Source organism: Butyricicoccus intestinisimiae, from assembly GCF_018918345.1.
GTDB classification, from domain to species: Bacteria; Bacillota; Clostridia; order Oscillospirales; family Butyricicoccaceae; genus Butyricicoccus_A; species Butyricicoccus_A intestinisimiae.
The window spans coordinates 57,672-113,634 of sequence record NZ_JAHLQI010000007.1 but is presented as its reverse complement, the minus strand read 5'-3'; the positions used below and the strand labels follow the sequence as shown (position 1 = coordinate 113,634).

The following is a 55,963-nucleotide window of genomic DNA, read 5'->3' as shown; positions in this document are numbered from 1 at the left end:
AAGAAAAGCCAAACGGCAAAAGACCTTCACCACCTAAAGCCGGATATGTTTACCCTTCAATGTACCGCTCTGGAATGTATAACCAGACCGGGGACTACACTGCACAGGTTAAGGTATACACCCGCAATACATGGGACTGGATTAACATCAGCCTGCGGAAATCCGACATGGACTACATAACTAAACACTGCCATGACCGTAAACGGTGCGCCCCGACGCTCCAGAAACGCGGCCATGAGTGGTTTTTGGACTTTCCGTTTGAGGAAAGACGTACACTCAATGACACCACAGTGTTCAATCAGACTATTGTTGCTGTGGATCTTGGCATAAACACTGCCTCCACGGTAAGCGTGATGCAGAGTGATGGCACTATTCTCGGAAGACATTTTTGTAAACTTCCTAAAGAAACAGACCATCTGATGCACAGCGTTAACCGTATTAAAAAGGCACAGCAGAATGGAAATAACAAAACACCTAGATTATGGGCAAAAGTCAAAGGCATAAACCATGACATTTCGGTGAAAACTGCGGAGTTTATTATTAAAACCGCCGCCTCTTACAATGCGGATGTCATTGTATTTGAACATCTCAACAAAATCGGCAGGGTACGCGGTTCAAAGAAACAGCGCATAAGGCTCTGGCGCAGTCAGGAAGTCCAGTCGATTGTGACTAACAAAGCCCACAGGTTAGGCATGCACATAAGCCGTGTCTGTGCATGGGGAACTTCCGCTCTTGCGTATGATGGCAGCGGTCGCATTCTCCGTGGCAAGGATGCCGGTTTTAATACCTATCAGATATGTAAATTTCCAAATGGGAAGACATATAACTGTGATCTGTCTGCATCATATAACATTGGTGCCAGATATTTTATACGTGAGATTATAAAATCCATGGATGAGAGTTTATGGTTGCTCATTGAGGCAAAAATTCCTCAGTGCAGTAAGAGAAGCACCTGCACGTTTGCTACATTAATTAACCTTAATGCGGAGCTTATGTCCTTAGTGGCATGAGATTTCTGAGTTAAGGCTGTACATGCAGAAACGCAGTCCCTGTCTCCTAAAGAGGCTACGTGTATTTTATACACTTATGGGGAAGTACGCGACTTTAGTCGTGTGAAGCTTCACACGGATTGCGACACACATCGTGACGAGTGAAAAAGACCGCGAGGAAATTGACACATCGTGGATTGTACGAGAAGTTTGTAAGTATACGGACAAAACGCCAGATGATTTTGATGCGTCCGGCGTTGTTCCGTTTTGATTGATGTTGGATAGGAGATGTAGTTACGAAAATGAAAACGAATTACAAGTATGTAATGATCGTCACATCGGAGGATAACAGATACACAGGAAATGCTGATGGATTGCAGCTTGAACACTGGGCAAACAATCCGTGGGATGGAACATTCGAAGGCATCACAACGGGAGATACGTGCGAGGATTTGCTTGAAGGACTGGATTGTGAAGGGTTGTTTTACCAACTGTTTGACGCACAGCGTGGTACGAGATTGGGGTATGGGATCATAGATGCAGCCAGCATCTCGGAAGACATTGTGTGGTACGAATCTTCCCTCAATTCGGTTGTCAATACATAATAAATAAGGTATAATATATGTAGATATTATACAAATATAGAAAGGATTTTGGAATGAAATATGCTAGATTGGTTGGCATGGGGCTTATTCGGAGCGTTGCTTGCGACAGATAAGCCAAGACAGAGACGAGCAAAGATAAAACAAGGAGAAGAATATCTCAGACAGCAGCAGTCTCTCTACGATCCTGAAAAAGAAAAAGAAGGAAAGATAAAAGAGGCTTCTTGGAATCTTAGAAAGATTCATATGGTGAACGCATTGGATGTTCCGACAAATACGTTGTACGGATATGCCACTATGGCAGTGCCGATGCAGTTGTTTTATTACGAGCTTACGACAACAGCACAAGGCTCATACAGAGGATGGAACCCTATCAATTACTATGAACTGCACGGCAAACGAAGGTTTGCACCGGCAGATTATGTTCTAAAAGAAGTCGGCATGAATGTAGATCAGTTTATGATTTACATGACAAATATGACATGTCAGAACATAACACAAAGATATTGGACTTTTGAAGGAAGGTATTACGCTGAACATGAGTTTTGCGGTACATATGACAGACATGTACAGGAACACAGATTCGGAGGGGCAAAACAAATTCTGGTAGAGCTTTTGCCAAATCAGTATATGTTAGATCATCCGAATGAGTTTAAAAAACATGTAACGACAGAAGATGTCGAAAAAAACAGTCTTGCCTCCACATTTGCTTTAATTGAGGACAGTTATAAAATTCTCGATCCGGGAATGCCGTTGTACGAATTTTTGGGGACTCAAGACCGAGACAAAATATTTACAAAGGCTTTCGGGACAGACAAGTGGAAAGACTATATTGATTAAGGAGAAAATGAATATGAAAATCAAAGCATATGTACCGAGCTACGTTGTTGATGAGATCTATCCACCAGAAAACTGGGGAAACTTAACTTCGGATGAAGTAGATAAGATGATTCAGAAAATGCATGAGGAGGAATGACCGATGTATTACACAACCGAAGCTCTCACGCTGGAACATGCCGAGGGTATCAAGCTAACATATCATGGACATAATTATGCTCTGTACGGAGAATGGGAAGGCAAAATCAGCAGGTATATGCTCGATAACGAAACAGAACCATATTCTATCGTAGTCTGTGCAGAATGCGATGCAAAGGAAATCGGAAAGGACAATTATGTCACACTCTGCTGGGACGCTGAACCAGAAGATCCATATGCGTGGCTAGAAGAACTTAACGGAAAGTGGACTACTGGCATAAGTTACGTTTTCCCTATTGACCCACCAATAGACTGGGAAGACTTATCTTCTGATGAGGCGGACGAAATAATACGTAACAAATCGAGAAAAGGAGAGCGCATTATGAAAGAATATGATTACGTTTACAAAGAAACAGGTGAATTCGCCATGACAGAAAAAGAATATCACGAATCTGTTATGAGAGAACTCAAGAACAACTGGGATGACTGCATGGATGAAGATGAAAAGGAAGAATATTCTTCTTTTGAAGATTATGTTTCTCAGGAATTTGATGATTGGTGTGCATCGGATGATATGTTCACTACATATTCGGATTGGAAAATCCAGAAAGAAATCGCAGATGAGTGGACAAGAGAACACGGTAACGATTTGATATAATCGAAGGAAACGAATATGAAATTTGTACGAAAAGATGACGGGCAAGAATTAACAGAACGTGAGTATTACTCGATGATACTGCACAACATGGAGAGTTCATGGTACGAACAGATGCGCGATGATGAAAAGGAAAACTACGACTACAATTTTGTCACGTTTGTACAGCATGAATTTAAGAATCGGGCTGAAAACGATGCCGAATTTAATTGTGTTGAAGGTATCATAATAACTAAAAACGAGAAGATTGGATTGAATATCCGATATGCCAGATTTAGATCCAATATATCGGTAAGAAAATTTGCAAAGGATTTAAACGTTTGTGAAAGTGCTATTGCGAGTTTAGAACAAGGCAGAAAACTTTTAGGATTTGAGAACTTTATACACTGTTGTGAAATACTTGGTGTATCATTAGACGAGATTGTTCACGGAGATGATTACAAAAAGATGTTGAGCATCCGGCACATCTGCACAATGATGCGAAAAAACGATAATTATCGCAGCTATCTTGCTTCTTTTTTCAAAAGAATGCGAGAAGAAAAGAAATTATCGTTAGAAGATGCAGCAAAACTGTGCAGTATCAACAAGGATACAATACGAAAAATAGAATGCGGAAATACAACAATGTCAGAACAGAGTCTATTTCTTTTGTGCGAGTCTTATGGTGTATCTCTGTGCGAACCAGAAAGGAAAGAACTGTAGTAATGATACAGAAAGAAAAAATCGGATTAAATTTTCGCTTCGCTCGGATGAAAGCGGACATCACGATAGAGGATTTTGCCAAAGCTATGGATGATTGGTCCCCTATTATTTCTAATTTTGAGAGAAAAGGGCAGGCTCCGAGTTTTAAAAAATTTATCAAGTGGTGTGATGCTCTTGATGTATCATTAGATAAAATTGTTTATGGAAATGACTATGAAAAGCTATTGCGAATACAGGATATATGTAATTGCTATCGTACACATAAATTTTTCAAATTCTCTTTCGGAAGAAAATTAAAACAAACACGAGAAGAAAAAGGATTGTCGTTACATGATGCCGCTACATTGTGTAACCTAGCAACACAGAAAATAGTTTCTGCGGAAAATGGTGAAAGATTGTCTGAAAAAACATTGTTTAAATTGAGTCAAGGATATGAGGTAGATTTTGATGTATGATTACAACAAAAATACCTTGATCGAAACATATCGCAATAGCAAATCAGTGAGAGAGGCTGCGGCTGTATGTTCTATACCATACAATGTTGCTCACCGTGCACTAGCAAACGCGGGAGAATTAGATGAATTGCTCTCAGATGACAAGCAAAAGGAAATTATTCGCAATTATGCACAGACACAGAATGTGAAACAGACAGCACGACTGTTTCACGTGCCGGTATACACAGTATCTAACGTATTGCGCAGACACGGTATTTCTGTTGAGAGTAATAAAAACACACAAACTTTCGGCAACTCTTTGCCTGGCAGCAGCATATCAGAAATACTATCGCTGTATAGCACCGGTAAGACCGCTTCTGAAATCGCAAAGGAAACTGGATTTGCTTTGCAAACAATACAAAAATATTTACTGCGTGCTGGTTTTGCGGACGCAAAAAAGTCTCGGAAGGTTTTATCTGCTGAGGATGAGTATACTTTGTTAAAACAAATTGCTGATTACTATGAAGCGAATGGTAACGTTGAGAAAACAAAAAAACATTTTTCAGTCGGGCGGCCGACTGTACACAAAGCATGTAAACAATTCGGCGTACCATTAAAAAAGAGACATCGGCGCATGACAGAAGAACGTAAACAGCGGTACTTACAAATAGCAGAAACGTATTCTCAAGTGCGGAACACAGAAAAAACTGCTGCAATCTGTGACTGTAATATCGAAACGGTATATGCCGCATGTACATATTATCATGTCGAAGTACATAAACGCAAAAAATTACATCAAGGAAATGCGGTCCGCGTATTGTCTGCGGAAGCGTGCATCTTAACGGATTGGAAGTCTGTTGTTGACCTTGCACAAACACAAGAACAGATTGCACGATTTGCATACGGAGTAGCGTGCGATTTGACACAAAGCTATACTTTGCTGAGTACAGACACGAAGTGTAGTCTAATCGGACAGTATGATGGTTCTGGCAACTTGACGAGTGCAGTATACTTAGTGCAAAATTTTGGTTTAGCATTGCTGAAGTAGTGACGAGTACAAAAGAAAGGAGATTTCTTTAAGTAACTAAAAACATTGACATTAGTGATTAAATGTGTTATAATATACTCATGGAGGATATTATAATGAACACTTCTAATATCACTAACTATAAGCCAAAAGATTTTGCTGAATTATTAGGTGTTTCTGTCAAGACGTTACAACGTTGGGATAGAGAAGGAATTCTAAAAGCAAATCGAACTCCAACTAATAGGCGTTATTACACTTACGACCAATATCTTCAATTTAAGGGTATAAACATAGAAAACGATAATCGCCAAACTGTTATTTATGCCAGAGTATCTACAAGAAATCAAAAAGATAATTTGCAAAACCAAGTAGCTTTTTTACGACAGTTTTGCAATGCTAAAGGTATTATTGTAGATCAATGTATTGAGGATTACGGAAGTGGTCTTAATTACAATCGTAAGAAGTGGAATCAATTATTAGATGAAGTCATGGAACAAAAAATTAAAACCATCATAGTCACACACAAAGATAGATTTATCAGATTTGGTTATGATTGGTTTGAAAAATTCTGTATGAAGTTCAATACAGCCATAGTGGTAGTGAACAACGAAGACCTATCACCGCAAGAAGAACTAGTACAGGATATTGTATCCATACTCCACGTTTTCTCTTGTAGATTGTATGGACTTCGTAAGTACAAAAAACAAATAGAAGGAGATGAGGAAATTGCTAAAGTGCTTCAAGACAGAAATAAACCCGACAGATGAACAGAAAGTCAGAATCAACAAAACTATTGGTACTTGCAGATACATCTATAACTTCTATCTTGGATACAACAAAGAGCTGCATAATAAAGGCGAAAAGTTTATGACTGGAAAAAGCTTTAGCGTGTGGCTCAATAATGAATATATTCCTAATAATCCTGATAAAGTATGGATCAAAGAAGTATCTTCAAAAGCCGTAAAGAAGTCTATTGAAGATGGTTGCACTGCTTTTATAAGATTTTTTAAACATCAGAGTGCTTTTCCTAATTTCAAAAAGAAAGGCAAATCAGATGTAAAAATGTATTTTGTAAGGGGTAATCCAAAGGGTTTAGCTTGCGAGAGACATAGAATAAAAATACCGACTTTAGGTTGGGTACGCATTAAAGAAAAAGGTTACATCCCCACAACTAAAGATGGATGGAAGATAAAAAGCGGTACCGTATCCATTAAAGCAGGTAGATACTATGTATCTGTTCTTGTGGAAATTCCAGACATAAATATTGCTAACAACAGTAATAATGGTATTGGAATAGACTTAGGCTTGAAGGATTTGGCAGTTGTTTCTGACGGTAAGATATATAAAAACATCAATAAGTCAGCAAGAGCCAAGAAATTAGAAAAGAAATTGTGTAGAGAACAAAGATGTCTCTCACGTAAGTATGAGAATTTAAAGAAAGGAGAGTCCACTCAGAAAAATATACAAAAACAAAAGCTTAAGGTACAGAAACTTTATCATAAGATAGACAATATCCGTACTGATTATATCAATAAGACAATAGCTGAGATAGTGAAAATCAAGCCATCTTATATAGCTATTGAAGATTTGAATGTATCAGGAATGATGAAGAACAGACATCTTTCAAAAGCTGTTGCATCGCAGAAGTTTTATGAATTTAGAACCAAGTTAAAAGCTAAATGTGATGCTAATGGTATTGAGTTAAGAGTTGTAGACAGATGGTATCCATCATCTAAGATGTGTCACTGCTGCGGTGCTATCAAGAAAGATTTAAAACTTTCAGATAGAATGTATCGTTGTGATTGTGGCTATATCGAAGATAGAGATTTCAATGCAAGTCTTAATCTTAGAGATGCTGTAACTTACGAAGTTGCATAATCAAGCAAACGTAAGTATGTACCGAAGGCTATTTCGGAAATTCACGACTGTGGAGTGTACAAGAACCTGTGAGTAGCGTATTACTTGTAATCGCCAAAGCATACACGTTGAAGCAGTAAGAAGTATCCGTGAGGACTTCAATTTCTCGATGTGTTTGAGTATGTTTAAATACATTTTGAGTGGCAGATGTTAACATGTACGCATTAGACTGTGAGAAAAAGTATGACGATATGGGTGTGCGGTGGAATGTCTGCGACACAATCTTGAATTGCGGAAAGGAATTGCAAAGACTTGGTATGGGCCTCAACGATTCTATAGATTACGGTGCGGAATTATTCTGCGTTGCACGATGGCGTAAATACCGTGCTGTTTATAAAGTAGACAACACGGTATCTCAAGAGTTGTTTGAACAGGCGAAAGAGATGAAAAGTGATGCTCAACTGCCGGTAGAACTACTCAAAAATCTTCCGTATCACTGCATTGCCGTGCAGGTTCCATCAATAGAACACGTTATTCGTGTAAACAAAGGGGAAGAAAAGCATTTCTTTTCCGGTAATTTTTTCATCACAATTGAGCAGGATGATTTATTTAAATGTTCTCCTGTTGCTGATACATTCTTTTTCACGATCTGGGATAGTAAGGATGAAAAACAACCTGCGTTTTTTATTCCCCTAAAAGAGGGTGCTGTTATACAAGACGTGATAGATGCCCTGATTGATCTTTGCAACGAGTCGAGAAAAGCAAGCGGAGAAACCAAATTACAAAACAGCATTCTGTCTACAGAGGTTGTTTTCCCACTGTATGCTGCACAAATCATATTGTATTTGCAATCGGTTGGATCTGATATTGTCAGTGTTCCTACTCCCAAAACGCGCAAAACAACAGGTAAAAAATCTCAAAAGCCTGCAAAAGTGCGGCGTGTAGGATACCGGATCGGTGCGACTTTGCGCCAACAAAAGAAGGTATACGAGAACAGCAATACAAATACAAACTCTGCATCACACAGACGCTCACCGATTGCACATATCCGGAGAGGGCATTTCCAAGGTTTTTGGACTGGTCCGCGAGACAGCAAGAAACGGAAGCTGGTTGTAAAATGGGTTGCTCCAACCTATGTACGAGGACAACAAGGAGCCGATACGACTACCGTATTCGCTGTAAAGTAGAACAACTTAACAGGAAAAGAAACAGAGGTGCACCGCCTCTGTTTCTTTTATTCGGAGGAAATTATGATAACAAAAAACAAAAAAGGAAATTCTTTGATAAGCGTGAAAGAAGCCAAGCGTTTGGCAAACATTAAGTCAAAAAAGATGCACGAACTAACACTGGCAATGGTGTACAATGTACTGTTAGACAAGTTTGGATTCGATCAGAAACAGTTGCAGGATTTGTATTTGGCAGTCGCTAAACTGTCATTAGAGATACAAGAACATCGTATTAAACCGCAGGATTTGCTGGATATGTTAGCAGCAGAATATAGTATTGATTTAGAGAAAGAATATCATGACGGCATGTTGTGGAGAAAGTGAGGAATTAAAATGGCAAAGTATATCACATATGGCATTACAAAAGAGAAATTTTCAAAAGAAAAATTCTATAAAGAAATTCACCAGACGTTACCATGCAAACCTTTGTACGGACTATGGGGAAGTCGAGTAGACGCGGAATACGGTTGGAAGGATTGGTGTGCTGATTCTGGTTTTAGAGAGTGCAGCGATGTCAATAAGATGAAGTTTGTGCTTACGAAGGATTCTAAGATTCTGGAAGTACATAGAGAGGTAGATATACTGCCGTACATTGTTTCCCGCTTGCCACAGTTCGATTATAGCCCTTTCCAAAGACTCGAAAACAGAAGCACAAGTATCATGGACACAATAAATTTTGATAAGCTGGAAGACGAAGGATATGACGGATTGGAGTTATTTATCTCGGATGATTACCTGCGCCTGCACAACGGAGTATTCAATACATGGGACTGTGATTCTATTGTGGTGTGGAATTTTGATGCAATTAAAATAATAGATTGAGAGAGGAAGTGTTTATATGCGTAAGGTATCATTAAATAAGAGAATATCTTTGTACCAGAAGCAAGTTATTAGGACGGCAGCAGAGCTTTCGGAGTTTAGAGAATGGCTCGTGGCAATGAGAAAGGATACTGACATTCTCTCATTGCTGGAAGACGATATTCTGTACTGTTTAAAACTTGGTGAAAAAAGTTTTGCGATTGTCTACGATGATGATTTTGAGTGTGATGACGAAGGACGAATTGGATATGTTCGTGTATCGACCGATACGCAGCAGGAAAAATCGACTGCTGTATTGTCTCAGGCTGAGGGAATTAAGAAGTATTGTCAGTTTAAAGACTATACATTAAAAGCTCTGGTGTTTGACCTGAATATTTCAGGTGATAACCGCGAGCTTTTAAAGGTAGAAATTGTAAAGGCAACTTCTGGTGTCGAAATGTTTAGAAACATTCGACCCGGGTTATACTATGTATTAACAAATCTGAACAAGTACAACAAGGTCTTGAGCATTGATCCTTCTCGTCTATGGAGAGACAATGATGTGACAGGTTCAATGATTCGTATTTTGATTGAGATTAAAAATGGAGACTTTGAATTTGTTAACAATCCAGCGTTGACACTATACGCAACAGACAACGCAATGATTCTGCAAAACCAGATCAATTACGTGATTGCAGATTACGAGCGCAGAACAAACAACGCGAGAATCCAGACTGGCAGAAAGAATGCTGCTCTTGCTGGTAAATGCGGTATGAATAGCTGCCGATTTGGCTATCGCCCAAATAAAAATGGTTATAAGGAAGTAAACAAACAAGAAGCTGAAATTGTAGAACTTGCTTATGAGATTTGGAAACAGTACAAAAAGCCCGGTAAAACAGCGGAACTTTTGAATCGTATGGGAAAATTGCGCAGGGGAAAAGAATGGAAACCATATCAGATCAGTGATCTGGTAAGTCCTGCTGCACAGCAGTGCTATGCCGGTTATTTATCTTACGGAAATGAGAAGACATGGCATGAGGAATTGGTTATTATTCCTGAAGGTAGTCTGTCTTCTTTGTAATGTTTTCAGCTTGCACAAATTTTGGAAATGATGTATAATACTCTCAACAAAGATTTCACAGTAGAGCGGATATAGTTTTAATAACACAGTGCGGAACACGGTCGGTTTAGGATTGTTTTCCAGCTTGTTCGCTGGGGAGGAGTTTGTATGAAAGATCCGAGAAAATTGCAAGACATATTGCAAATGCACGCATTAAATGACAAAGTACAACGGGTAATCCAAAGCAAGCTGGTAGATACAGGTTTGATTTCCCGTAACGAGTTTGTTGACGCTTTCCGTGGTAACATTTTGGTTGAGCAACAGAATCCGGCTGTGCTGGCTGCGGTTTACACAACGATGTATGAAACGTTCCCAGAGGAATGTTTCCCGAATCCAAATGAATTATTCGAACAGAAGGAATTAGATGCTAGGTTTCTTTTAAAAAAGGAAGCCGATCAGTTTGCTTCTTTCCCGTTTGTGTTCAAAGACGTAGTGAAACTAAGCAGCAAACAAGAATTTGTTTTTGAACTGACGTATCAACAGCTCTCACAAATGTCTCAGCATCATCTGATAAAGATCAAGCCGGATATGCAGAGAGAATCTGTTATTGTCAAAGTCGGCAATGTCAGTGTTCCGTGTGTTTCTTTTGATTCAAATAAAGCAAAGGAAATTACAGATAGTATTTTAGCAAACAAACAGTTCGTAACAACAGTACGATTTCATCTTTTGCCAGATCCGACTGATCGAAACGGCTCCTTTGCTTATGACGCAGAGCACAAGGAATTAACAGTAAAAAAGGGAATGCTTGTAAACATAGATGGTAATCATCGTGTGAACGCTATTCTGGATGCACTGTATTACAATCCTTCTTTGACTGGCTGTGTTGTGGTGTTATTTACAATCGGAGACGCGCAGATTGCAAGGGATATTATCATACAGGAAGAAAAGAGAACTCCAATAGACCAAGACCATGTTGCGTCTATGAGAAATATTGCCGCAAATGAAATCATTGAGGAAATCAAAAATGATCCTTCTTTTTATGGTGATTGGGGATTCTCAAAAACTGAGCAGCAATATGTTGCCGGTACCGGAGTCTTTATTGAGAGTGTTTTTGCAGATGCTCTTATGAAGGAGTTTAATATTGGAACAAGAATCACATCGAAGAACAAACGGCAGCTTGTACAATATTTGCTTGAGGTATTGAAAGCATATCAGATATTTGTTGAGCAGACGTATATTGACTACTACCATCAATATGCACAGCATTTGAACAGGCTGATGGTTCGACCGCAGTTTGTGTACGGATTATTTTATGTTGCAAACAAGATTGTCTCAGAAGATGATTGGGAAGATTTGCTGGAACGCACTGTTCAGAACATCAACTACGAGACAAATACACGAGCTGTGTGGTTTGATTACGAGAGTATATGTCGAGATCGCTTTAGAAAAGCATATGAAAAAGCAAAGGAAGGAACGCCATGACGTTATGGTATCACGAAGATATTAAGAAACAGTTTATGGAATCTTTAGATAAAGAGTCCGAGCGTTTATTTGCAATCGCTTTATTTAATGGCGTTGCAAGCCTTGAGTACAAATACGATTGTGATCTCTGTGACTTTTCCAAGAGCATGTTGATTGCAACCTTTAACACGTTGGAATGGAATAATTACTCAACTTTTATTGTATACAGATGTGCTTTGAAGTCGTACACAGATTGGTGTATCAAGTGTAAAATATCTACTGTAGACAGTCCGGCAGCAGCAAGTTTTGAGTTCGACAGCTTGATTACAGCCGCAGACTACTCGTCAAAATATTTTCACTCAGAAGAATCCTTTCTTGAGTGTGTCAAGATTGTTACGCAAGATGCAGGGTTTTATGTTATGCCAATCGCGTATCTGTGTTTTGCGTGGTTAGGATTTGATCGAAAGCAAATTGCTCTGATAAAAAAAGAAGCAGTTGATTTTGAAGCAAGAACTGTAACTTTGGATGGAGTTTATACTGCAACAAATGTTTCTGATGGAATACTGTCTTATTTAAAGATGGCTATTGACCAGACCGAATACGATCCTGTGGGTGCTACAATTTTTCCTGAGCAAAAAGCTATTGTATTAGCGGAAAGTCCGTACATTTTGCGCAGGACAAATCAAGTTGCAGAGTGCGAACCTACGCCTGTAACAAGTGCTACTTTGGACAACATGTATCAAAAAATATTGAGAGCAAAGGAGTGCTTAAAAGGATACGATGCTCCGATCATGTTTGCGCGGCAGAAAAGCCTGTCTTATAAAGACGTTATGTTCGCGGGCAGAGCGTGCAAGCTGAGACAATGGGAAGAAAAGCATGAGGAAGCCACGATAAAAAACAGACATTCGTGGGCGAAGGCATTGAATCTTTGGGATAACAAGAGACAATTAGCAAAATACAAAGCATATTCTTTCTTCCAGACGTACCAAATTTGGAAGAAAGAAAACCAAAACGATATAACTTGGAAGTAAGAAAGTGATGCGCGGTGGGAATCTACTACAAAGTGAACATTTGTCAAAAGCTGAGAGAAGCGGGATATACTTCTTATGGTTTGCAAAAAGATGGTATCCTAAGCACTACTATGTGGACTAGATTAGCCCATCGCAAATCTATTTCGTGGCGCACACTAGACAAGATTTGTGCTTTATTGGAAATGCAACCCGGAGAAATCATCGGCTACGAGCACGAAAACAAAGTTTGTACGATTCTCCAAGTGCAACCGGGAGAGCTGTTCGGATATAGAGAGGATGAAGGAAAATGATTCGGTATAAGTAAATATTTGCGATGAATTGAAAAAAGCCGGATACACTTCATACAAATTGCGTAAAGAAAACATAATGGGTTCCACGGTGTGGGGAAAACTGCATCGACAAGAACCTGTTTCGCTAAAAGTATTGGGCACAGTGTGTGGTTTGTTGAATAAACAGCCAGAAGATCTGATCGAATTTGTAAATGGGTGAATGTTATGGGAATCTATTATAAACAAGACATCTGCGAACTGTTGCGTAAAGTAGGGTATACATCGTATACCCTACACATGAAAGGAATTTTGAGCTATTCTGAATGGACAAAAATGGAAAAGCACAAGTTGATTACTTGGAACACATTAGACAGGATTTGTACGCTTCTTCAAGTACAACCAGACGATCTGATTGGATATAGAGAGGATGAAAAAGATGATTCGCTATAAGACAAATATCTGCGTTCTTTTGAAGGAAGAAGCGGGATATAGCTCGTATAGATTAAAAAAAGAGAAAAAAATGAGTTCCGCTACATGGTATAAATTAAGTAAAGGTGAGCCTGTTTCTTTAAAGGTTATCGAAAATCTTTGTCATCTCCTACATAAGCAGCCGGGAGACTTAATCGAATTCGTAAATGGATAACGTAAACAAGAGGAATTTCAAAAAAATTTTTGAAATTCCTCTTGACTTTACCTTGTTAGATGTGTATAATATTGTTTGTAAGGTAAATAGTATTCACAAAATAATAATTCAATTGTTCGCAGATATAGTTTATTGGTAGAACTCCGGCTTCCCAAGCCGGAAAGACGGGTTCGATTCCCGTTGTCTGCTCCATAAAATCAGAGTTTTATATATCATTTTTTCCTTTCTCCCATTTCAAACGATGTAAAAACTCTTGGTTTTGAGCCATACTCCCTGTGGCGGCTATAACAACACAGGGTTCTATTCGGGAAAGTTAAGGTCATCCCTTTTGCTTTCCGCCACAGACGGTCTAACAGCGACCATACAATTAAATAACCCGTTGTGTTTCCGTCACAACGGGACATGGGAAGGTATCCAAACAGTCAAGGAACTAATATCCGCGTATTAGAGTATTAACAATGTAGGTGCAAATCCTACCCTTCCCTTTAATCTTCTCTGCACAGATGCACTTTTCTTCTCCGTTTTTATTTGTGATTGTGATTTTTTGCAGGCCATGTTCGTCTTTCGTGTGCATCTGTGGTATATCTGCCAGCTTCGGCTGGCAGATATAATAAAAGATCGGCTAATAGTATTAACAATAACATGGAACAGTAGCCAAGTGGTTAAGGCATCGGACTTTGACTCCGACATTCGCAGGTTCGACCCCTGCCTGTTCTGCCATAATGAAATCTAACCCTCTATGAGGGCTAAATTCTTTGTAAAGGAAGTTAGTAAGATCGACCAGCAAGGATTTTTAAGTCTGTATCATACAGACATTTCGGACAGAATCAAGAAGAAGAATGGCATGGATTATCTTTCTTGGGCTTCTGCTTGGGCAGAACTTAAAAAAGCTGATCCGGACGCTACGTTTGAAGTCCATCGCAACGAAGATGGAAGATTCTGGTTTGATTCTCCGGGGCACGGAGCATGGACGGAAGTTTCAACTACTGCTTTTGGAAAAACATATACAGCAATTCTGCCGGTTATGGATTTTAAAAACAAGGCCATTCCGGAAGATAAAGTAGATGTCATGGAAGCTAACAAGTGTATGCAGCGTTGCTTTGCAAAGTCTGCCGCATATCACGGCATCGGTTTGAAACTGTATGAAGGCGAAGATAATATGCCGGGAATGGCAGCAAAAAAACGTAAAGCTGCCAAAGCCAATCAGTCGGCATATACAGAATCAGTATCTCCGGAATTAAAAGCCAAACACAAAGAGATTGCAGATTTGTGCCGGAAGATTAACCAGAGTGGTATCGCAAGAGAAAAGATCTTTGATGTTGTAAGAGAATATAACAACGGAGATCGCAACCAGAATACAATCAAAACAATTGAAAATTGCGAGAAAGTATTAGCTGCTTTGAACCAGTTGAAGGAAGGAAATAATTAAATGGCGTTATGGTGTGAAAATACATATTTATCCGTGTGGAAAGTAGAGACTGACGGCGATAAAGTTTACGCCAGATTTTCTTCATCTTCGAAAAACAAAGAAGGAAACTACGAAAATGATTTTTCAGCCCGCGCACTTGTCGTAGGACAAGCTAAAAAAACATTGGCAACTTCCTTTGACTTTGCTAAAAACGGCAATAAGCCATTGTTTGTAAAAGCAAAAGTAAAAATTACGAACAATTATGATAAAGAGAAGAACCAGATGTTTTGGAATGTGGTTATGATTCAGGCAGAAAATTTTTCGCGTACCAGCGAATCAGAGAACGATGAAGACGTTTCAGAAAACGATGATGCTCCGTGGTAATTCTTCCAACAGGGAAGGAAAACTACGAAGATTTTCTTAGGAGATTTAATTTTTCGTTTTCCAGTGTGAATAGTTTTAACAATTGTCCAAGATGTTTTTGGCTGACATATTTGCAGAAACCAAAGCTGGACCGCGAAGAAAATGCATTTGCCCAGTGGGGAACTTTTATGCACTCACTCTATGAAAGATTCTATCGTGGGCAATTAGATTTCTTTGACGTGTGCGAAGAATACGACAGCAAATACAACAACCAGATTACATTAGCTTTCCCGAAGAATCGCTGGGTTGATTTAGGTAAAAAGTATTATGAGTCTGGTTTAGAAGCTCTGGAATCTTTTGTAGATCTTCCTGAAAATATTGAACTGGTCGGAACGGAAATTAAAGTACAACTAAAAATTGATGGAATTGCTTTTGTTGGATTTATCGACATGGTTTTACGAAACAAAGATACACAAGATCTGATTGTTGTAGATCATAAGTCCAAGTCTAAATTCACATCAAAACAAGAGCAGAAGGAATATGCTCGTCAGTTATACTTATATTCTCTGGCGGTAAAAGAAAAGTTTGGAACATATCCATCAAAGTTAGTTTTTAATATGTTCCGTGCTGGACAGATTGTTGAAATAGATTTTTCTGAATCTGATTTACAAGAAGCAATTGATTGGTTTACAGAAACAGTAGGTCAGATTTTTTTGGAAACATCTTGGCAGGACAAGATTGCTACGGAATACAAAAATAAAGACTTAAAATTGGCTGCTTTTAAAAAGCAGGACTTTTTCTGCAACGAATTATGCAGCATGAGGAAGTATTGTCAAAGATCAAAGGATTTCAAGAAGGACGGATAAATTGATCGTAGATAAAAAGACAATTCAAAGAGCAAAGCAAAAACTTGGAGACAGAAATGCTATGCTGATCGCAGAAATTCTGGGAGTAGAGCAGTTTGATTCTCGGAATTTAAAAGGGTTGTGTCCTTTTCACGCAGAGGATACTCCTTCTTTTATCTACGATAAAAAAGGCTATTACATGCACTGCTTTGGCTGCGGCAAATCGGTGGATATAATTGAAGCGTATATGAGCACTGGTCATACATTTTTAGAAGCTGTACAGTTTCTTTTTGACCATGCTCGTATACGATATAATTTTGGAGAGCTTGGTGTTAAAACACGCAGGGCTTATAAGTATCCGAAACTTGAACCTTTAAGTGATAAGACAAAAGTATATGAGTATCTGAGCAAGCGTAAAATTTCCCCGAAGACTGCTGATTACTTAGACATTCGGCAAGACGCAGAAGGGAATTGTGTATTCAACTATTACGATACAAACGATGTATTAACGATGGTAAAATACCGACCCTCTCACCGCGTGGATAAGTCGAAGAAAGAGATTAAAAATTGGTGTCAAAAGAACGCTGATACGACTCCACTTTTGTTTAACATGAACAGAGTCAATACTACAATGCCACTCCTTATTACAGAAGGAGAACTCGATTGTGCAGCAGCAATTGAAGCCGGTTATTTAAACACAGTTTCCGTCCCTCTGGGAGCCAACAATTATCATTGGCTGGAAGAAAACTGGAATTGGTTAGAAGAATTCGATTCCATTATTCTGTGCTCAGACAATGACGAAGCTGGAAACAAAATGCGCAAAGAAGTTTCAACGCGACTTGGCACGTGGAGAACACGGTTTGTTGAACTGCCTTTAAGTGTACAGGATAAACCAATTAAAGATCTAAATGAGCTGCTGTATTATGGCGGTCCAGAGCAAGTTTTGGATGTTGTGTTAAATGCAAAAGAGAATCCTGTGGATACGGTAATCAATTTTGCAGATATTCAAGCCGTGGATTTAGCTGATATGGATGGCATTCAGACAGGGTTCCAAGAATTAGACAAGGCTTTATTTAAGCTGTTTTACGGTACACTGACCATCGTAACCGGCATCAACGGTTCCGGTAAATCATCTTTTTTATCTCAGTTGGTTTGCAATTCTTTGGAGCAAGGATGTAATGTTTTTCAGTATTCCGGAGAGTTGCCAGCATTCCAGCAAAAGACATGGCTGAATCACATCTTAGCCGGAAGATACCATGTAAACAAATACATGGCTGGTAATATTGAGTATTTCAAAGTGAATCCAACTGTACAAAAAGACATTGACGCATGGTGCAACGAACGACTTTTTATTTACAAAGATGGTCAAAGTCACTCTCCACAAGATATGTTGAACACCATGGAAGCTGCTGCACGTAAATACGGATGTAAACTGTTCATCATTGACAACCTAACATCTCTAGCAATGGGCAGCCGAGAGAAGGATCGTTGGGACAATCAAGAGAACTTTGTCAGGCAGTTAATATCATTCGCGGTAAAGTTTCAGGTCGCTCCTATCTTAGTTGTCCACCCTCATAAGATTGAAACCATTCGTAGACTGACGAAGATGGATGTACAGGGTGCTGGCGGTATGATAGATTTAGCACACCGTATTTTGAGTTTGTACCGTGTGCAAGCAGCGGATCGTGAACCAACCGGTAAGAAAAAAAGAATATTAGAAGGTGATGTCGTGTGCGATATTTTAAAAGATCGTATGCGTGGCTATGAAGGACAATCTATTGAGTTCTTCTACGACAAACCTTCTCGCAGATTCTTTACTGATTATGAGGACTTGTATTTTCAATATGGTTGGGACACGGAGAAACATGATAGAGAAGAAGATCCAATCCCTGTTCCGCAGTTAGAAGACCGACCGATTTAAGAGGAAAATTATTTTGATTGTTTATCAAAACTATCATAGACATACACAACACACGAACCCATTGGTTCCGGACAGCGTTGCCACCAATGAACAATATGCTTTAAGAGCAAAAGAATTAGGACACGGCATCTTATCTTCTTGCGAACACGGGTATCAAGGGAGATATATCGAGTGTTATAATCTGGCAAAAAAATATGGATTAAAATTTGTACAGGTTGCAGAAGCATACTGGGTCAAACGCCGTGATCCAGCATTAGCGGACGGAACAAACTGTCATATTATTATTGCTGCGTTAAACGAAGCAGGGCGCAAGCAGATGAATAAGATTTTATCAGAAGCAAACCGCAGCGGATTTTACCGCAGAGCAAGGTTGGATTTAGAGTTGCTGCTTTCTTTTGATCCAGATAATGTGATTATTACCTCAGCTTGTATTGCTGGGTGGCGGTATGACGATGCAGAAGAAATCATGCTGACGTTATTTGAGCATTTCGGAAATCATTTTTATCTGGAAGTCCAAGCACACAACACGGAATCTCAGCGTGAACTCAATAGTCGAATCAAAAGGATGCACAATAAGTATAAGATCCCTTTGATATACGGGTGCGATTCTCATTATATCCATGAGGAAGATACCCAAGAACGTACAGATTTTTTGTATTCGAAAGAGATCGAGTATCCGGATGAAGAAGGTTGGTACTTAGATTATCCAGATGGAGATACTGTGTACAAGCGTTTTGTAGAGCAAGGAGTTTTATCTCATGACGAAATCATGGAAGCTCTTGGCAACACAAACGTATTTTTGCAAGTAGAAGATTATCATAGTGATATTTTTAATCAAGAGATCAAGTTGCCAACCTTGTATCCTAACTTGACACAAGAACAAAAAGATAAAAAATATCAAAGTCTTGTCTGGAAATGTTGGGAAGATTACAAAAAACAGGTTCCGATTTATCTGTACTCTACATACGAAAAGGAAATCAAACGAGAAATCGACATCGTAATAGAGTCTCACATGGCAGACTACTTTATCTTGAACTATTATATTATCAAAAGAGGTAAAGAACTTGGCGGTGTAATTACATCAACTGGGCGAGGCAGTGCCGTTTCATTTATTACAAATCGTCTGCTGGGATTTACCGAGGTAGATCGTATTACTGCTCACGTTGAAATGTATCCGGAAAGATTTATGTCTGCGACCAGAATTTTGGAGACTGGCAGCTTGCCGGATATAGATTTCAATCTCGGCACAATTGAGCCGTTTGCTCAAGCGCAAAAAGAAATCTTAGGTGATGACCACGCTTATCCGATGATTGCCCTTGGCACCATGAAAACATCCGCATCATGGAAATTGTTTGCAAAAGCATGTGATATTCCGTTCGAAACAGCGAACGCGGTATCAGAACAATTGAAGAAGTATGATCGTGCTTTGAAGTATAGTGATGATGACGAAAAAGATAATATATCTATCTATGATTTTGTGGATAATCACTATATAAATCTCGTAAAAGAGAGCGAAAAATACAATAAAACTGTAGTTTCATGGAGCATCGCTCCGTCTGCATATTTGTTGTATCAAGGCAGTATCGAAGAAGAAATTGGACTTGTTCGCATCAAAGATAAAATGTGTTGTTTGATGGACGGTCACTGGGCAGAGGACAACCGATTTTTAAAGAACGATCTTTTGAAGGTTGTTGTTGTTGACTTGATAGATCAGGTTTTCAAAGAGATTGGGAAACCCAGATTATCAGTAGATGAACTGTTGCAAACATGTGTTCCGACAGACAAAGCATGGAATGTATATGCTACTGCGTGTACCATGGGTGTCAATCAGGTAGAGCAATCGGGTACTGCTGGGAGAGTAGCTAAGTTCAAACCAACAAACATCGCAGAGCTGTGTGCTTTTGTAGCTGCGATTCGTCCGGGATTTAAGTCGATGTACAAAAAGTTTGAATCTCGAGAACCTTTTTCATATAACATTCCATCTTTCGATAAGCTGATTCAGACAAAGTGGATGCCAAATTCTTTTGTTTTGTATCAGGAACATATCATGCGCACACTGAACTATGCAGGTATTGTCATGTCAGAATGTTACGCTGCTATTAAAAACATTTCCAAAAAGCGTGTAGAAAAAGTCTTGGTGTTAAAAGAACAATTCACACGCGGGTTTGCTCAAGCCTTAACAGAGAAGGAATCTATGTTGCCGGATACCGCACGCAGCGTAGCTGATAAGGTCTGGCAGATCGTAGAAGACAACTCTGGCTATGGGTTTAACGCAAGTCATGCGTATTGCGTCGCCTTAGACAGCTTGTATTGTGCATATCTAAAAAGCCATTATCCGACAGAATTCTATGGTGTATACATCAGACTGATGACGGATGCTGGTAAAAAAGAGAAAGTACAGGCTGCGCAAGGAGAAGCTGAGTCTTATTATAGAATCAAATTTCCACCATTTAGATTCGGTCAGGATAACTCGCAGATCGCAATTGATGCTGAAAACAAATCTATTTACAAATCGTTGTCATCTATTAAAGGCTTTAACAAGCAGGCAGGATTGGTTTTAGCAGCGGTCAGAGATAATCAGTATAACTATCTATCCGACTTACTGATAGAATTACGTCCTCATAAAATTACATCGACCGTAACAAAATTGTTGTGTAAGATAGACTACTTCGAGCAATTTGGCAATCAAAGAGAAGTGTCTTCTATTATAGACATGGCGGAATATTTTGATTATGGTCTCAAAAATAGTGTTCGTGAATCTGTAATCACGGGCACTTACTGGGAAGACAGTATCAAAAAACATTCTACAAACATTGGCAAAAAGGGAAATATTTTAAAGACTTATACAATTCAGGATTGCTTGGCTGTTATTCATGATGCAGAAGACGTTATCAAAAATGCACATTTGACAGATGTAGACTTAAAGGTTAAGATTCAAAATCAAAATGATGTGCTGGGCTATATCAGCACACAGACAAATAGAGAAGAAGATCGCCGGTTACTTATTGTTTTAGATGTGCGAAAGCTGATAAGTAAGACTGATAATCGCCCTTGGGGATATGCCATTGAGACTCAATCCGTTGGTTCTGGGAAACATGGTCGCATGACTATAAAAGCAAATGATTATGACGAGCAGCCAATCAGTAAAAGCGATATTATATACGCTGACAACGTATACAAAAACAGGTCTGGATATTGGTATTTAAACCAATACACAAAGAAAGGATAATTTATGAGAGATTTTTTTGAGGTAGAAGCAAACGTACAAGATGACTCAGACATTATTGAGCAAGTATTACTCAATATTGCAGAAGGTGTTTGTGATGAAATTCTGAACCTTACAGATGATCGAGATAGTGCAGATGTATTAACGTCATTGGTCATGTATAGATTGCCGCAAGTGCTGGATTCTTTGTACGATGAAGAATTAGGCACACCGGAAGGCGATCTCTCCGACAACCAGTAAGAGGGTTTATCTATCGAGTCCTCTATCGTATAGAGGACTCGATTAAAAGTTTTCACAATTTTTCGAAATAACTATTGACATTAGATGACAGAAATGGTATCATATATACAGTTAAGGGATATGCGATATGCGGCGGTGATGGAAGGGTAGACATCGCGGACTTAAAATCCGCTGCCGAATAAGCGTATGGGTTCGAATCCCATTCGCCGCACCAGTGCTTCTGCACAACATCTCCTCTAACCTTCAAATCCTTATCTAAGCATGTAGACTCCTAATGAGGTTACGCGTTGTTAGGAGTCTACACCTCTCAATTTTTTCACAATATGCACCAATAGCTCAATTGGCAGAGCAGTTGTCTTGTAAACAACAGGTTAAGAGTTCGAGTCTCTTTTGGTGCTACATATGCGTCATTAACTCAGTGGTAGAGTATCTGCCTTTTAAGCAGAGAGTCGCGGGTTCGAATCCCGCATGGCGCACCATGTCAGCGTATTAACGTTGACAGCGATTGTTTGTCATGTAAGTGTTGATAAGTCCTTTCAGTGTAGTATGTCGTGCATTGAACTGCACGACATACTACACAACAACAACAGGCTATGTCTTAACATGCAGTTGATCTTCGGGAATTTGCAAATATGAAAGTCTTCGTAGCGTATAAACACTATGAAGACAAGTCTAATCGCTAATTATTGCTGACGAATCTAAACAGTAGTTCGAACTGTGACTTTGACTTGAGTTTTCACTTTATGATTATTTCTGTTGTATCCGTTGATATTTTGCGAGTGTTTTCGAGGAACGACTGTATGTTAAGACATAGCACAAAAAAGAACTGCTTTACAGCGAATCTTTTCATTCACATGCTTGCATAGCTCAATTGGTAGAGCATCCGGCTCATAACCGGACGGTTTCGGGTTCGAGTCCCCATGTGAGCACCATTCCGGTGCGCTAACGCCGGACAAATACATTTGTAATACGAATGTAGATTGCTCCTTTATTCAATTTTGATATACCGCGCTCTTAACGCTCTTTGCGCGGTATATCAAATATGTTCCTGTGGCGAAAATGGTAAACGCAGCAGTCTCAAACACTGTATCCTCAATAGAGGTTTGTGAGTTCAAATCTCACCGGGAACACCACGGCACTTCTGTGCTAATGCATTTTTCTTCTATTTTTATTTTTTACTCCCGCTTTTAGCGGGACACGGAGAGGTATCGAAGTGGTCATAACGAGGCGGTCCTGAAAACCGTTTGTCCGAAAGGGCACGTGGGTTCAAATCCCACCCTCTCCGCCACTTGATTCATTTTTATTTTTCTATCCCCATTTTGTCTTCGCTGGACGAAACTTCGTCCAGCGAAGGCTCCTCAACAGAAAGGAAATTTCAATGACCGAAGAAAGCATGAATATTCACAAAGCTCTTTGTGAATTAAAGATTTTAGATGATAGAATCCACAACGCAATTAACACTAACAATTTTGTTGTAGCAGTTAACAAAACTGCGAACCAGATTGATGGTGTCTCAATTGAACAGTATGCGGACAATATTAAAGCAGCGAATCAGAAGATTCAGAGTTTGATTGCACGGCGTTCAGCTATTAAAAGAGCTGTCGTTTTATCGAATGCTACAACAGAAATCACGGTTGCTGGAAGAACTATGACTGTTGCAGAAGCGATTGATGAAAGAAACAATGGCATTGCTTTGCGTAAATCATATTTGACGGCTTTGGCAGCAAGTTATCACAGCGCAGATTGCGAATTGGAGCGTAACTCCGGAGAGAATTTGCAAAACAAATGTGAAGCGTATATCCAATCTTTGTTTGGTGTCTCTGATAATGCTGTTAATCCTGATGCTGTTGCAGCGTTAAAGCAGGATTATATGCGCACACATGAGTATATGTTGGTCGATCCGATTGGAGTTCTCAACACTGTAAGTACGCAGCAGGAATACTGCGATAATTTTTTTGCAGAAGTAGATTCTGCGCTGTCAACATCTAATGCGTTGACGGTTATTAACATCAAGTATTAACGGTTACAGCACTTGGCTGCGGCCCGAAAAATCAAAACACTACAATCTAAAATTAGTAATATGTGTACGCATAATAAAACACAAAACTATTACATAATGGTTCATAATTATAAACCACATTCTTTGAACGAAAAGTTTAAGACTCAAAACTCAAAGATTAAATGTTATGTTTCAAAGCTCTTTATTATTAAATTTTACACAGTACAGTTTAAAGAGATGGACAAAATAAACCATACGGGTTGTCCTAAAAGTTTTTTCAAATCTTTGATTAAAGGTTTCGATTTTGTAGTGTATCAGATTTTCCCCAAAGCTGGGTCGTAGCCAATGCTTTCAATATATTAGCCCGTGTAGTTTAGTGGTAAAACAGCCGGTTTATCGCAACATCGCCGCCCCCTGTCTTTAGACATGGGAGATATAAGGTGTAATTCATAAAAAAGGAGATGAATGCAGAAATGGAATACGGCTACAAGTTCCGTATCTATCCCAATATTGCACAAGTGCAACAGATACACCGGACATTTGGATGCTGTCGTTTTGTGTTCAACCACTATCTTGGCCTTCGGAAAGAAACCTACGAGCAGACGGGCGAAACACTGAACTACTCCGCATGCAATAAAGATATGACCGGGCTGAAACAGCAGGAAGAAACCTTGTGGCTCAAGGAAGTGGATGCCACGGCCTTGCAATCCTCCCTCCGGGATCTGGACGATGCCTACAAACATTTCTTTCGGAGGGTCAAAAAAGGTGAGAAACCCGGATATCCAAAATTCAAAAGTAAGCGAAACCATTGGCAAAGCTATAGGAGTAGTTGCTCAAAAAGCAGCATCAAAGTGTTAGAAGGTGCGGTACAGCTTCCCAAGCTAGGTAAGGTAAAATGCCGAATCAGCAAGTCTGTAGAGGGACGTATTCTGTCTGCGACCGTCAGCCAGACCCCAAGTGGAAAATACTTCGTAGCCTTGTGTTGTACAGATGTTGATATAGAGCCGCTGCCATCTACAGGAGCGGCGGTCGGTATAGACATGGGGCTGAAAGCACTTGCAATCACCTCCGATGGCGTGGAGTATCCGAACCATAAGTATTTATCTAAGAGTCAGAAGAAACTTGCAAAGCTCCAACGGCAACTCTCCCGAAAAACAAAGGGGAGTAACCGCTGGGAAAAAGCAAGACTTCGGGTAGCACGACTTTACGAGCACATTACTAACCAACGGCATGATACGCTCCATAAACTGTCCACCGATCTTGTACGGAACTATGATTTGATTGCGATTGAGGATCTGGCTCCGTCTAACATGGTCAAAAACCACAAACTTGCGAGAGCAATCTCCGATGCAGGATGGGGCGAGTTTCGGCGGCAGTTGAAGTACAAGTCAGCATGGTATGGAAAAGAAGTTGTCACAGTGGACAGATTCTTTCCATCCAGCCAGATTTGCTCATCTTGCGGTGTTCAATGGGCGGGAACAAAGGATCTATCTGTGCGAAAGTGGGTCTGCCCGTCATGTGGTGCTTCTCATAACCGAGATATTAACGCTGCAAAGAACATTTTAAACGAAGGATTGCGCCTGCTGGCGTAATCAATACTTACGGTAGGGCGGGACACACCCGGACCTATACGCTCGTGGAGACTGTGTAAGACCCGTCTGTTTGATGGGCTACGGTCAGCGAACCGAGAATCCCCTACTTTAGCTATGGAGAGTGTCAAGGTGTTCAATCCTAGGCGAACCCTCCCCCACGATTTATAGTATTAACAATGAATGCTGTATATTTTACACCAAAAATGATCCGAAAGTTTATTACTGGATCAAGAAAAGTAATTATCGGCACCGATTACCGAGGTGATTATCATGCCGGTAATCTTCCGAAAAGAAAAGAAATTTTATATGTGGCTGAACCTTTTAGAAGAAGGTTCGGTGTGAAAGATGGCTTACAAGTAGAAGACCATGTGCAATATAAAGCAGATAACGAGCTTTTACAAATCAACAAAACAGAGTATCTTACTGATACTTATACAAAATGGCTTCCAGCAAACGCAATGTTAGAACATGAAGCTCGTTTTTTTATTGAGATAGAGTATGTGCAGCATCGCATATTTAAGTCATTAAAGTTATCTGAAATCATTCACGATGGGTCGTATGATTTAGCAAAGACCAATCGTGTTTGGCTGCTGACATTCGGTAGTGTATCTAAAGAGTATATACAGAAATTAGAAGAGCAAAAAAATAAACTGTCTTTTTGGGAGGATATTGATTGAGCAAGACATATAAGTTTGTTTATCAAGGACATCTGGTAGACGAGAACGGAAAACCTTGCGTCCCTGATTGGTGTATACAGGCTTTTAAGGAACATAAGTTATTCTATACTCCATTAGGCGAATTACGTCTTTGGGTAGACGGTAAATCGGATATTCCGATCAAGATTGGTGACACAGTTGTAATTGATTTTCACCATAAAATATATAACACAAGTCGATTTGCAGATGTGACGGAATAGGCAGACGTGCAAGATTTAGGTTCTTGCGTTTGAAACGTGAGGGTTCAAATCCCTTCATCTGCACCATTCAAGTAAATTATAAAAAGGAGGAAGAACGATGAAAGGTTACAAAGGGTTCCACAAAGGTTTAATTTGCCGTGACAAGCAGTACACAGAGAATGCCGTGTTCGAGGAACCAGAAGCGAACATCTGCAAGAGAGGAATGCACTTCTGTAAGAATCCGTTTGATGTGCTAGGTTATTATGACTTTGTATGCGGCAATGGAGAACTCAACGAATTCGCAGAAGTGGAAGCATTGGATGAAGTAAAAACCAATGATGACCGGAAGTTTTGCACCAAGAAGCTGAGAATTGGTACAAAATTATCGCTTGCTGAGTTTATTCAAGTGTGTGCTGAAACAGCAAAAGATTTGAATAACTCAAAAGATTGCGCTGAGATCAGTAGTTCAGAGGATAGCATTCAGGTTGGTGTTATGGGATGTAAGTCCAAGGTTGCTATCACAGGATTTGATTCCAAAGTGGCTTCCACGGGAAATCACTCCGAGGTTACGTTCATGGGAAGATACTCCACGGTAGCCTCCACGGGAAATTACTTTAAGACAGCCTCCACGGGAGAATCTTGTATAATTTGTTGTACAGGAATAAACTCTCGTGCAAAAGCCAAAAAAGGCAGTTGGATTACGTTAGCCGAATGGGAATGGAGCAAAGAAAAAAAAGATTATATTCCTGTTTGCGTAAAAACAGAATACGTTGACGATGAACGTATTCTGGCAGATGTGTTCTATACGATTAAAGATGGAGAGTTTCAGGAGGTGGTTTAGATCGCAATAGTATTTATTCTTATTTGTCTGGCTATCTTTTTTGCTCTTTTGGTGGCGATCAAACTGAGCAGTAAAGTAATTTTCTCTGTAAAAAGAGATCAGCTAAACTTTGAGGAAGAAAAACAAAAGAGAGAAAAAGGAGACTCTAATTCTTGAAGAAGTTAATTATTCCACTGTGTGTTTTTGTCGCGTTAATCGGCGGTATTTATGGCATCAAGCATTTTGTTCGAGTTGATACAGGCAAAGTCGGCGTTGTGTATTCTATGTCAGGTGGTGTACAGGATAAGGTATTAGAACAAGGATACCATTTTGTATCTCCGTTCGAACATGTAAAAGAGTTTACTGTCGGCAATGAACAGCTCATCATGAGTAAAGATTCTCGTGATGGCAGCAAAGACGACGAATCTTTTAAAGTTGCCACTTCTGATAATGCAAGCCTGGCAATCTCATTCCAAATGTCTTATCGTTTCAAACCTGAGACTGTGACGGACACTTACAAGAAGTTCAAAGGTATGGATGGAGAAGACATCGTAGATCAGAGAGTAAAGGCTGTATTAAAGTCTAAAATCTCTGAGGTTACAACAAACTATAGCATGATGGACATCTACTCCGGAGATCGTTCTAAAATCAATGAAGAAATTACAAAGTATCTGAACGACAAGTTTGGTACCGAGTACGGCATTGAAGTGATGGACGCTTCCATTATTGATGTTCATCCGTCTAAGTCTCTGCAAAAGTCTATTGACGCACGTGTACAGGCACAGCAGCAAACCCAGCAAGCACAAGCTGAACAGGAAAAGATCAAAGTAGAAAATGCAACAAAGTTGCTGGAAGCACAGAACGCCGCAGAGATCGAAAAGACCAAGGCCGAAGCAGAAGCATCTGCAAACAGAACAGTCGCAGCGTCAATCACTGATGGTTTGATTCGTATGAAAGAAGCAGAAGCAAGAGAAAAGCATGGTTGGATTACAGTACAGGGAGCGGATACTGTAGTCACGAACGGAGATAGTAATTGATGCAAGTTAAACTAATTGCTTATACGCAAGGTGTCAAGGGGCAAATGCCTCTTGACATCGTGGAAAGATGTGCAAGCGTTTGTTATAACTCCACACCTACAACTACACACAAGATTGCAAAAGGCTGCGCAAAATCCGGGCACATGAGTGTATACGAGCACGTGTCTTTTACATTCATGATTGAAGATGTTTCGCGCGCTTTACTTGCACAGCTTACAAGGCATAGACATGCAGCGTATAGTGTGCAGTCGCAAAGATATTGTGATATGTCTAATTGCAGGTTTGTGATTCCCGACAGCATAGAGAACTTGAAATATGCAGACCCGTATTTTTTAGCATGTTTGGACGAGATAAGAGATACCTATGTGCAACTTACAGAGGACTTTAATGTCCCGAAAGAAGATGCAAGAGCGATATTGCCAAATGCCACACCAACCACTCTTGCATTTACTGTTAACGCTCGTGCGCTTGTGGCAATTTCCGGCCAACGCCTTTGCAATAGAGCACAAAAAGAAATTAGAGAATTATTTCAAAGCATTAAAAAAGAAGTAGCAGTTGTTTGTCCTGAGATTGCTGCTCTTATGTTACCCAAATGTGAACAACACGAGGTTCCGTTTTGTGAAGAATCAAATTGCTGTGGCAAACACAAAAGGTTAACAGAACTCGTAAAGTGAGACGAATTCAATATATCAGCAACAAAATATAATATAATTCACTAGGAGCGTGCTGAAACACGAAAGTAATCAAGAAGAATGGAGAGTTAGAATCTTTTCAGCAAGAGAAGATTGTTAATGCTTGTAAAAAAGCAGCTTCACGAGCTTTAGATTCTATATCGGAACAAGAGTATAACCTAATTTGCGAAAACGTCATAAAAAGAATTATTACAGAATATGGTTCTTTTGATGATTCTATCCATGTCCCCGTTTCACATATGCACGAAGTTGTAGAAAATGTATTATCCGAACTGCATCCTAAAGCCGGAAACGCATATCGTCAGTATAGAAATTACAAGATTGATTTTGTACATATGCTGGATGATGTCTATAAAAAGAGTCAGTCGTTGCAGTATGTTGGAGATGTAAGCAATGCCAATACAGACTCTACAATGGTTTCTACCCAGAGAAGCCTTGTGTATGGCCAACTAAATAAAAACATGTATCGTAAGTTCTTCCTGAATGCAGAAGAAAGACAAGCAGTTGATGACGGGTATATTTACATTCATGATTTAAAAGACCGACTTGACACGATCAATTGTTGTTTATTTGATATGAGCAATGTATTATCCGGTGGTTTTGAAATGGGAAACCAGTGGTATACAGAACCCAAAACATTGGATGTGGCTTTTGATGTGATCTCTGACGTAGCAATGTCAGCAGCATCACAACAGTATGGTGGCTTTACGATTCCGCGAGTAGACGCAATTTTAGCTCCATATGCAGAAAAAAGTTATGATAAATATAGAGCAGAATACATCCAAGCTGTACAAGATTTTAACGTAGAAGCAAACACTTTAGAATTAAAAGCACATGATTATGCGATGCAAAAAGTTCGCAGAGATATGGAGCAAGGTTTCCAATCTTGGGAGTACCGTTTTAATACGGTTGGCAGCTCACGTGGAGATTATCCATTTGTTGCTATTAGCTTTGGCATTGACAGCAGTATTTTTGGACAGCTTGCCACAGAGGTCGCGTTAGAAGTTCGCAAAGAAGGACAGGGTAAAGAGGGACATAAAAGACCAGTTTTATTCCCGAAGTTGACTTTCCTTTACGATGAGAACCTGCATGGACAGGGTAAAGAGCTTGAATATCTGTTTAATAAAGCGTTGGAATGCAGCAGCAAAACCATGTATCCAGACTTCTTATCTCTGACAGGAGAAGGATATATTCCTTCTATGTACAAGAAGTACGGCAAAGTGGTATCTCTCATGGGGTGCAGAGCGTCATTATCTCCATGGTATGAGCGCGGCGGAATGCATCCAGCAGATGAACATGACACACCGGTATTTGAAGGACGTTTTAACCTCGGTGTTATCAGCTTGCACCTACCTATGATTCTGGCAAAAGCAAGAGAAGAACACAAAGATTTTTATGAGGTTTTGACTTATTATCTTGAGATGATTCGCAGTCTGCATCAGAAAACTTTTGAGTATCTCGCAAACAAAAAGGCATCTACCAATCCGCTGGGATATACACAGGGCGGTTTTTATCACGGCACATTGCATCCTGACGAGAAACTTGGAGAATTTTTGCGACCGATGACCATGAGCTACGGCATCACCGCTCTCCAAGAACTGCAAGAACTTTATAACGGAAAGTCTCTTGTAGAAGACGGTCAGTTTGCTTTAGATGTCATGAAGTATATCAATGAATATATTGACAGAATCAAAGAAGAAGATCATATCCTCTATGCTTGCTACGGTTCTCCTGCCGAAAGTCTGTGCGGATTACAAATTCAGCAGTTCCGCAAGAAGTATGGCGTAATCAAAAACGTATCCAGCAGAGAGTACGTTTCCAATTCCTTTCATTGCGGTGTCTGGGAAGATATTACTCCTATTCAAAAGCAAGATTTAGAGGGAAGATTCTGGAATTATTTTAATGGCGGCAAGATTCAGTATTGCCGGTACCCAGTTGATTATAATAGAACAGCTCAAAAAACTTTGATTCGTAGAGCAATGCGAAAAGGTTTTTATGAAGGCTGTAATCTTTCTCTGTCATACTGTGATGACTGCGGCCACCAGCAGCTTGAAATGGATGTTTGTCCCTGCTGCGGTAGTCGTAACATTACACAGATTGACCGTATGAACGGATATATTGGATACACAAAGAGACATGGTAAATCCAGATACAATCAAGCAAAGGTTGTTGAAATCTCGGAACGAAAGAGTATGTGATAGTTTGGCAAATACACAACAAGATAATATTCGTGTACCGTTCGGATATGCTGTGAATTATCATATGGTCCGCACTGACGATATGTTGAACGGAGACGGGCTGAGAGTAGTTCTGTTTTTATCTGGGTGTGAGCATCAATGCAATGGCTGCCATAATCCTGAAACGTGGGATATTAAATCAGGAAGGCCATTGACGATCAGTGTACTTAAAAAGATTTACCAAGAACTCGACAAAGATTATATTTCTGGTATCACTCTTAGTGGTGGTGATCCTTTTCATCCAGCAAACAGAGCGTTTGTTTTGTATCTTTTAAAAGATATTCGCAAGAAATTCCCGACCAAAACCATCTGGATCTACACCGGATATAAGTACGATTTTTTAGTTGATGATAGTTGGTGTCAGGCGATATTATCCTACGCAGACGTTTTGGTTGACGGACGATTTATTTCCAATCTTGCAAGCGTAAATTATCCGTGGGCAGGATCAACAAATCAGAGAGTGATAGACGTAAAGAAAAGTCTGTCGCAAGAAACTGTAATCCTTTATAGTTGAGGTGTGTTTTGTATATTACTGTAAATAATACAACATATTACATTGTTGATATTGTAGCCGAATATGATTGGTTAAACGTCATGTTGACCACTGATGCCAGTCTTGTTGAGACTTATAGACGGTTATGGGCAAATGAATCAACAGAACAGATACTATCTAAATTTCCTGTGTATGTCGTAGCGTGCGATAGACTTTCCGAATTGAGTTCTAGTATTTCTTCTTTTGTCAAATCAGAAGGTTTGTTTGTCCATTCGTGGTACGAAAACGGGGAGCGTTGTAAGTATGATCGTTAATCAATCTGTTATGAATAGATTTCGTAGTTGTCGAAATTTAGATGATGTCCATCGGCTTATGTTTCCTGCAAGTTTTTCACGTTGTACAGAGAGGGAAGCGAGAATAGCAATCTCACAGTTATTTTTGTACAACGGCATTCTAAAAGCATCTGTTATCGAAACTATTATTGGAGCAGCTTTACAACGCAACTATTCTTTTATCAACGTTGTTTCAAACATTTGTATGGAAGATGGTTCTACTATATTGTGTCTGAATTTTTTCGGTACGATGTGGGCGTTTAAATGGAATAACAATACTTTGTTTTTCCCTTGTGAATGTGATCGTGATACAGATATTCAAACCATTCAATTCAAAGCGTGTAAATATTATCAATCAAACCACGTAAGTGAAGACGAACGATAACAAAACAGAAAAGGAAGGATATTTTGGAAAACCAGTTTGATATAAAAATCAAGTATCATACGGATGCTCCGCATGTAAAAGAAAATGCTCAGGGAGATATGTATGATATTTGCGCAGCAGAAACGGTATCGCTCAAGAAAGGTTCATTCTGTTTGATTGATCTTGGTATTTCGATCAAGATGCCGGAGGGTTGTACGTGCTGGATTGTTCCCCGCAGCTCTACTTATAAGAGATACAAAATCATTCAAACAAATTCTGTTGGAGTTATTGACGGTTCTTACTCCGGAAATAATGACATCATTAAGTTTCCAGCACGAGCTGATGAAGATACAGTGATTCACAAAGGTGATTACATCTGTCAGATGTGTGTGACGAAGCGTCCGCCGAGATTGACTTTTACAGAAGTCGATTCTCTTGATGATGTGAATCGCGGAGGGTTTGGTAGCACTGGACGATAAAGCAAAAATTATATTTGATACATATTTGCAGACAAACAAATCATTCGAACTGTTTGCTGGTAAGTACGGTATTACAGATATTTACACAGACAATAACATCAAGCAATTACAACAGGCCATTTATCTCGACTTACGATTAAATAGTAGTCGAACATCGTTTGATGCAGTAGATCGTGACGGAAACTTCTGGGAGTTAAAAAGTTTAAATATCAATAGTAGCAGAAAGGAATTTTCTACGTCTCGACATTTGACGTTAGAGATCCTAGAGCGATACACACAGTGTTTCTGGGCGTTCAGTGTATACAATCAAACTGAGCTGGAAGCAATATATGTAATGCCATCTCATAGCTTGTTTCCGTATTTTTACAAATGGGATGTAGAACTGGAACGTGGCAGATATTTGAATAATCCGAAAATCCCTCTTACATATGTTCAAGAACATGGCATTAAAGTCTATGATCGTATTACAGATATAGTACTCGATCCTATTCTTGCGTTGCAGAACAAGGAGCGAACAAGTTGATTAAAGTTGTTACTGGTTATTGTATTACAGATAAAGACGGTTATATCGTCTTAGTCGGCAGAGAAAAGAAGAAACGCAGAATCGTTACTATCGAAGAGAAAAGTAATGTTCCCGTGTATATTTTCCAATCAAAAAAGCGTGCGGAAACAGCACTTGCTGAAATGAAATCTTTTGATATTAGTTCATCTGCCAACACATATCTGCGGGGAATCTGTCGAATGGATATTCGCAGAAATAAAAACTGTTTAAAAGTTGTACCTTGTACGGTAACTTTTAACTATTAAAGAGGAAACGAATGTATTTAAAAGAAAAGATTTTTGCAGATGAACTGCAACTGATTGAAAACAAAAAGATTCAAGGCTTTGCTACATACATTGTAAATCATTTGCCGGACTATTTTTTTGAAGTTCCGGCATCCAGTACCGGCAAGTATCATTCTGATACTTGCTTAGGTAGTGGCGGCTTGGTTCGGCACACAAAGGCTGCTGTTATGTTCGCAAACAGTTTGATGAACGATACAGAGAACAACTCCGGTTTGAAATCTTTTGACTTTTCTCCAATCGAGCGATCAAAAATTATCACTGCTTTAATTGCTCACGATGGATGGAAGCATGGATTAGAATCCAGCAAGTCAAAATTCACTACTTTCGACCATCCGTTAGTAGCAGCGCGGAAAGTTATCGAACTGTCTAAAGATTATGCAGAACAGTCTGAATGTTATTCACTCGACATGATTGAGATCGGAACATCTATCGCATCGTTGATTGGTTCCCACATGGGAAGATGGAACACAAATTCTCGTAGTAAAGAAGTATTACCAGAACCGAATACAGACGCGGAAAACTTTGTCCATCTGTGTGACTATTTAGCAAGTCGGAGTTTCTTAGATTTTCGGTTTGATAAAAATGGTTGTTCTACTTATCGTCCAGAAAACTTTTGTGTACAGCAAGACATCCATGAAGAAATTGATGCAATCATTTCAGCGGGTAAAGCAGCTATCGAACGTGGCGTATCAGCCCAGCTATTGTACGACACGGTTTATAAACATTCCGGTGTTCGAAATCCAAAAAGAATCAAGGACTCTAAGACCGCCCAGCTTGTAAAAAAGGAGATTGAAAATCTTGTCAGCGAGTAATTTTAATTTCAGCCAGTTAGGTTATATTGTTTTGCTGGTAGGCGAATCTGGCAGTGGCAAAACAACTGTTGCAAATTTCTTTGAAAACAATTGCGGCATGAAGCAAGTAAAGTCATACACAACCAGACCAAAGCGTTTCCCAAAAGAGAACAATCATACATTTGTTAGCGAAAATGAATTTTCAAAATTGAGAAACCTGATCGCATATACAACGTTCGATGGCTACGAATATTGCGCTACGGCGCAGCAAGTTGATGATAGCGATCTCTATGTAATTGATCCGGCTGGTGTAAATTATTTTTACAGCAAATACACCGGAGACAAAATTCCGTTTGTTGTTTATCTGTCGGTGCCAGAAGAAGTTCGCACGGAGCGCATGTTGAAGCGCGGAGACTCTATGGATTCTGTGCAGCGGCGCATCCAAAACGATGACGAGAGTTTTAAATCTGCACACAAGATCGCACATCTAGTAGTCGATGGAACAAAGCCGGTATCAGACATTGTAAAAATAATTTGGGCTGGGGTTCAAAACGATATGTCTAAAGACATAGGTGATTAAGTGTTTTGCGAAATTTGTGGTAAAGAAATACCGCGAAGCCTGTACAGTGGTGCAACACTTTGTTCTTCTGCGTGTTTCAGCGTTTATTTTTGGAAACAAATATGCTCTGAAAAAGAAGAACATCTTATCATTGACGGAGAATGTTATTGTTTAGGGACTCCTGTTTTGTCAACCAAACCAAGCTCAATGCTAGGACATGGTGGCAGACGTTTTACGATTCGCACCTTTGATGGGAAACTAATAGAAACAAATAATTTGTGGTGTAATGGTACAGTACCGCCTGAGTTCAAAGATCAGTTACCAGACAATGCAACGTTTGTGTATTTGACAGATAATGCACCATGCGATTATTGAGGGACATATGGATTACAATATTTATTCACTCAAAACCTTAACTGATAAGCTTGCCGAGTATCGGCAAGCTTATTACAATGATAATAAAAGCCTGATTAGTGATAAAGAATATGATGAGTTATTCGATCTAGTGAAAGATCTGGAAGAAAAACTTCATGTTTCTTTTTCTAATTCTCCGACAAAACAAGTCGGATACAAAGCTGTTTCCAGTCTTAAAAAAGTTAAGCACGACCATCCGATGCTTAGTCTTGACAAAACAAAAAGTATTGATGAATTAGTGCATTTCGTAAACAAAGCTCCTTCGATTCTGATGGCAAAGATGGATGGTTTGACAATTTCTTTGACGTATGAGAAGGGCAGATTAAGTAAAGCGGAAACTCGCGGAGACGGAGAGATCGGAGAGGACGTTCTTCACAATGCAGAAGTCTTTGACAACATTCCTCTTTCGATTCCTCATGATGGCAACTATGTTATTGATGGAGAAGCTATTATTACCGAAGATACTTTTGATGCTATCAATCTAAAAGAATCTACTGCTTATAAAAATGCACGGAATCTGGCATCTGGTTCTGTCCGCCAATTAGATAGCAAGATAGCTGCCAACCGGCACATCAGGTTCATTGCTTGGAAAGTAGTAGAGGGGAGCAAACTAGAATGGTTTTCTTCTCGACTTGATGAAGCGAAAGAATATGGCTTTGAAATTGTAGAAACAAGAGATATTGCCAGTGTGCCAGTCAGTTCTTGGGATTCGCATTCGTTGCAATTCTATATAGACGAGATTACCGCAGCGTGTGCAAACAAAGCATACGGTATTGATGGCATTGTTGCATCTTATGATAACGTTTTATATTCTGAATCGTTAGGATCAACACAGCACCACGTTAATTATCAAATCGCTTTTAAATTCTACGATGAAAACCATGATACTGTTTTACGAGACATTGAATGGAACACAAGTAGAACCGGACAAATCAATCCGGTAGCTATTTTTGATCCGGTACAAATAGATGGAACAACTATATCAAGAGCAACACTGTGTAATGTTGATATAATTAAGACATTACAGTTAGGTATTGGAGATATTATTTCTGTTCGCAAAGCGAATATGATTATTCCACAGATCGTGCGCAACAAAACACGCAGTAACACGTATCAGATACCAGCGCGTTGTCCTGCCTGTGGAGGAAAGGCTACTGTTCAAGACATTTTTTTAGAATGTTTAAATCCGTCCTGTCCGGCAAAACAACAGAATATCATCAGGCATTACGCTTCCAAGCAGGGAATGGATATAGCGGGTTTATCAACAGAACGAATTGACGCGCTATATTCACATGGATATTTAAAATGTGTCAAAGACCTGTATTGTCTAAAAGATATGACAGATAAAATTGTTCCGATCTTAGGACCGAACCTAACTGACACAATTTTGGATAACATCGAACAGAGTAAGACTTGTTCACTCGACAAATTTCTGGTCGCTCTTGGAATACCAAGTGTGGGTAAAGCTACGGCAAAAACGATGGCAGCGCATATTTGGGAACAACATACTTCAAATGATCCTTTATTAGCATGTGAGCTTATTCAAGATTGGGAAGTCTTATCCGATATTGGTACACTTACATCTCGCAAAATCAACAAGTATTTTGAAGATAACAAAGATGATGTCCAAGATTTGTTGGATATGCTGCACATCATTCAACCAGATAAAGCTAATGTAAATTTTTCATTGAATAAAAAATCCTTCTGCATTACCGGTTCCGTGAATAAGTTTAAAAACCGTGCAGAATTATCTGAGTGGATCGAACGCTGCGGTGGTATTGTCGTATCAGGTGTTTCAAATAACACAGATTATCTAGTCAATAATGATGCAGAATCCACAAGTAGTAAAAATAAAAAAGCAAAGAAGTTGAATGTTCCAATTATCAGTGAAAACGAATTGATACAGATGACAAAGGATATATAATACGATGTACGAACTATATGGAAAAACAAAATCCGAAATTCAGACTGCTGGTTGTCAGGCTCAAAAAACTTTAGATGATATTGTATCGTCTTTAGAGATGGTTTCAAAAAGTCTAAGCCTGACCCGCAAAAAAAGTACAAATGCTTATGGTTATACAATTGTTGCAATTCAAAAAACAAAACAGTTAGAAAAAGAGATCGACAACTTAATGTCGATCTCACTAACTCTTGAAGCATTGATGTCAAAATATTACGATGAAGTTGATTATCTGGAAAATTTGGCAGAGCATTCGGAATAACCTTTCTATAATTGAACAAAACTTTTATTTTGTTCAATAAAATATATTTCTAAGACAAAACCCTCCCGGATTTTGGGAGGGTTTTGTTACTATTTTGTAACTGTTTTGTAATCTTTTCTTCTTCTTAATATTCGGCAATCGTTTTTCATCCAAATCAAACTTGACATACGATGCACCACTCTCAATGTCACTCAACAATTCCTCATCGTCACTTCTATGTCCCAACGCATATACTTTGTAGTCTTCCTGTTCACTAATCATTCTGTCTATATAACCAACTGCATCTCCTGTTTTCACACGTAACCCTCCGTTTTATCTTCTCTTAAAACCCTGTCTGTTTGCCAACAAATCTAAACACTTCGCCTGTCGCTTTGTTGATTCCTTTTCCGATAACTTGAACATCTTGATCTTCGAACCTATCACCTTTTTGATGATACTCCGTTGTTTCCGTGTATTCTCCCTGAATATTCCGAACAATAAACTCAACAACTCCCTTGAAATCCTTAATCAATGTTGTAGTCCAAGGGCGAGTAGTATAGTAGTCAAAACTTGGATTATATTTCAAAACCTCATCTAGCAAAAATACAGATACCAAACCTGTATCAGCGCAAAATCTACCAATTTCTTCCTTAGTATCAAGGTTGAACGTTGTACAACCCCAATCACCATACAAAGTATCCCTTGTCATATAATGATTGATACCTAAAGACTCCATATTACTACCGTAGTGCGATCTATCCCAATCACCCTCGTTATCTCTATTGAGAATGTAGCAAGGATCTGTGATAATAATATCTCCATCGAACTCCATTGAGTGTGTGCGTTCATCAAAGCTCTCGAATACGACTTTGTATATTTGTGTCATTGTGCTCATCCTTTCAACAAACTTATTCAAAATATCTGCACTGTTCGTAGCTTACCGAGTCATAGCCTGCTAATTTCCTATCAATCATATTGTCCTCAATATATTCTCTTAGGTCGTACCCACATTCTCGTTCAACAATATCTAGTGCATCATCTAAACTTTCTACCCTCTCAAAGATTCCATTGATACGGATTTTTGCTCTCATAGATCTGACCCCTTGGTATAATCCTGAATATTTCGAATACTCATACTACCCACTCTTCTTTGATATAATCATAACGGACATCTAGTACGATATATAATCTCAGCAAGGTTTCTGGTTTCACTGTGTATCCATCCTGTTCGTAATGCGAAATATCGTAAGGGCATATTCCCGTACGCTTTGCTAATTTATCACGGCTCATATTATGTTCTTTTCTTAACTCGACAAGCCAATTAGTTAACGCAGTCAAAGCCATATCATTTTGCTTTACCTCATCGCATGTTCGAACTAATGCTCTCATTTTTGGCGCAGCGTCAAATTGTGGTGTGATAATATCATTCGGCTCTACACCGATTTCTTTACATAGGTCTGGCAAGATAGAACATCTAATGCTTGTCTTACCGTATTCCCAACTCCGTAAAGTACCCGGTGAAATACCTACATTGCGACACAGTTGTTCACGAGACATAAGTGACGCTGTCCGGTAAAACATCAACCGCAACCCTTGTGCTTCACTTACTGTCATTCCCTTTGTCACGTCATGTTGTTTAAGATATTCTTTGTAGTCGATGGATCTTCTTGCAGCCTTCCAATATCTTTCTGAGTTCATGTTTAACCCCTCATTTTTTAATTAAATAAATATCAAATCCTACATACTGAGAATTTAGGCGAAACACAGTACCTTTCGGAATTTCAGAATGTTTGCGTAAATGCCGTTTTGCGGCACGCAAGCTATGTACATGTTTCATACTTGTACCGAAGGTTATTTTAGGGTTGTCAGATAATGAGTCTCCGTTTTTATATGGAATAAACCAACGATCTACCTCTGGGCTGTAATCTAAATAAACCGTGTGGTCTGGAAAAAATATAGCTGTTTTCAGACCTATAAACCCATATTTCTTCATACTCATAATTTAACACCTCAATAAAATCGTAGTTTTATAAAATACATTTTAATTCATATTAACTATCGAAATACTCTCTTATTGCATTGATTGGAATTTCGTTGTATTGGTATGGAGCATATGCATCAATCCATGGCGATTGTCTATGAGTCAACGATACAAGATCTGTTGCCGAGTAATCTGCAAACTTGTCAATAACTTTATCAATAAGAACTTTATCCTCATCTGCAATGATTGTATCCTCAAATTCAATCCGTTTAGAGTTCCATATATCATTTTCATCGAACATAATATATGATTCTATTGTAGGTATATCTCCACTTCCATACTGCTTATACTCATGGTATGCTTCTGGCACAACAGGCCCGAAAGTCCAAGCTTCAATCTTTTCAGAAAAACATGGAGTATTCTTTTCAACCAAAAATTTAGCCTGTATAAAATACAAAATCTTTTGTAATTTCAAGTCACTTACAATATATTTTTTTCTTCACAATACCATATAATGTATCGTGCTATATCAAGTGCTGAATACATAGAGCTGCCTTTCTCCTTGATCTTATTTTAACTAATTGCCTTTTCTTTCAATTTCCGGATAAAGTATTCCTCATATCTTTTTCTGCGTTCCTGTTTCTTTTTGCTCTCATCAGACTCGATGATGTCATAATCAAAACGAGAAATGTTTCTTCTATTTCTTTTTCTTTTACATTCTCTGGCAGTCATCGTTTAGTCTCCTGTTTACACATCTCAATTTAATTCTTGACCATCTATTCATTGTTTAATCTTTTAAATGCTTCTTGAATTTCTATAGCAGGAACAACATACTATTCTTCAGCAACGCTTCTGTGATTCGTTCTGCATCTTCACAGGATACATAATTTTTCGGATCATAATATGAGGATAAACATTTAAGAATTTCATATGTCGGCTTGTAGTTTCCTTCCGTATCTTTCAAATCAAAGGGTGGACAAATGTTTTTTGACATAAGTTCTTGTAGAACTGTCTCCAATTTTTCCATAAACGGATCTCTAGTGAGTTTCATTTCCCCATCGCTATTAAAATCAATCCCGTCACAAACGTTAAAAAGTTAAATATTAAAATTCCAAAAACAATTCCAGCAGTAATACCAACTAAATACGAAAAGATTACATTAGGAATAAAGGACAGTACGACAGATGCAGTAGTTACCGTTGCGAAAATCAAAGATACGACAGATGCGATCACAATTGTCGCAAACAACAGAATATAAAACAAAGTTGATACTTTCGTTTTTAAACTCACTTTTCGTCTAAATGTATGTTCTTTTTTATTTTTCATTGTTTTCATCTTCCTTCGTAGTTCGTTGTATTTCTTCATTTAATGTGCTTTTGATTGTCTCTGGTAAATGGTCTATAATTTCATTTCGTGTTACAGGATTATTTTTGCAGTCCTGTAACATCTTTTCCACTGCAATATCTAAACACGCTGTCCTCAACGCTATTCCCGCATTGACGATAATGCTACAAATCAACAAAATTTTAATAATCATTTTTATTCACCTTCAAATACTTTGTCCAATATCTCCATCTCACATTGTAGTTTTCGACCAAGAACAGTATATTTTTTAACCAATTGCATGTATTTATGTTTATCGACTTTATGAGACGTATGCATTGCTAAGTTATAATAGCCACGCGCATATTCAGCATAAGTGCGTATGTTTGATTTTAACACAAGTCTCTGAAAAGCATTAGCGTAATACATTAGTTCTTTTGTCATCGTGAAACTTCCACCTTCCTGCCGCATACAGGGCACTCGATATATTTGTAATTTCGTTCGCCTGACATAAAGTCATAAGTTGTAAAATATTTCGTTCCCTTGTGTACGTCTTCCCCCGGTAAATATTCTAAAATAGAAAAACACTTATCACATTCCGTTCTCAATTCTTTGCATTTTTCGATAACCTTAACCATTTTTGTCTCTCCATAGACTACAGTTCATATGTTTAAAATAATGTCTACAATTGTAGATATTTTTATCTTTTGTCTTTTCTTGGTATGTCTTTATATAAAGACGTATAAAGCATTCTTAATGCTATTTTGACAGCGAATAAATTATATCCACAATCGCAACGTACTTGGCAGCCAAGAAATTTATACTCTTTTCCGCACTGAGGACAGGTTACGTATTTTGGCACCATACTCAAAATTATTCAGCTCCCTCATAAACTACCGGTGTACCGTCTGCATTTAATAAAACAGTATATACCCAACCGCCATCTACTAACGATCTGATATATTCCACACCAGTCTCTTTGTCATATACAATATCGGTAGTAGTCCAGTCCTCAATTAGCGAAAATCGTTTTTTTGAGCCAGTTAACAAATTCGTGTCTGAGTTTAAATCGTTATATTCTACTGCGCCACATCCGCACAGACAGGCAAGTAATAAACCACCTACCACAGAAGAAATCACTAGCTTTTTAATAGTTGTCTTTTTCATCATTTATATTTATCTTCTACCTCCTTGCAAAGTTTAACGATACTATAGATCGTGTGCGCGGCCACCCCAACAGCCATTATAACGGCAAGCAATACATTATACTCAAAACGATCACCGTATTTCATACCGAAAACAAAGCCACTACAAAACAGTACAATTAAATCAGATAATTCATACATTTTTACTCACCACGTCAATGTTAAAATAATGCGGGAGAAGGGAACTAGATACTTCCTTTGTGGAAGTAATATATCAATCTCAATCATCATTTGCTTTACAATTTTTTATTTTTTTCTTGTTCATCTCTTTGTTGGCTATCCAGAGTAAAGAAACCAATATTGCAGCTTATTACACTGTCAATCAACTCCTCAATTGTCACAGGAGATTTTTGATTATTATAATCGCTTTCAGTAACTATCTTTACTTTTGTACCGAGAGTCGTTGGGATTATTATGTATTCAGTTATCATCATCTTGTATAGTTGTTAACATCGCGCCACGCACAAAATCTTTATCAAAAATGGCAAGGGTGTCAGCCTTTTCATTTAGTACACATATTACATTGTTATCTCTGTCAAATAAAATGTCCGTTCCATTCTTGACGAAATGTGTTGAACCGTCTTGTAACAATACCAACATTCTATCTTGCTTATCAGCACCACAAGAGATACTATCTTTTAGTTTTTCTTCAAACTCAAGATTTTGTTTCTCTACATGCGCTCTCTTTTTACGTTCTACATCAAGTTCATTCGCAACTTGCGTAAGTCTAGCTTGCACGCTTTCACAAATGCTTTCTTTCTCTTTTACTTCTTGTTCTGCAAATTCACGTGCTGATATGAGTTGCCGTTCATACTCTGCACTTTCATGTATGATTCTTATACATTCACTTTGCTTACGCAGTAATTCACAAATCTTTTCAGCGTCCAGCAATTCCCAACACTCATTAAGCAAATAATTGTAATTACAGCAAATAAAAGACGTAACTTTGCCAAACGGTGTTTCACGGCCATTGAAACAGGTATTTGTAACATAGTCAATCACAAGATATTTGTCATATTGATTGTCTTCTTTATTACGATGCGCCCAAACCTGACCTTCGGTTAATTTCATTCTGTAATGCTCCTTTCTATTTGTCGTTAGTTCCGATAACGATGTTTTGCCGCTTCAACAATTTCCCTTGTGTCCGGTGATTCCATCCACGCAATGCAATCGAATTGAGCGTTAGTCAACATAGATATCCAAAAAGTATGACCATTTATGTAGTAATAACGTCCCATCAAACAATCACCGTTTTCGTCACAGCAAATCACTCTATGAGACATTCCTACATTGTCATCATCACTCATAAATACATCCGGGGTTGTTTCTTTTGTTAGTATCCATGAGGTATGCTTTAAGTTGCTTCTTGCTGTATATAACGAATCAATTTTTTCTTTTAATATTTTATATCCCAGCACTTCGGTCGCACCGTTATAGATATACTTTTTTGATCTTTCTTCATATTCAAGTATCATCTTGCTAAGACATTCTATTGCTGCTTTCACATTCATACTTAACACGCCTCATTTTTGTGTCAAACGAATATCGGGTTGTTCAGTGTACATGCTTTACACTCCTTCAATATACGTCTTGTCCCAGCATTGTTCGCATTTGTCATTATTGCAATTGGGATGCTCTCCGCTGTTGGGATAAACATACTTTCGGCAAATACAATCCGCATTAAAATCCGCATCCGGAAACTTATCAAGAAAATCCTGTTTGTATGTTTTTACGTTTGGAATGTTCCAATCCGAGGGAAAGCGACAATTATCATCTAATAGTAAACATCCACCACCAAAAAGAGGACAATTATTTTCACACTTTGCTTTGTTACCACAATATTCAGAAATAGCCTTTGCGTATTTGATTACTTTAATATCTTCTCTTGTCATGTTCTAATTTCCCAATCCTCCGGAATATCACAACTAAGCACGCAGCCGCGCCATTCGCTGTTGTCCATTATGTAAAACGGGCAAGTATCGCACAAATCTGTGTTATTTTTGCAATACTCAACTAATGTTTTTGCTGCTTGGATTGCTGCAATATCCATTTCGCCTTTACACATATTTACCTCCCGCACCTTTCGCAAGGCTTGTTGTTGTTTGTTTGAAAATGTCCGCACCGTCTGCATTTGTATCCTTCTGTGATGCCATATGCGTCCTTAGCAATATACCATTCCGGTTCAAAAACAATTTTTTCACCTTCAATTTCAAACAAACAATAACCTCTAACGCTTCTCCATTTTCTCCATTTTGCAAATTCGTCTTTTTTTAATTTTATCCATTTCGCAATACTCCATAATAGTTTTTTTGCGTGTCCAATTGCTTCAATGTCTTTTTCATTCATACTCTTTCAATCTCCCAATACTCAGGACTGTCACCGCTAAATATACAGCCAGTCCATTCGCCGTTGTTCTTTCTGTAAAACGGGCAATCGCCACAAGAATTTGTGTGGTCTTTGCAATACTCAATCAATGTTCTAGCCGCTATGATTGCTTCCAATGTTTTTACATTATACATATTTACCACCTACAATTCTCGCAAGGTACATTATTGTCAAGTTGAACATGATGGCAGTTTCTACACATATAAACTGTGTAATATCCTTTTGGGATCGAACGTCCTTTTTGTATCTCGTTCAGTATGCCACGCCATATATAGTTGTAATAATTCTTTTTATTAACTGGTTGTTTTGAATATATCAAATAATCTTCGATGGGATTCAACGCAATATAGCAACTATCTATCTTCTCCCACTTTAACTTCTTAATTATAGCTTTTTTGATCTGTTCTATATAGTTTGTAAAACTCAATTGTTCAATCACCTGATGTACATTCTAAGAAATCTGTAACAAAGTCGAGAAAACTATCACTCAATAAAATACTTATTTTACTACGGTATGTTTAGCATTGTTATATCAACCATATGGGATAAAAAGTTATGCAAATTATCCGAAATCGCTTCTTCAATCAATGACTCAACGTAATTAAATGTAGTTTGATTAACAAGAGCACAGTGTCTCCTATGTTGTTTTTGTTTTCTTTTATGAGATCCAAGAGTCTTAGTTAACGGCATTGAACATAATCTTTTTACATTGTTAGGAATCATAAAGTATCTATCTTCTATGCCAATTAAATTCAAGAATGCTTGTTCTGCTGGGGATTTTTTACTATAAAAATTCTCAGTGAAATCTTTTTGTTTTTGAGTTAAAATGGCTCATCATCCTCCTGATTTTCAGATACAGTCAAAGAGTCGTTATCACATACACAAATCATTGGGCGAGTTCCCGTTGTATATTCTTCGATAAGCGAATAAAGACCTACGTGTAGTACCTTCCACAACTTTTTATTCTGTTCTCTTGTATCAAAATTAGGATAATATCCGTAAGCATATCTTAACATTAAGAGATCATCATTTAACAGTTTTGCAACGTTTCGTACAAAAGTAAACTCGTAAGGTTTAACACCTGTTAAATTGTTTATGTAAACAATATCTCCTACTCTTGGTTTCGTTGCATAATACTTCACTATTTCGAATGTTTCTTCACCAATAACAAAGGTATGTCCAGTTTCGCAATCACACCCGTAAAATTTTCCGTTCTCCGTTTCCCAGACCTTGTACTCTTTTGGCATTTTCTGTATCTCCTTTACACAGCAAATTTGATGAACTCCAATAAATGCAGAGCTATTACAATTCCAATCTTTATCGTCAATAAACGAAAATCCTTGCGCTTCTTCCCGAAAATGAACAAGCGTCATTTTATGACCTCTAATCATATACTCATGACCGCAAATGAGGTTAGCAACGTCAGATAATATCCAGTCAATTCCATACAAATGAACCCATTCGCCACTAAGAACGTCAAATACATTATCAGCGTTTCCGAAATCTTCTTCATATTGAGAAACAACACATAAATGATACGAGAAGCGTTGATTTGCTAAATACAGTTTATCGCTTACATCTATACCGTGTTCTTTGTATAGTATTTCTTCATATACGCCTTTAGGCATCTCTGTGTATACTGTAAACTGAGGATATTTGACTGCTGTTCCATCAGACTTTACATGCCAAACTTGACCGTTTACATCTTTGTATAATCTTTCATTTTTAAGCATATTTATTCACTCTCACTTTCTTCAAATGCAATCAATTCACCGCCTTGGAATATTGCAAGGTTTTGTGTATCGCAATCTATGAAAAGCAATTCATCATAGCTCATGCTATTATGCGATACATATTCATATCGCTTTCCGGTATGTCGACCGTAGTCAAAGAGTACACAGCCTCAAACGGGATGCCTGCTTTGATCGCCAAATCCAATGTCACGTCAGAGTCTTTGCCGCCTGAATATGCAAGTATCAGCGGTCTTTCGTAGATCTGCTGCGACATTTGCGCAGCTTCTTGCAATCTTGCGATTGCTTTTTCTTCAATGTCCATAGTTCCCATCCTTTTATCTCGTTCCACCATGAACTACTGCCCATGCTACAAACCAAATTGCAATCAGTATAATAATCCATATCACATAATCCATAATTCACTCTCCATATTCTACTTAAACACAACAACCATTGATGGAAATGGTGCTGAGTTTTTACTCTTGCCAAACTTCAATCGTCCTTTTACAAAACGAATTTCCGCTTTGTTATACACATAACTGTGGAACCATTTTGTATCCGTTCTTGCTGGCAGCAGCATTACACATATCGAAGCTGTTCCAGCTTGTACGGACTCAAAACCTTTTTGTACCCACTTAGCGATTTCTCTACCGTATGGTGGATTACACCAGACATGCCCCTCCCACTGCTGAGAGAGTCCGTCAACTTCTGGTGTATAATAATTCTTGCACTTTGCATTTTCTGGCAGTGCGCACACATCAAGATTGAAATCAAACTCTTGATTGAGATTATCAAAAAAATCTTGTGGTGTTGCCCACAGATCTGTTTTACTTGAAAACATTACATCAGTATTCATTATTCTTTGCACCCTGTTTCTGTTATATTGTCTAAATCCGTCTGTTTTTCACTCACACAGGCTATGTTCTCTTTCATCTTCACAAGGATCATAAACGATGTTTTTGAACACTTCTTTTGTTTAGCCCGTTCATCAATGACTTCTTGAATTTTTCTAATGCACACCGGACACAAATCTAATTTTTTGCACAATGAATCATGTTCTCTAACATAGTAATAGACTTTCCCTCTTATATTCGAAATTACAATACAACATTCATCTGGTAGTGCATCGTAATAAATTCCACAAACGTCACAACGATTAACTTTCATGCATTGTTCTCCTAACAGCTAATGGGTGTCATAAATTCCCCGGATCAACATCTAAGTTGTATATATCAGCCTTTACTTTTCTCAATCCACATCTTTACAGGTATACATACAATATATTCATCGGTCAACCACGGTTTTTCTGTTAGCCACCCAAAGGGTTTGAGCGTATGTAATACAACAGCATTTCCTAACACATAGTGTAGTTCGTCACCTGTTTGCGGAGCTTTGCCTTTTTTGTTGTAAGCTATGCCCCACAAAATTTTTTCAAGGCACTCGCATAAAGGCTGAAAATATAATCCTGTACTATCAGATATTATTTGTGAGGAAACAAAAAAATCAAAATCTGCATTAGTATCAATCACAACCGATGTTGAAAGAGTGTTTTCAATTCTAATAAAAATCCCATGACCGTCCAAGTCTATGTGAAACACTGATTTTGCGAAATCCGCTAAATTCACTTCTACGGCTTTTGTCCAATCCTTATCTGAATATGTAGACACGCTGCTATCTGATGCTCTGCACTGTATAAATTTTAATGACTTCCCCATGCTTTACTCACCTTTCACCAACCTCATCATACGCTTCCGGCAATTGCATCCACGCCGTTGCATCAATCAGTCTCATGTCACCCTCCAAATTATTAGTCGTATAAAGCAATCAGTGAGTTACCACAGGTAATGCGGTCTGCGTCTTCTTCTTTACTTGGAACAAAGACAATTACGTCCCAACCCTCTCTTACAAGCGGCTGCTCAAATTTCTCATAGACATCAAAGTCTGTAACAATTTCGTATCCTTCATTAACGGCTTCGACTGTTTCATGAATCGGCGTGATTTTTACGATACATTTGTCTTTGTCAAAGTATTTGTTCATAAGGTCAACATTCAGATTGCATTGAGATGTAACAGCAAAATTTAATGTGTATTTGCGTTTCTTCGGCATTGGGAGAATTTTAATTATGTCACTGATTTCCTGTAAAGAAAGAGACTTGTTACGAAACATTGTATTGCGCTGAATTTCATCAAGTGTATTGATGGAAAATTGCAAACCAAAGCCGTCTTCTCCGCCGAATATAAATCCTGTTTCGACCCATGTACGTAAGAAATCAAACAGATGTTTGTTTGATTTTGGCATCATGGTTGATACGACTGGATGATAAGTATCAAACGTTGTATCCGTCTGTGGTGTTGTAAGCATTTCTGCAACCATACGGGCTGATGTGATGACGTTATAGTTGAATGTCGGCTCACCCATACGCGCATAATGTACGTTAAGACGTGAACCATGTTTAACACCGGAAAGTGCTATGCCAGTCGTGATTTCGGATACCAGTTCCATCACACTTGCGTTTCCATGAAACCCGAGTTTCGGGCAGTCACAGAAGTTGCAGTTCATCGGACAACTTTTTTGACTGGATACTGTAACAACGAGCTTGTCTGTGATGTCAACAGATTTGTGTTCTACTTTTTCAATACGTTTTGTATATCCAAGAAAGTCAGCCTTAATGTTATTTTCTTTTCCATAATCTCCAACATAAAGGTATTCAACACCCAAATCAGTATCAGATACAATTTTGCCAGTATGTGTGTTTGTGATTTGTCTCATGATCTAACCTTCTTTCAAGTGACTTTTAAACCTCTGCCGCCGCGGCGGCAGAGGTTACTATCCGTTCAAGTGTTCGGAAAATCTTTACACTTGACTTTAACGACAACGCGATTGCCCATTCTGTCCCGAACTTCTTCTAAAGGTTTGCACACGAGTCCTTCCATCTTTGCGTTTCCGATAGTTGAACTCGGACGAGTTTTTACAAACTCGACTGCTTCTGGCAATGTTCCGACCATAATAACTGGGACTGCTTCAATGTTAAAACATTGAGCGATGTCTTCAATTGCATCTCTTTTCAGCCACAGATCTTGCTCTGTTAAGTATACGTCAAACAAAATAAACGTTTGGTCTTCGCTGTACAAACCTCCATTTTGAATACCGGCACCGTACCCTTCTCCGAATAGAATTACCGACATCTCTCCAAATTTTTGCTCAAATAACTCTTGAGCAGCGTTAGATGAAAACGTATTCGTTAAATAAGCAACCAGTTTGCTTGGGAGCTGCGCTCGTTCTGTACGTCCTTGAAAATGAACAGTATGACCATCCCAAACAACTCCAATATTTGTGCCGTCAATTTTTTCTGTACACATCCAAATATTATTTGCTAAATATTCTACCGTTGTGTTTCGGTACAATCCTTCAACTAATTCTTTTGAACCGTCTGTCGATCTTTTAAAAATCGTCTCAATCTTAGGATATTTTTTCATGCAATCTCCTTTTTCGCTATTACCTAAATTTTGACCGTTGTTATTGTTAAAACATTTTGTCGTATAGTTTTATTCCTTGCTATTATATCTAACATTCTCCTAAGTAAAGCAACAGGTTGCAAAACTTCCGACTGCCTTTTTAGATCTACTAGCAATTTTTTTTGCGCTTTGTGGACGCGAAAGAGCGGCGCGGGCTTTAGTGTCCCGAACCTAAAGGTTCGGGACTTACCAGCTAAACTATAAACCGTATATTTCCTGTTACTCGTAAGTTATCGCATTAACTTGTTGTTAAAACTATTATCGCACAAAACATTTACTTTGTCAAGATGTACTGTCGAGAAATTGAAACTCTCGACAGTACGATAACTCACATGCCATGACGGGATAGATATTCCTCAACTGCCTTCCTCAAAAATTCCTCGCTGTCGTTCCAATATTCTTCCGGCACCATCTCTTTCAATTTCTTCGTGGTGGGTGCCTTGAATTCCTTTTTATCGTTCTCTAACAGAGAACTCAAATCTTCTACTGTCAAGCAGTGTTCTTTTTCCTGCGAACACAGAACGCGAACGTTTGCTTTTGTCAAATACTTAGACAAAAACTTTTCACGGTCTTCTTGTTCTCCTGCCCAGTCATAAACAATCTGTTGAGAGGATTTACTCAACCGGCACAAGTCTTGTCCTGCGACCGTCAATGACAGCTTATGATCGTCTACCATTTCCAGAAACGGGACAATCAATTTTTCTGGTACAATATTGCGTATAGATCTGATCTTGCTCACACTTAATCCAGTGTTCTCGCTAATCAAATCATTCGCGTCTTTTTCTTGACTTGATCCAACATGAGCATAAGCAGCAAACATCCGGTTATATGCCATGCCCATTTCTGAAAAACTCAATCCTTCTCTACGCAACACATTTGTATTGACGTATATCAAATCTCCCAGTGCCCAGTCGTTTTCCGATACTTCCGCGAAAGAGTATACAATCGCCGGAATAGTATTCCATTTCGATTCGTTTGTTTCCTCTTTCAGCAGTTTCGTTGCTCTGGCTCTGTGTTTGCCAGCAAGCACCTCAAATTGCTGCTGCTCGTTTTTGAAGACAAGCACCGGCTCCAATACACCATGCTGCTTAATATCCGCAGCAAGTCTCTTGAGTTTATCATCTGAGTAGTCACGGAACACCAGCAAAGATGTGTCCTGATCTTGTTCCCTGCGGTACCAGACAATTTTGTCTACTGGAATTTCCTCGATAGTTTTACCTGCTTGTTTCAAGACATCCCGCGAAAAGATACTCGGTACTTTGTCCCTGGATGAAGCGAAATCAAAAGAAACACTACTAAAATCTTTTTTCATACCTTTCCTTCCATTCTCTCAATACGATGTAACAATTCAGATACAAAGCCGTCATAATCATCCTTTGCTTTGTTTCGCGCTTTCCGAGCAAAGACATTCGTATGAAACAGTTCTGCTTCTCCTACCAGAGCTTGTGCTGCACGAATCCAATTACTAAATACGGCAACTTCAATAGACTCTGCGAGTTGCTTTATAAACTTCATGTTCTCTCTTACAGCCAGAACTCTCTTATCGCTCATAGTAACCAGTATCCCAACAATCTCCATGCTTGGGTTATATTCTAAATATTGGTAGATCGTATCTATCAACATTTGAATTCCCTTTACGCTTTCTCTGGTTGCTTTCGTTGGAATCACAAGATACTCCGATGCGAGAATATCAGCTATCTGGACTTTGCCTAAGTTGGGTGGTGTGTCGATAACGATGTAATCATAAGAGTTTCTTACTGCGTCAATGATTTCTTTAATAGCAAACGGATTCGATGAAAGAATCTCGTCATTGTATAATTGAGAAGACGAAGGTAAAACATCTCCGAATTCTTCTGTATGAACTATTACTTCTTCTACGGGATGCTGTCCCGTAATGACGGAGTAGATGCTTCTCGTACCGTCACAATGTGGTGCGACAAAATCCGTTGCGTTTGCTTGCGGATCAGTATCAATCAGCAATACTTTATATCCTCTGTTGACCAGATTTCCTACTGTCATGACCGCAGAAGTTGTCTTAGCAACTCCACCTTTTTGATTTGAAAAGGTAATTACTTTAGCCATTGTCCTTCTCCTGTCTCAGCGTATTTTTAATAGCCACTTCGCGTATCCAGTTTGACACACCTCTGCCTGTTTTCTCTGCTTCTGCTGCCACCTTGTTATACAATTCATTTGGCAAAATAACAGAGACTTTTTTGTTAGACTCCATGTTTATCACCTCAATGATATTGTACTCCATGTATCATCTTTTGTCAACAATTATCTTACAAAAGATGATTTAATCTTCTCAGATGTTTCAACAAAAAATATACAAATAGCACAATTTTCTTTTCTCTTTTTGAACATATTAAACAACATATTTTATCCACAGCTTTTTCCACAAGAATTTGTGGATAACTGAAACCCATGCACTTCCCAATTTTTTTTGTGCACTTCCTAATTTTTTTTATGCACTTCTCAATTTTTCTACCATGCACTTCCCAATTTTTTTTGTGCACTTCCTAATTTTTTTTATGCACTTCTCAATTTTTTTTATGCACCTCCCAATTTTTCTTATATATAAGGTATAGAAAGATAGAAAGTAAGAAAGTAAGAAATAGTAAAGAGAAAATAGAAAGGGCGAAAAAAGAAAGAAAAAATATTTTCATATTTTTTTTAGTTTGTTGACTATTGCGCGCGCGTAAAAAAGCAAAAATTTTTTACAAGCAAACAAACTATTTTCCAAATAAATCATAGATACTTCAAATTTGGCGTGTATTCCATTTTCTGTCCTAAGACATGAAATTACACATGAGACAAGATAAAACTCAATACAAGCGAAATTTAAAGGGTTTATTCTGCATCATGGTCGTTACACCCAACACAGTCTGGACGTATGACGTAAGAATCATACGTTCGATTCAATTTAACATCAAGTTAATCGTTGACATTGTGAAAACTATGTGCTATCCTGTTGACAAAGGAAGTGACAAACATGGAGAGCAAGACAAAACTAACGTTAGACAAAGAACAGCCGTTTACCGCACAGAATTTTTTAGTGCGGAATCCGGGCAGAATCGGGAACGCTATATCAGGAGACACGGATGCGAACATCACGGAAGATCAGTACCTCGACATTCTTGACAGTACCTCTACTCCGCTGACTGGTTTTCAGTTTGCTCTCAGTAGATTACTTGTCTCGGCTATTAGTAATGCCGAGTACAATGCCCAGACGCGAACGTACTTGTCTCCGACCTTTACGTGTCAAGCAACTGACTTGATTAAGTTTATGGGAGCGCATAGAAATCTAGCAAATCGTAAACAAAAAGGGACGAACAATTATCTCGTTGCCCTCTGGGTTAGCCAGATGACACTGTTTCAAACGGTGTACATTGAGACTGATCCAAAAAGTTTTCAAAAGCATTTGAAGACAATTAACTGGATCAAGACTGCTGACTACAATCTTGATACGGGAGAGATCACTCTCAAATTAAACGAGGAACTATTTGATTATATCGGTAAACAACAAAGAGGATTCACAACGTACAAGTTGTACAGTTTGATGACTTTACCAAAACGAGGTTACTCTATGCCTTTATACGAGATTCTGACCTCATATAAAAGTCTTATTGTAGCCAAAAATAAAAAGGGTGAATACTATCCCCTACCCGCAAAAGCATTAAGAAAAATGCTTGGTATTAGCCAATCAAAAAGAACGATAACATCTTTCGTTTATCAGGTCAGCAGAGATATTGATTTAATAAATGAGAATAATTTTACCGGATTCTCGATTGATTATTATGTAGAAAAAGAACCTGACGATCAGGTATTCTACATCAAGATGACAGAAGATAAACCAACGAGCATCAAAGAGGAAAAAATTTTAGAAGATTCGGACGTTGCTTTGTATGAATCACAAGCGTGCTTGCTGTACAAAAAGAATCTGTTTAGAGCCGCTGGAAAGAAGTTTAGAGCTAAAATACGCTCTTGTTATGAGAATAACATGCATTTCAATCTTGTTCGTGCGGCGTTGGTTTACACGAACAATGTTAAGCAAAAAGAAGAAATCAAGTCTATTCAGGCTTATATGATTTCGATTATCGAAGCAATGAGTAACGGAGAAATCAAAGTAGAAGATAAGTTTTGGAAGGTGACAAACGGAGACGTTTTAACCCCACAAGAAAAACAATGCTACGGGGATTTATCCTCTGCTATGATGATGCAGACATTATTGGTTAATAAACCTGCGACAGAAAAAATATCTATTGATGATGCAACTCCATTTGCAGTATATGTCATGACGGCAAAGTATTATGCTGAGACGGAACATTATGGAGTATTAAAAAACATTAACTACCAAACATTACAAAATATGATAAAGTGGTTCTGCATGGGAGTTGATATTAGAAGTGTCTTGACTGGCATCGAAAAGACTTGTCAACAAGTGTGGGATGACTCAAAACAAGATATTGTGCATACTTGGGAGTACGTTGCAAAGGTTGTCGAGAATGACTTGAAAGAAAGAAAACCATATTGGCATAGCCTTGTTGCTCTTAATATTGACGAGTATAAAAAGAATTTTGTAGAAATGTAGTAAAGCTCTGCCGCCGTGGCGGCAGAGCTTTTCGCTAAAAAAAAGGACTACCATCATGGTAGTCCTTTTTGAATTGTGTGACGCTGGCAGGGCGGCGTATCCTGCATCTCGTACCCATGTGCGTCAGGAGCCTTTTCTGACCTCAGCGTCTCTTAGTTTTGATAAGGTTTAATTCTGCAATACGCATATCGACTAAATCACGAAACAGATTTCTTTTCACAGAATCATCTTCTTTCCTTTGAATAAAATTAAGATTTTATTTAATCTTGATATTTTTGAAATACGAATCCGGAAGTGTAAAACTCGGAATCGTAATATCTGAGGGCTTGATATTCGCAATCGTGCGGTTCAAGTCCTTCTTCCAGCTCATGTCAATCTTGATTGGCGGCGTGCAGGCGAATGCAGGTGCGGCGCAGGTTGCCGCGATTACACCTGTAATCAGTGCGCAAATAATCTTCTTCATAACTATTCCTTTCAAAATTACAAAATTATTTAATCTAATTAAATGATCTTATTCATTTGTATCCCAGTCAGTCCACTCGCCCATCCAGACCTTTGTTTTTCCATCTACCAAATAAAAGGCGTTATTGATTAAAGGTGTGTCCTTTGCATAAATGATTGGATTGTCTGCCGAAGTGCCGATGGGATTTTCTTGTTCAACATATTCTTGTCGTAGCAATTGCTTATTACTGCCAGAGCCAAGATAAACGCAATCCCAATCGTTTCCGAGCTTATCAGATTGTATCCGCTCAACCGTTAACAAGTCTGCTAGAATACGAATTTTTTCTCCGATCTCTTTCGCTAAAGCAATCTTTTCATCTTGTGTCATTTGTTTGCACCACCTAGCAAAGCATTCATAAATACTTCCAAGTCTGTTACTCTGGTTTCTAAAGACGTTGAGGTATCTGAGGGATAATTGATATATTTAACTGGATTCTTTTTAATTTCGTCAAGTGGCAAAGTTCCAGACTTTGCACTAAACTCATTAAAATCATATTCGTATTCTATATGCGGTTCGGCAATACCACTCGCGTCATAAGTACAAGTTGACTCGTTAACACTCTGCGTTTCGTTAACATACAGATACACATAATCAATACCATATAAAGATTTATAATTAAAACTAGGTTGCTGCACATCTGATTTTACTTTCACGGCTGACCACCTTTCTGGATTGTTTTGATATTTTAATCACTTTATATTTCCTCATGAACTTTGTAGAATTTGTATTCATGAGGTTTCCATAATAACTCAAACACTTCTTTGCTTGTTTTACAGTGGGGACTCCATGCTTGACTGCTCTTACATAAGCTCTGCGTGCTCTGAGAAAAATTCTGCGGCGCATGGTAACGTGATCTCTGTAAATCCTAAACCCCATTGAATCAATAAAATCGTTGTCTTTTAGCTGACTGACTTTCCACGAGACTTTAATTGTTAGCCCAAGTTTCATCTGAGCGTATTCAATGGTTTCTCGCACACATCTATGAATCAATTTTGAATTACGTCCTAACAAAAGAATGTCATCCATATAAAATAACACATGATCGACATAGTTGACTCTTTTGTTTCTGCGCATTATAAACATACACTCGCTTATCTCGTGATATAATTGAGACAGATATAAATTACAAAGATATTGGCTAAGATAGCTCCCGATCGACAATCCAGACTCAAATGTATTTACAAGCGAGTGTACTAGCCAACGTATTTCAGCGTTTGCTACATATTTATCAATCATCGCAAGGA

At 38.6% G+C, this 55,963-nt stretch carries 73 protein-coding genes and 9 tRNA genes (1 of these 82 running past the window's edge); 52 read left to right on the top strand and 30 right to left on the bottom strand.

Annotated features, from left to right (window positions below; genetic code table 11):
• From KQI75_RS13635 to KQI75_RS12030, 51 genes are all read left to right on the top strand, one after another.
• A partial coding sequence (locus KQI75_RS13635) for a transposase (protein WP_246566658.1) occupies positions 1-1,010 on the top strand: 1,010 nt, incomplete at its 5' end.
• Positions 1,011-1,291: 281 nt separating this feature from the next.
• Positions 1,292-1,594, top strand: coding sequence for a hypothetical protein (locus tag KQI75_RS12270; protein ID WP_216471084.1), 303 nt, complete (start codon positions 1,292-1,294; stop codon positions 1,592-1,594).
• A gap of 60 nt (positions 1,595-1,654) precedes the next feature.
• On the top strand, positions 1,655-2,431 hold the full coding sequence (locus KQI75_RS12265) for a hypothetical protein (protein ID WP_216471083.1): 777 nt from the start codon (positions 1,655-1,657) through the stop codon (positions 2,429-2,431).
• A gap of 13 nt (positions 2,432-2,444) precedes the next feature.
• The gene (locus tag KQI75_RS13720) at positions 2,445-2,567 is read left to right on the top strand and encodes a hypothetical protein (protein WP_281416236.1); all 123 of its coding nucleotides are present in this window, start codon (positions 2,445-2,447) and stop codon (positions 2,565-2,567) included.
• A 3-nt stretch (positions 2,568-2,570) separates the two neighbouring features.
• The gene (locus KQI75_RS12260) at positions 2,571-3,224 is read left to right on the top strand and encodes a hypothetical protein (protein ID WP_216471082.1); all 654 of its coding nucleotides are present in this window, start codon (positions 2,571-2,573) and stop codon (positions 3,222-3,224) included.
• 15 nt (positions 3,225-3,239) lie between these two features.
• The gene (locus tag KQI75_RS12255) at positions 3,240-3,923 is read left to right on the top strand and encodes a helix-turn-helix domain-containing protein (RefSeq protein WP_216471081.1); all 684 of its coding nucleotides are present in this window, start codon (positions 3,240-3,242) and stop codon (positions 3,921-3,923) included.
• A gap of 2 nt (positions 3,924-3,925) precedes the next feature.
• A complete protein-coding gene (locus tag KQI75_RS12250) occupies positions 3,926-4,378 on the top strand; it encodes a helix-turn-helix domain-containing protein (protein WP_216471080.1) in 453 nt (150 codons plus the stop codon).
• The gene (locus tag KQI75_RS12245) at positions 4,371-5,405 is read left to right on the top strand and encodes a COG3415 family protein (RefSeq protein WP_216471079.1); all 1,035 of its coding nucleotides are present in this window, start codon (positions 4,371-4,373) and stop codon (positions 5,403-5,405) included. Before KQI75_RS12250 ends, KQI75_RS12245 begins: the two co-directional genes overlap by 8 nt.
• A gap of 110 nt (positions 5,406-5,515) precedes the next feature.
• Complete coding sequence (locus KQI75_RS12240) at positions 5,516-6,151, top strand: IS607 family transposase (RefSeq protein ID WP_216471091.1); 636 nt, start codon at positions 5,516-5,518, stop codon at positions 6,149-6,151.
• Positions 6,111-7,262, top strand: a complete 1,152-nt coding sequence (locus tag KQI75_RS12235) for an RNA-guided endonuclease InsQ/TnpB family protein (protein WP_407927192.1) — start codon at positions 6,111-6,113, stop codon at positions 7,260-7,262. Before KQI75_RS12240 ends, KQI75_RS12235 begins: the two co-directional genes overlap by 41 nt.
• 194 nt (positions 7,263-7,456) lie before the next feature.
• A complete protein-coding gene (locus KQI75_RS12230) occupies positions 7,457-8,428 on the top strand; it encodes a hypothetical protein (protein WP_216471077.1) in 972 nt (323 codons plus the stop codon).
• A gap of 63 nt (positions 8,429-8,491) precedes the next feature.
• Positions 8,492-8,791, top strand: coding sequence for a hypothetical protein (locus KQI75_RS12225; RefSeq protein ID WP_216471076.1), 300 nt, complete (start codon positions 8,492-8,494; stop codon positions 8,789-8,791).
• Between the two features lie 9 nt (positions 8,792-8,800).
• A complete protein-coding gene (locus tag KQI75_RS12220; protein ID WP_216471075.1) occupies positions 8,801-9,289 on the top strand; it encodes a hypothetical protein in 489 nt (162 codons plus the stop codon).
• A gap of 16 nt (positions 9,290-9,305) precedes the next feature.
• Positions 9,306-10,346, top strand: coding sequence for a recombinase family protein (locus tag KQI75_RS12215; protein ID WP_216471074.1), 1,041 nt, complete (start codon positions 9,306-9,308; stop codon positions 10,344-10,346).
• A 147-nt stretch (positions 10,347-10,493) separates the two neighbouring features.
• Positions 10,494-11,807, top strand: a complete 1,314-nt coding sequence (locus KQI75_RS12210; protein ID WP_216471073.1) for a hypothetical protein — start codon at positions 10,494-10,496, stop codon at positions 11,805-11,807.
• A complete protein-coding gene (locus KQI75_RS12205) occupies positions 11,804-12,817 on the top strand; it encodes a phage lytic cycle repressor MrpR family protein (RefSeq protein WP_216471072.1) in 1,014 nt (337 codons plus the stop codon). Before KQI75_RS12210 ends, KQI75_RS12205 begins: the two co-directional genes overlap by 4 nt.
• Before the next feature lie 14 nt (positions 12,818-12,831).
• Positions 12,832-13,107, top strand: coding sequence for a helix-turn-helix domain-containing protein (locus KQI75_RS13855; RefSeq protein ID WP_216471071.1), 276 nt, complete (start codon positions 12,832-12,834; stop codon positions 13,105-13,107).
• 28 nt (positions 13,108-13,135) lie between these two features.
• On the top strand, positions 13,136-13,306 hold the full coding sequence (locus KQI75_RS13850; RefSeq protein WP_407927191.1) for a helix-turn-helix domain-containing protein: 171 nt from the start codon (positions 13,136-13,138) through the stop codon (positions 13,304-13,306).
• Positions 13,307-13,311: 5 nt separating this feature from the next.
• The gene (locus tag KQI75_RS13845; RefSeq protein ID WP_216471069.1) at positions 13,312-13,536 is read left to right on the top strand and encodes a helix-turn-helix domain-containing protein; all 225 of its coding nucleotides are present in this window, start codon (positions 13,312-13,314) and stop codon (positions 13,534-13,536) included.
• Positions 13,523-13,729: a helix-turn-helix domain-containing protein gene (locus KQI75_RS12185; RefSeq protein ID WP_216471068.1), complete on the top strand. Its 207-nt coding sequence runs from the start codon at positions 13,523-13,525 to the stop codon at positions 13,727-13,729. Before KQI75_RS13845 ends, KQI75_RS12185 begins: the two co-directional genes overlap by 14 nt.
• 118 nt (positions 13,730-13,847) lie before the next feature.
• Positions 13,848-13,921 (top strand) — tRNA-Gly (locus KQI75_RS12180).
• Between the two features lie 452 nt (positions 13,922-14,373).
• Positions 14,374-14,449 (top strand) — tRNA-Gln (locus KQI75_RS12175).
• 19 nt (positions 14,450-14,468) lie between these two features.
• Complete coding sequence (locus KQI75_RS12170; protein ID WP_216471067.1) at positions 14,469-15,158, top strand: Sak single strand annealing protein; 690 nt, start codon at positions 14,469-14,471, stop codon at positions 15,156-15,158.
• Positions 15,159-15,521 (top strand): hypothetical protein, encoded by a 363-nt coding sequence (locus tag KQI75_RS12165; protein ID WP_216471066.1) that lies wholly within the window; start codon positions 15,159-15,161, stop codon positions 15,519-15,521.
• Positions 15,515-16,366, top strand: coding sequence for a PD-(D/E)XK nuclease family protein (locus KQI75_RS12160; protein ID WP_216471065.1), 852 nt, complete (start codon positions 15,515-15,517; stop codon positions 16,364-16,366). Before KQI75_RS12165 ends, KQI75_RS12160 begins: the two co-directional genes overlap by 7 nt.
• A 1-nt stretch (position 16,367) precedes the next feature.
• Entirely contained in the window at positions 16,368-18,266 is a 1,899-nt protein-coding gene (locus tag KQI75_RS12155; RefSeq protein ID WP_216471064.1) for a CHC2 zinc finger domain-containing protein, read from the top strand.
• A 13-nt stretch (positions 18,267-18,279) separates the two neighbouring features.
• Entirely contained in the window at positions 18,280-21,495 is a 3,216-nt protein-coding gene (locus tag KQI75_RS12150; RefSeq protein ID WP_216471063.1) for a PHP domain-containing protein, read from the top strand.
• Positions 21,496-21,498: 3 nt separating this feature from the next.
• Entirely contained in the window at positions 21,499-21,732 is a 234-nt protein-coding gene (locus KQI75_RS12145; RefSeq protein WP_216471062.1) for a hypothetical protein, read from the top strand.
• A gap of 129 nt (positions 21,733-21,861) precedes the next feature.
• A tRNA-Leu gene (locus KQI75_RS12140) sits at positions 21,862-21,946 on the top strand.
• Positions 21,947-22,057: 111 nt separating this feature from the next.
• A tRNA-Thr gene (locus KQI75_RS12135) sits at positions 22,058-22,130 on the top strand.
• A gap of 6 nt (positions 22,131-22,136) precedes the next feature.
• Positions 22,137-22,211 (top strand) — tRNA-Lys (locus tag KQI75_RS12130).
• Positions 22,212-22,588: 377 nt separating this feature from the next.
• Positions 22,589-22,664, top strand: a tRNA-Met gene (locus tag KQI75_RS12125).
• Positions 22,665-22,776: 112 nt separating this feature from the next.
• Positions 22,777-22,865: transfer RNA gene (locus KQI75_RS12120), tRNA-Leu, on the top strand.
• A gap of 66 nt (positions 22,866-22,931) precedes the next feature.
• Positions 22,932-23,020, top strand: a tRNA-Ser gene (locus KQI75_RS12115).
• A 90-nt stretch (positions 23,021-23,110) separates the two neighbouring features.
• Positions 23,111-23,752 carry a hypothetical protein gene (locus tag KQI75_RS12110; protein WP_216471061.1) on the top strand — a complete coding sequence of 214 codons (642 nt, stop codon included), beginning with the start codon at positions 23,111-23,113 and terminating at the stop codon, positions 23,750-23,752.
• A 452-nt stretch (positions 23,753-24,204) separates the two neighbouring features.
• On the top strand, positions 24,205-25,323 hold the full coding sequence (tnpB, locus tag KQI75_RS12105; protein ID WP_216471060.1) for an IS200/IS605 family element RNA-guided endonuclease TnpB: 1,119 nt from the start codon (positions 24,205-24,207) through the stop codon (positions 25,321-25,323).
• 176 nt (positions 25,324-25,499) lie between these two features.
• On the top strand, positions 25,500-26,000 hold the full coding sequence (locus tag KQI75_RS12100) for a hypothetical protein (protein ID WP_216471059.1): 501 nt from the start codon (positions 25,500-25,502) through the stop codon (positions 25,998-26,000).
• A 221-nt stretch (positions 26,001-26,221) separates the two neighbouring features.
• Positions 26,222-26,305 (top strand) — tRNA-Leu (locus KQI75_RS12095).
• Between the two features lie 31 nt (positions 26,306-26,336).
• On the top strand, positions 26,337-27,059 hold the full coding sequence (locus tag KQI75_RS12090; protein ID WP_216471058.1) for a DUF7666 domain-containing protein: 723 nt from the start codon (positions 26,337-26,339) through the stop codon (positions 27,057-27,059).
• A gap of 152 nt (positions 27,060-27,211) precedes the next feature.
• Positions 27,212-28,075: an SPFH domain-containing protein gene (locus tag KQI75_RS12085; RefSeq protein ID WP_216471057.1), complete on the top strand. Its 864-nt coding sequence runs from the start codon at positions 27,212-27,214 to the stop codon at positions 28,073-28,075.
• Complete coding sequence (gene thyX, locus KQI75_RS12080; protein ID WP_216471056.1) at positions 28,075-28,749, top strand: FAD-dependent thymidylate synthase; 675 nt, start codon at positions 28,075-28,077, stop codon at positions 28,747-28,749. The genes KQI75_RS12085 and thyX overlap by 1 nt, the downstream gene beginning before the upstream one ends.
• A 68-nt stretch (positions 28,750-28,817) precedes the next feature.
• Complete coding sequence (gene nrdD, locus KQI75_RS12075; RefSeq protein ID WP_216471090.1) at positions 28,818-30,965, top strand: anaerobic ribonucleoside-triphosphate reductase; 2,148 nt, start codon at positions 28,818-28,820, stop codon at positions 30,963-30,965.
• A gap of 4 nt (positions 30,966-30,969) precedes the next feature.
• Positions 30,970-31,518, top strand: a complete 549-nt coding sequence (gene nrdG, locus KQI75_RS12070; RefSeq protein ID WP_330655583.1) for an anaerobic ribonucleoside-triphosphate reductase activating protein — start codon at positions 30,970-30,972, stop codon at positions 31,516-31,518.
• Positions 31,519-31,800: 282 nt separating this feature from the next.
• Positions 31,801-32,214, top strand: a complete 414-nt coding sequence (locus KQI75_RS12065; protein WP_216471055.1) for a hypothetical protein — start codon at positions 31,801-31,803, stop codon at positions 32,212-32,214.
• Positions 32,215-32,237: 23 nt separating this feature from the next.
• Entirely contained in the window at positions 32,238-32,672 is a 435-nt protein-coding gene (locus tag KQI75_RS12060) for a dUTP diphosphatase (protein ID WP_246566651.1), read from the top strand.
• A complete protein-coding gene (locus KQI75_RS12055) occupies positions 32,653-33,195 on the top strand; it encodes a PDDEXK family nuclease (protein WP_216471054.1) in 543 nt (180 codons plus the stop codon). Before KQI75_RS12060 ends, KQI75_RS12055 begins: the two co-directional genes overlap by 20 nt.
• A complete protein-coding gene (locus tag KQI75_RS12050) occupies positions 33,192-33,479 on the top strand; it encodes a hypothetical protein (RefSeq protein WP_216471053.1) in 288 nt (95 codons plus the stop codon). The genes KQI75_RS12055 and KQI75_RS12050 overlap by 4 nt, the downstream gene beginning before the upstream one ends.
• Positions 33,480-33,490: 11 nt before the next feature.
• Entirely contained in the window at positions 33,491-34,330 is an 840-nt protein-coding gene (locus tag KQI75_RS12045) for a hypothetical protein (protein ID WP_216471052.1), read from the top strand.
• Positions 34,317-34,889 carry an AAA family ATPase gene (locus KQI75_RS12040; protein ID WP_216471051.1) on the top strand — a complete coding sequence of 191 codons (573 nt, stop codon included), beginning with the start codon at positions 34,317-34,319 and terminating at the stop codon, positions 34,887-34,889. Before KQI75_RS12045 ends, KQI75_RS12040 begins: the two co-directional genes overlap by 14 nt.
• A gap of 361 nt (positions 34,890-35,250) precedes the next feature.
• Complete coding sequence (ligA, locus tag KQI75_RS12035) at positions 35,251-37,206, top strand: NAD-dependent DNA ligase LigA (protein ID WP_216471050.1); 1,956 nt, start codon at positions 35,251-35,253, stop codon at positions 37,204-37,206.
• Between the two features lie 4 nt (positions 37,207-37,210).
• Positions 37,211-37,504 carry a hypothetical protein gene (locus KQI75_RS12030; RefSeq protein ID WP_216471049.1) on the top strand — a complete coding sequence of 98 codons (294 nt, stop codon included), beginning with the start codon at positions 37,211-37,213 and terminating at the stop codon, positions 37,502-37,504.
• Between the two features lie 33 nt (positions 37,505-37,537).
• On the opposite strand, the gene KQI75_RS12025 is transcribed toward KQI75_RS12030, so the two are convergent.
• From KQI75_RS12025 to KQI75_RS11900, 26 genes are all read right to left on the bottom strand, one after another.
• Positions 37,538-37,801 (bottom strand): hypothetical protein, encoded by a 264-nt coding sequence (locus tag KQI75_RS12025; protein WP_216471048.1) that lies wholly within the window; start codon positions 37,799-37,801, stop codon positions 37,538-37,540.
• A gap of 25 nt (positions 37,802-37,826) precedes the next feature.
• The gene (locus KQI75_RS12020) at positions 37,827-38,369 is read right to left on the bottom strand and encodes a hypothetical protein (RefSeq protein ID WP_216471047.1); all 543 of its coding nucleotides are present in this window, start codon (positions 38,367-38,369) and stop codon (positions 37,827-37,829) included.
• Between the two features lie 22 nt (positions 38,370-38,391).
• Positions 38,392-38,574, bottom strand: a complete 183-nt coding sequence (locus KQI75_RS12015) for a hypothetical protein (protein ID WP_216471046.1) — start codon at positions 38,572-38,574, stop codon at positions 38,392-38,394.
• Positions 38,575-38,614: 40 nt separating this feature from the next.
• A complete protein-coding gene (locus KQI75_RS12010; protein ID WP_216471045.1) occupies positions 38,615-39,181 on the bottom strand; it encodes a helix-turn-helix domain-containing protein in 567 nt (188 codons plus the stop codon).
• A gap of 10 nt (positions 39,182-39,191) precedes the next feature.
• A complete protein-coding gene (locus tag KQI75_RS12005) occupies positions 39,192-39,482 on the bottom strand; it encodes a hypothetical protein (RefSeq protein ID WP_216471044.1) in 291 nt (96 codons plus the stop codon).
• Between the two features lie 52 nt (positions 39,483-39,534).
• Positions 39,535-39,921, bottom strand: coding sequence for a Panacea domain-containing protein (locus KQI75_RS12000; RefSeq protein ID WP_407927194.1), 387 nt, complete (start codon positions 39,919-39,921; stop codon positions 39,535-39,537).
• Between the two features lie 116 nt (positions 39,922-40,037).
• Positions 40,038-40,196, bottom strand: a complete 159-nt coding sequence (locus tag KQI75_RS11995) for a hypothetical protein (protein WP_216471042.1) — start codon at positions 40,194-40,196, stop codon at positions 40,038-40,040.
• A 315-nt stretch (positions 40,197-40,511) separates the two neighbouring features.
• A complete protein-coding gene (locus tag KQI75_RS11990; RefSeq protein ID WP_216471041.1) occupies positions 40,512-40,790 on the bottom strand; it encodes a hypothetical protein in 279 nt (92 codons plus the stop codon).
• Complete coding sequence (locus tag KQI75_RS11985) at positions 40,780-41,001, bottom strand: hypothetical protein (protein WP_216471040.1); 222 nt, start codon at positions 40,999-41,001, stop codon at positions 40,780-40,782. Before KQI75_RS11985 ends, KQI75_RS11990 begins: the two co-directional genes overlap by 11 nt.
• 2 nt (positions 41,002-41,003) lie before the next feature.
• Positions 41,004-41,231: a hypothetical protein gene (locus tag KQI75_RS11980; protein ID WP_216471039.1), complete on the bottom strand. Its 228-nt coding sequence runs from the start codon at positions 41,229-41,231 to the stop codon at positions 41,004-41,006.
• A 429-nt stretch (positions 41,232-41,660) separates the two neighbouring features.
• Complete coding sequence (locus KQI75_RS11975) at positions 41,661-41,957, bottom strand: DUF6440 family protein (protein WP_216471038.1); 297 nt, start codon at positions 41,955-41,957, stop codon at positions 41,661-41,663.
• A gap of 455 nt (positions 41,958-42,412) precedes the next feature.
• Positions 42,413-43,063, bottom strand: coding sequence for a hypothetical protein (locus KQI75_RS11970; RefSeq protein ID WP_216471037.1), 651 nt, complete (start codon positions 43,061-43,063; stop codon positions 42,413-42,415).
• Between the two features lie 26 nt (positions 43,064-43,089).
• Entirely contained in the window at positions 43,090-43,503 is a 414-nt protein-coding gene (locus KQI75_RS11965; protein WP_216471036.1) for a hypothetical protein, read from the bottom strand.
• Positions 43,504-43,560: 57 nt separating this feature from the next.
• Entirely contained in the window at positions 43,561-43,884 is a 324-nt protein-coding gene (locus KQI75_RS11960) for a hypothetical protein (protein WP_216471035.1), read from the bottom strand.
• On the bottom strand, positions 43,881-44,057 hold the full coding sequence (locus KQI75_RS11955) for a hypothetical protein (RefSeq protein WP_216471034.1): 177 nt from the start codon (positions 44,055-44,057) through the stop codon (positions 43,881-43,883). The genes KQI75_RS11960 and KQI75_RS11955 overlap by 4 nt, the downstream gene beginning before the upstream one ends.
• A 2-nt stretch (positions 44,058-44,059) precedes the next feature.
• Positions 44,060-44,338, bottom strand: coding sequence for a hypothetical protein (locus tag KQI75_RS11950; RefSeq protein ID WP_216471033.1), 279 nt, complete (start codon positions 44,336-44,338; stop codon positions 44,060-44,062).
• Positions 44,339-45,198: 860 nt separating this feature from the next.
• Positions 45,199-46,110: a hypothetical protein gene (locus KQI75_RS11945; RefSeq protein WP_216471032.1), complete on the bottom strand. Its 912-nt coding sequence runs from the start codon at positions 46,108-46,110 to the stop codon at positions 45,199-45,201.
• A gap of 100 nt (positions 46,111-46,210) precedes the next feature.
• Positions 46,211-46,432 (bottom strand): hypothetical protein, encoded by a 222-nt coding sequence (locus KQI75_RS11940; RefSeq protein WP_216471031.1) that lies wholly within the window; start codon positions 46,430-46,432, stop codon positions 46,211-46,213.
• 111 nt (positions 46,433-46,543) lie between these two features.
• Positions 46,544-46,966, bottom strand: a complete 423-nt coding sequence (locus KQI75_RS11935) for a phage N-6-adenine-methyltransferase (RefSeq protein ID WP_216471030.1) — start codon at positions 46,964-46,966, stop codon at positions 46,544-46,546.
• Positions 46,966-47,277, bottom strand: a complete 312-nt coding sequence (locus tag KQI75_RS11930; RefSeq protein ID WP_216471029.1) for a hypothetical protein — start codon at positions 47,275-47,277, stop codon at positions 46,966-46,968. The genes KQI75_RS11935 and KQI75_RS11930 overlap by 1 nt, the downstream gene beginning before the upstream one ends.
• A 65-nt stretch (positions 47,278-47,342) precedes the next feature.
• Entirely contained in the window at positions 47,343-47,825 is a 483-nt protein-coding gene (locus KQI75_RS11925; RefSeq protein ID WP_216471028.1) for a hypothetical protein, read from the bottom strand.
• A 92-nt stretch (positions 47,826-47,917) separates the two neighbouring features.
• Positions 47,918-48,880: a radical SAM family protein gene (locus KQI75_RS11920; protein ID WP_216471027.1), complete on the bottom strand. Its 963-nt coding sequence runs from the start codon at positions 48,878-48,880 to the stop codon at positions 47,918-47,920.
• Between the two features lie 65 nt (positions 48,881-48,945).
• Entirely contained in the window at positions 48,946-49,587 is a 642-nt protein-coding gene (locus tag KQI75_RS11915) for an RNA ligase family protein (RefSeq protein ID WP_216471026.1), read from the bottom strand.
• Between the two features lie 367 nt (positions 49,588-49,954).
• A complete protein-coding gene (locus tag KQI75_RS11910; protein WP_216471025.1) occupies positions 49,955-50,938 on the bottom strand; it encodes a ParB/RepB/Spo0J family partition protein in 984 nt (327 codons plus the stop codon).
• Positions 50,935-51,708 (bottom strand): ParA family protein, encoded by a 774-nt coding sequence (locus KQI75_RS11905; protein WP_216471024.1) that lies wholly within the window; start codon positions 51,706-51,708, stop codon positions 50,935-50,937. The genes KQI75_RS11910 and KQI75_RS11905 overlap by 4 nt, the downstream gene beginning before the upstream one ends.
• On the bottom strand, positions 51,701-51,853 hold the full coding sequence (locus KQI75_RS11900) for a ribbon-helix-helix domain-containing protein (protein ID WP_216471023.1): 153 nt from the start codon (positions 51,851-51,853) through the stop codon (positions 51,701-51,703). The genes KQI75_RS11905 and KQI75_RS11900 overlap by 8 nt, the downstream gene beginning before the upstream one ends.
• Positions 51,854-52,618: 765 nt before the next feature.
• Between KQI75_RS11900 and KQI75_RS11895 the strand changes: the two genes are divergently transcribed.
• Positions 52,619-54,217, top strand: a complete 1,599-nt coding sequence (locus tag KQI75_RS11895; RefSeq protein WP_216471022.1) for a replication initiation protein — start codon at positions 52,619-52,621, stop codon at positions 54,215-54,217.
• Positions 54,218-54,473: 256 nt separating this feature from the next.
• Here KQI75_RS11895 and KQI75_RS11890 read toward each other — a convergent pair whose 3' ends face one another.
• The 4 genes in view from KQI75_RS11890 to KQI75_RS11875 are tightly spaced (at most 48 nt apart) and all read right to left on the bottom strand, a layout consistent with a single transcriptional unit that may run on beyond the window.
• Positions 54,474-54,680: a hypothetical protein gene (locus KQI75_RS11890; protein ID WP_216471021.1), complete on the bottom strand. Its 207-nt coding sequence runs from the start codon at positions 54,678-54,680 to the stop codon at positions 54,474-54,476.
• A gap of 48 nt (positions 54,681-54,728) precedes the next feature.
• A complete protein-coding gene (locus tag KQI75_RS11885; protein WP_216471020.1) occupies positions 54,729-55,046 on the bottom strand; it encodes a hypothetical protein in 318 nt (105 codons plus the stop codon).
• Entirely contained in the window at positions 55,043-55,372 is a 330-nt protein-coding gene (locus KQI75_RS11880; protein ID WP_216471019.1) for a hypothetical protein, read from the bottom strand. Before KQI75_RS11880 ends, KQI75_RS11885 begins: the two co-directional genes overlap by 4 nt.
• Positions 55,341-55,963, bottom strand: the 3' portion of a protein-coding gene (locus KQI75_RS11875) for an RNA-directed DNA polymerase (RefSeq protein ID WP_330655585.1). Its footprint extends 271 nt past the window's final position; only the last 623 of its 894 coding nucleotides appear in the window; its start codon lies beyond the right edge, outside the window; it ends in the stop codon at positions 55,341-55,343. Before KQI75_RS11875 ends, KQI75_RS11880 begins: the two co-directional genes overlap by 32 nt.

What these genes read in the sequence shown, in the direction of transcription:
- KQI75_RS12005 (WP_216471044.1), bottom strand. Translation starts at nt 39,482, where the DNA reads ATGAGTATGAAGAAATATGGGTTTATAGGTCTGAAAACAGCTATATTT.
- KQI75_RS12220 (WP_216471075.1), top strand. Translation starts at nt 8,801, where the DNA reads ATGGCAAAGTATATCACATATGGCATTACAAAAGAGAAATTTTCAAAA.
- thyX (WP_216471056.1), top strand. Translation starts at nt 28,075, where the DNA reads ATGCAAGTTAAACTAATTGCTTATACGCAAGGTGTCAAGGGGCAAATG.
- KQI75_RS13845 (WP_216471069.1), top strand. Translation starts at nt 13,312, where the DNA reads ATGGGAATCTATTATAAACAAGACATCTGCGAACTGTTGCGTAAAGTA.
- KQI75_RS11920 (WP_216471027.1), bottom strand. Translation starts at nt 48,880, where the DNA reads ATGAGACAAATCACAAACACACATACTGGCAAAATTGTATCTGATACT.
- KQI75_RS12110 (WP_216471061.1), top strand. Translation starts at nt 23,111, where the DNA reads ATGACCGAAGAAAGCATGAATATTCACAAAGCTCTTTGTGAATTAAAG.
- KQI75_RS12065 (WP_216471055.1), top strand. Translation starts at nt 31,801, where the DNA reads ATGATCGTTAATCAATCTGTTATGAATAGATTTCGTAGTTGTCGAAAT.
- KQI75_RS12020 (WP_216471047.1), bottom strand. Translation starts at nt 38,369, where the DNA reads ATGACACAAATATACAAAGTCGTATTCGAGAGCTTTGATGAACGCACA.
- KQI75_RS11980 (WP_216471039.1), bottom strand. Translation starts at nt 41,231, where the DNA reads ATGACAAAAGAACTAATGTATTACGCTAATGCTTTTCAGAGACTTGTG.
- KQI75_RS12250 (WP_216471080.1), top strand. Translation starts at nt 3,926, where the DNA reads ATGATACAGAAAGAAAAAATCGGATTAAATTTTCGCTTCGCTCGGATG.
- KQI75_RS11885 (WP_216471020.1), bottom strand. Translation starts at nt 55,046, where the DNA reads ATGACACAAGATGAAAAGATTGCTTTAGCGAAAGAGATCGGAGAAAAA.
- KQI75_RS12260 (WP_216471082.1), top strand. Translation starts at nt 2,571, where the DNA reads ATGTATTACACAACCGAAGCTCTCACGCTGGAACATGCCGAGGGTATC.
- KQI75_RS12230 (WP_216471077.1), top strand. Translation starts at nt 7,457, where the DNA reads ATGTACGCATTAGACTGTGAGAAAAAGTATGACGATATGGGTGTGCGG.
- KQI75_RS12245 (WP_216471079.1), top strand. Translation starts at nt 4,371, where the DNA reads ATGTATGATTACAACAAAAATACCTTGATCGAAACATATCGCAATAGC.
- KQI75_RS12015 (WP_216471046.1), bottom strand. Translation starts at nt 38,574, where the DNA reads ATGAGAGCAAAAATCCGTATCAATGGAATCTTTGAGAGGGTAGAAAGT.
- KQI75_RS12100 (WP_216471059.1), top strand. Translation starts at nt 25,500, where the DNA reads ATGAATGCTGTATATTTTACACCAAAAATGATCCGAAAGTTTATTACT.
- KQI75_RS11985 (WP_216471040.1), bottom strand. Translation starts at nt 41,001, where the DNA reads ATGATTATTAAAATTTTGTTGATTTGTAGCATTATCGTCAATGCGGGA.
- KQI75_RS11990 (WP_216471041.1), bottom strand. Translation starts at nt 40,790, where the DNA reads ATGAAAAATAAAAAAGAACATACATTTAGACGAAAAGTGAGTTTAAAA.
- KQI75_RS11995 (WP_216471042.1), bottom strand. Translation starts at nt 40,196, where the DNA reads ATGACTGCCAGAGAATGTAAAAGAAAAAGAAATAGAAGAAACATTTCT.
- KQI75_RS12215 (WP_216471074.1), top strand. Translation starts at nt 9,306, where the DNA reads ATGCGTAAGGTATCATTAAATAAGAGAATATCTTTGTACCAGAAGCAA.
- KQI75_RS12255 (WP_216471081.1), top strand. Translation starts at nt 3,240, where the DNA reads ATGAAATTTGTACGAAAAGATGACGGGCAAGAATTAACAGAACGTGAG.
- KQI75_RS12010 (WP_216471045.1), bottom strand. Translation starts at nt 39,181, where the DNA reads ATGAACTCAGAAAGATATTGGAAGGCTGCAAGAAGATCCATCGACTAC.
- KQI75_RS11930 (WP_216471029.1), bottom strand. Translation starts at nt 47,277, where the DNA reads ATGAAAGTTAATCGTTGTGACGTTTGTGGAATTTATTACGATGCACTA.
- KQI75_RS12030 (WP_216471049.1), top strand. Translation starts at nt 37,211, where the DNA reads ATGTACGAACTATATGGAAAAACAAAATCCGAAATTCAGACTGCTGGT.
- KQI75_RS11900 (WP_216471023.1), bottom strand. Translation starts at nt 51,853, where the DNA reads ATGGAGTCTAACAAAAAAGTCTCTGTTATTTTGCCAAATGAATTGTAT.
- KQI75_RS11955 (WP_216471034.1), bottom strand. Translation starts at nt 44,057, where the DNA reads ATGTGTAAAGGCGAAATGGATATTGCAGCAATCCAAGCAGCAAAAACA.
- ligA (WP_216471050.1), top strand. Translation starts at nt 35,251, where the DNA reads ATGGATTACAATATTTATTCACTCAAAACCTTAACTGATAAGCTTGCC.
- tnpB (WP_216471060.1), top strand. Translation starts at nt 24,205, where the DNA reads ATGGAATACGGCTACAAGTTCCGTATCTATCCCAATATTGCACAAGTG.
- KQI75_RS11965 (WP_216471036.1), bottom strand. Translation starts at nt 43,503, where the DNA reads ATGAATGTGAAAGCAGCAATAGAATGTCTTAGCAAGATGATACTTGAA.
- KQI75_RS12090 (WP_216471058.1), top strand. Translation starts at nt 26,337, where the DNA reads ATGAAAGGTTACAAAGGGTTCCACAAAGGTTTAATTTGCCGTGACAAG.
- KQI75_RS11950 (WP_216471033.1), bottom strand. Translation starts at nt 44,338, where the DNA reads ATGAATGAAAAAGACATTGAAGCAATTGGACACGCAAAAAAACTATTA.
- KQI75_RS11970 (WP_216471037.1), bottom strand. Translation starts at nt 43,063, where the DNA reads ATGAAATTAACCGAAGGTCAGGTTTGGGCGCATCGTAATAAAGAAGAC.
- KQI75_RS11895 (WP_216471022.1), top strand. Translation starts at nt 52,619, where the DNA reads ATGGAGAGCAAGACAAAACTAACGTTAGACAAAGAACAGCCGTTTACC.
- KQI75_RS11975 (WP_216471038.1), bottom strand. Translation starts at nt 41,957, where the DNA reads ATGATGAAAAAGACAACTATTAAAAAGCTAGTGATTTCTTCTGTGGTA.
- KQI75_RS11945 (WP_216471032.1), bottom strand. Translation starts at nt 46,110, where the DNA reads ATGCTTAAAAATGAAAGATTATACAAAGATGTAAACGGTCAAGTTTGG.
- KQI75_RS13720 (WP_281416236.1), top strand. Translation starts at nt 2,445, where the DNA reads ATGAAAATCAAAGCATATGTACCGAGCTACGTTGTTGATGAGATCTAT.
- KQI75_RS12145 (WP_216471062.1), top strand. Translation starts at nt 21,499, where the DNA reads ATGAGAGATTTTTTTGAGGTAGAAGCAAACGTACAAGATGACTCAGAC.
- KQI75_RS11940 (WP_216471031.1), bottom strand. Translation starts at nt 46,432, where the DNA reads ATGGACATTGAAGAAAAAGCAATCGCAAGATTGCAAGAAGCTGCGCAA.
- KQI75_RS12225 (WP_216471076.1), top strand. Translation starts at nt 8,492, where the DNA reads ATGATAACAAAAAACAAAAAAGGAAATTCTTTGATAAGCGTGAAAGAA.
- KQI75_RS12045 (WP_216471052.1), top strand. Translation starts at nt 33,491, where the DNA reads ATGTATTTAAAAGAAAAGATTTTTGCAGATGAACTGCAACTGATTGAA.
- KQI75_RS12210 (WP_216471073.1), top strand. Translation starts at nt 10,494, where the DNA reads ATGAAAGATCCGAGAAAATTGCAAGACATATTGCAAATGCACGCATTA.
- KQI75_RS12165 (WP_216471066.1), top strand. Translation starts at nt 15,159, where the DNA reads ATGGCGTTATGGTGTGAAAATACATATTTATCCGTGTGGAAAGTAGAG.
- KQI75_RS11960 (WP_216471035.1), bottom strand. Translation starts at nt 43,884, where the DNA reads ATGACAAGAGAAGATATTAAAGTAATCAAATACGCAAAGGCTATTTCT.
- KQI75_RS12170 (WP_216471067.1), top strand. Translation starts at nt 14,469, where the DNA reads ATGAGGGCTAAATTCTTTGTAAAGGAAGTTAGTAAGATCGACCAGCAA.
- KQI75_RS11915 (WP_216471026.1), bottom strand. Translation starts at nt 49,587, where the DNA reads ATGAAAAAATATCCTAAGATTGAGACGATTTTTAAAAGATCGACAGAC.
- KQI75_RS12270 (WP_216471084.1), top strand. Translation starts at nt 1,292, where the DNA reads ATGAAAACGAATTACAAGTATGTAATGATCGTCACATCGGAGGATAAC.
- KQI75_RS11905 (WP_216471024.1), bottom strand. Translation starts at nt 51,708, where the DNA reads ATGGCTAAAGTAATTACCTTTTCAAATCAAAAAGGTGGAGTTGCTAAG.
- KQI75_RS11935 (WP_216471030.1), bottom strand. Translation starts at nt 46,966, where the DNA reads ATGAATACTGATGTAATGTTTTCAAGTAAAACAGATCTGTGGGCAACA.
- KQI75_RS12185 (WP_216471068.1), top strand. Translation starts at nt 13,523, where the DNA reads ATGATTCGCTATAAGACAAATATCTGCGTTCTTTTGAAGGAAGAAGCG.
- KQI75_RS11890 (WP_216471021.1), bottom strand. Translation starts at nt 54,680, where the DNA reads ATGAAGAAGATTATTTGCGCACTGATTACAGGTGTAATCGCGGCAACC.
- KQI75_RS12205 (WP_216471072.1), top strand. Translation starts at nt 11,804, where the DNA reads ATGACGTTATGGTATCACGAAGATATTAAGAAACAGTTTATGGAATCT.
- KQI75_RS11910 (WP_216471025.1), bottom strand. Translation starts at nt 50,938, where the DNA reads ATGAAAAAAGATTTTAGTAGTGTTTCTTTTGATTTCGCTTCATCCAGG.
- KQI75_RS12265 (WP_216471083.1), top strand. Translation starts at nt 1,655, where the DNA reads ATGCTAGATTGGTTGGCATGGGGCTTATTCGGAGCGTTGCTTGCGACA.
- KQI75_RS11925 (WP_216471028.1), bottom strand. Translation starts at nt 47,825, where the DNA reads ATGGGGAAGTCATTAAAATTTATACAGTGCAGAGCATCAGATAGCAGC.